Origin of the sequence: Turicibacter sp. H121, from assembly GCF_001543345.1 — a bacterium.
In the GTDB taxonomy this organism is placed as follows: Bacteria; Bacillota_I; Bacilli_A; order MOL361; family Turicibacteraceae; genus Turicibacter; species Turicibacter bilis.
The window spans coordinates 403,701-461,371 of the sequence record NZ_CP013476.1 but is presented as its reverse complement, the minus strand read 5'-3'; the positions used below and the strand labels follow the sequence as shown (position 1 = coordinate 461,371).

Here is a 57,671-nt window from a genome sequence, read left to right as displayed (position 1 = left end):
CAGGAATAATGTTAAAGGTAAAGGTCGTATATTTTGTTTTGAAGGAGATAATTTTAAATCCCATGCCTGTAATAACGTCAGTGGCTTTAACACCAAAGAAATAGGCAGATGAATAATGCCCCATTTCATGAATAAAAATACTAATGTAGGCAATTAGAATATACCAAAAAATCGCCATCATATCCCCCCTTGTTTGCATTAACCGAATTGATACAATATATGCAATTAAATTTAAAATATAAGTGTTGAATATGAAACATTGGGGGGAGAAAGTCTAGCGATTAAGAAAGATAACTTTTTAGTTGAGTGTCATATGTTGGAACAATTTGTAAGAGAAGTTAAAATAAATTTGAAAAATTAGGAAAAAATAGCTCCCAATAATTCATAAGTGTGTATAACATTTCAAAAAAATATAACAAAGCCATTTATTTCACTCCTTTTTTTTGTATAATACGAATAGTTTGCATTTTTAACGGAGAATTTATAAGCTAAAAAATATATTTTTCTACATTTTTCGTGGTTAATTCGTGGAAAAGCAACAAAATGTGAGTGAAATGTAGAGGCGTTTTATATTATTTTCTTTTGCAATTTGAATTATTATATGGTACAGTATAAATTTCGAGTTGACTTTTCTTTTGTAAGGTGGGATTACTGATGCAAAATATGAATGATATTATTAAAGAATCGATGATTGCCAATGCGATTAAATGTAATTATGATGAGAGTTTTGAAACAATTTTAAATAAATTAAAGAAACCTGAATTAAAAGCAATCGTGGATGCACATGGTTTAAAAGGATGTTCATCATTAGCTAAAGGTGGATTAATTGAGCGTATCAAATCAACATTAGCAGATTCAGCTCGCTTAGAGTATATTCTTTGTGGATTAGATGACGTCATGATGAGTGATTTCGTAATGCTCGCAAATGAAACGTATGTATCTGTTGATGATGTCATGAGCGGATGCGTTCATATTTTATATAGCCTAGGATATGTTTTACCAGTTATGAATGGTAAAGAGGTTGTTTATGTGATGCCAGAAGTGGTAAAAGAGGCTTACCAATCAATTGATCAAGCAGCTTTAGAAGAGGCTAAAGTTCGAGTTGATTTAGTTTACTTATATATGAAGGCTCTAGTAAATTTATATGGAGTTTGTGAGTTCAATCAGTTAATTTCAGTGTTCAATCAATATGAAGCACCAGAATTAACAGCAGAAGAAGCATTAAACGTGTTATTCTGTAAACTAACATTCAAGGGTGATGTTCAATCATTCGGTCCATTATTAGTAAGCGATGTATTATTAATTGATTCAGAGATGGATGCTGTTGCACTATATGACATGCAACAAGATAAACCTTATTACATGCCAACGAAAGAAGAGGTTATGCAATTTGGTACAGATCAAGGGGAGTGGACACCACAACTAGAACAAGTTTGCAAATTCATTTCTGAAAATATTTGTGATGATGTAAATGTGGCACGTGAAATTGCACATGAAATGGGTGTCGCCTTCACTTATAAATATCAAGCGAAATTAGCTTTTATGGCACTTGAAAGTCGTGGAATTGAAATTGAATCATACAATGTTGGACAAGCATTGATGATTTTATTAATGGATGCTTTCAACTATGCACGCACATGGGAAAGTAAAGGATTCCGTCAAGTGGATCAAGAAGCTACTTCGTTAAATGACGCACAATCTAATCAAGTCGTTGTCCCAATGATTAATCCAATGAAATCAACAAAAGTTGGACGTAATGAGCCATGTCCATGCGAAAGTGGTAAAAAATATAAAAAATGTTGTGGACGTTAATGTCGAAAAAACACCAGTAGAGCCTTTTGCTCATTGGTGTTTTTTTGTAGGTCTTATGTGGATGACTTAGAATTAAGTCGAAAAAATGATATAATAGAGGAGATATTTTATTAAAGTATAAGGGGAGTTATATGAGTCGATATTTTAATCAGCAAGAAGTCGAATTACTTGCGCCGGCAGGAAATTTTGAAATTTTCAAGCAGATTCTTCATAGTGGAGCAGATGCATTTTATTTAGGTGGAAAAATTTTAAATATGCGTCTGCATCGTAAAGATTTTAATTTTTCGAATGATGAGATTGTCAAAGCAATTCAGATGGCACATGAACTTGGAAAGAAAGTTTATGTCACGGTAAATAATTTATTAAGCTCTGAAGATCTGCTAGAGACAGAGCATTATTTACGTTTCTTAGAATCAGCAGCTCCAGATGCGATTATTGTACAAGATATGAGTATTATTGCGCTCGTGCAGAAGTTAAAGTTAAAGTTAAATATTCATGCATCAGTCATGATGAATGTTCATAACTTAGAGACGATTAAAAAGTTACGTGAACTAGGTGTGACGCGTGTAGTGACATCACGAGATATTGATTTAAACACTGTCAAATTATTCTCTGTTCAAACAGATATGGAGTTTGAGTACTTTGTTCATGGTGATATGTGTGTGGCGCATGGGGCACAATGTACATATAGTGGAATTTTGTTTGGAAATAGTAGTAATCGTGGACGATGTATGAAACCTTGTCGTTGGGGATATAAAATTAATCATGGGAATTTACAATATAATACAACTTTCCCGATGGCAGTGAAAGATATGTATATGTATGAACATATTCCAGAATTAATTGATGCCGGAGTTGTTTCATTTAAGATTGAAGGGCGTATGAGAGATGCAGAGTATTTAATTGGGATTATTAATAGTTATCGCGATGCGATTGATCGATACATTGATGATCCTATCGTCTATGACCGTAAAAAAGAATCTCAGACATTATTTAATAATCGTAAACGTGATTTTTCGACAGCTTATGCGTTTGGAAAACCAGGTTTAAGTAATATTAATGAACGTTACGAGGGGACTGGAAAATTTTATAGTACGGGGAAAGTCTTTAGTAAACCAGTTAATGAACTTGATCTAACACAAAAGCGTGTCGAAGAAATTCAAGAGGCATTCACTATTGAGGGAATCTCACATCATCAACCAACATTAAGTGTAAAAGTAAATAACTACGCCTCTGCTTTAATGGCCATTGAAGAGGGTGTCGATTATATTTATTTATCGGGCGAGGTTTTCCAACCTAATTTGCCGTTTAGTAAAAAGGAAATTAAAGATTTAACTTCACAAAAAGGACAATCAAAAATTTATTTAGGGTTACCGACCATGATGTATGAGGATGATTTTGCAAGATATCAACATTTATTGACGGATCAAGATTTAGGAATTGATGGACTACTCGTGACAAACTTAGGAAGCATGCATAAGTTTGGGTCATTAGGATATTCAATGCGAGGGGACCATGCCTTAAATATCTATAATGCAATTGCAGCTAACTTTTATCAGCAATTAGGTTTAAGCACAGGAACTATTTCAAATGAGTCACCAGTTAAAAATACAAAAGAATTAGTGACTCAAACTCAATTACCGATGGAAATGGTTGTTCATGGTTCACCAGTTGTCATGTATATGAGTCATGATTTATATGAAAATACAAAAGTGATGGCACCAAGTGAACAGAAAGGGCGTCAGTATCAAGATGCCAGACCATTACTTTTAATTGATGATAAAAATAATGAACATCCTGTTTATCGCGATAATAAAGGAAATAATCACATGTTATTATCAAAAGAATTGTGTTATTTACCATTATTAAAATCACTTCATGAATTAGGTGTAAAGACATTTAGAATTGAAGGATGTCATTATGAATTAGAGACGTTAAGAATGATTATTCAAACGTATAAAAAAGCAATTACAAATTTAGAAGAGTGTCAGAATCTATTTAAATCATTAAACTATGATCATTTAGGGTTTACGCTTGGAGCATTAAATTTTAATTAAGGAGAGGTCATTAATGATTGGCGCTAATCAAATAATTGAGAAAAAGAAAGAATTCTTACTTCCGTCATCTCATCGTAATCACTTTTATGCGAATCCTCCGCAAATCGTAAAAGGAAGTATGCAATTTTTATATGATGATCAAGGAAAAGAATATTTAGATTTCTTTGCGGGTGTTTCGGTGATGAACTGTGGGCATTGTAATCCAGAAATTTTAGAAAAGACGATTCAACAAATGCAAACCTTACAGCATACGACGATTATTTATTTAACAGAGGAAATGGTTCAGTTAGCTGAGAAACTTGCTTCGGTCTTACCGGGTGATTTACGACGTTCATTCTTCTGTTGTACAGGTTCTGAAGCAAATGAAGGGGCAATGTTACTTGCACGTTTATATACAGGAAAAAATGAGTTTATCGCGTTAGAGAATGGCCTACATGGACGTACCTACTTAACGATGAGTGCAACAGGAATACCAATGTGGCGAGCAGATCCAGATTTATCACCTAAGGTTCACTTTGCAAAAACGGTGTGGGATAGTAACACTGATTTAGAACAAGCTGCAAAAGCGTCAATTGAAAGCATCAAAGAAATTATTCAAGCACGCGGTGCTAATCATATTGCAGCCCTAATCGCAGAACCGATTCAAGGGAATGGGGGAATTATTACTCCACCTGCTTGGTACTTTAAAGAGTTAAAACAATTATTAGAAGATAATGGAATTTTATTAATTATTGATGAAGTTCAAACTGGATTTGCACGAACTGGTAAAATGTTTGCGATTGAGCATTACGATGTGGTGCCTGATATTATGACAGTGGCCAAAGCATTAGGAAATGGGATGCCAATTTCAGCATTCTGTACGACGGATGAAGTAGCAAAGGCTTTTACTAAACCATCGGCATCGACATTAGGGGGAAATCCTGTTTCATCTGCGACTGCGCTTGCCGTGCTTGATTATATTGAAAAATATGAGTTATGTGAGACAGCCGCTCATTTAGGAGAGATGTTAAAAGAGGGACTCATTGCTCTTCAAGCTAAATATTCATTAATTAAAGATGTTCGTGGCATCGGCTTAATGTTAGGGGCGGAGCTAGTTAAAGAAGACGGACAACCTGCTTCAGAGGAAACAGATGTCATTTTAGAAAAGTTAAAGGATCGTGGGATTATCGTTGGAAAGAATGGATTAAATCGAAATGTATTAGCCTTCCAACCGCCACTAGTCATTACGGAAGCAAATGTTCAAACATTACTTCATGAGTTAGATGAGGTATTAGCAGAACTTCAATAAAAGGATAGAGAGTACTCTTAAACTGAGTACTCTTTTTTCTAACAACCTATTCTAAAAGATAATGGCATGATATAATTTAAAGATGGAAAGGTACTCAAGTGGCTCAAGAGGATGTCTTGGAACGGCATTAGGACGAGAAATCGTCGCGAGGGTTCGAATCCCTTCCTTTCCGCCAGTATGAAAATAATATGAGAGGTTCATAATCGATCATTAGGATAAATAAAGGTGTGATTGAAACGTGTCAACGATAAAAGAGGTAGCCAAACGAGCTGGTGTCTCGGTTGGAACTGTCTCGAAAGTGATTAATAATATTGAAGTAAAGCCAAAAACGAAACAGGCGGTTGAATTGGCTATCAAAGAACTAAATTATCAGCCAAATGTCTATGCGCGTGGTTTGAAAGTTAGCCGAACGAATACGGTGGCACTCATTTTACCAACCGTCTGGCATCCTTTCTTTGGTGAATTGGCTTATAACATTGAAAAAAATTTAAGACAACATGAGTATAAAATGATTCTTTGTAATTCCGAAGGTGACTATTTAACCGAATTATCTTATCTGACGATGGCAAAACAGAATCAAGTAGATGGGATTATTGCGATTACATATAGTGATATTGAACATTATGTTTCATCGAATATTCCATTGATCAGTATTGACCGCTTTTTTAATGATGAAGTACCTTATGTGAGTAGTGATAACTTCTTAGGTGGCCAGTTAGCCGCAAAACATTTAGATGAAGCGGGATGTCAATCACTGTGTTTTATCGGAGCTGGTTCTAAGAAAGAAAATACAACAAGGAATCGAAAAAAAGGATTTATTGATTACTGCGAAAAATATCAAAAGACCTATGAGATCTTTGATTTAATTGGCAGTCAATCTGAGTTTCATGAGAAAATGGAGCAGTTTTTACTAGAAAAAATTATTAAAGAACATTCAATTGATGGAATCTTTGCCGTAACAGATGCCTATGCTTTAGAAGTGATTAATTTTTTAGAAAAACATCAAATTTCAATTCCAGATGACGTACAGATTATTGGTTTTGATGGGGTGAAATCCTCTAAACATGATCAAATTGAAATTTCAACGATTCGTCAACCGATTGAAGAGATAGCTAAAGAGAGTGTTGCAGCAATCATTCATTTGATTAATAAAGAAACGATTGAAAAAGAAATTCTTTTACCTGTACACTTTATCCAAGGGAATACAACGAAACGACAAAAAGACAGCTAATCGAAATAATCTGTACCCTTTGTCAAGGACAAAGAAAAAAAACTAAGCAACTTGAAGCTGATTTCTGTATCCTACAGGAGTCAGCTTATTTAAATTCCATTGATATCTAAAGTTGTTATGGTAATCCATATAATCTTCAATTTCAATGAGTAAATCATCAAATGTCAGTTGATTTGTTATATCTGCTTCATCTTTTAGATGCCCAAAAAATGATTCTTGTGGAGCGTTATCCCAACAATTACCCTTTCTAGACATCGATTGTTGAATTCCCAATTCCTTTAATTGATTCGAAAATTGTGGACTCGTATAGTGCACGCCCTGATCGGAGTGAATAATCGTTTCTTTCGTTAATTGGACAGTCGGATTTTCTTCAAGTTGGTTCAGTGTTTGGAGAACAAAATCTATCTTTAAATTATCACTTAATTGAAAAGCTAAAACTTCATTCGTTGCACTATCTAAAATGGTCGAGAGATAGGCAGTCTGACCCTTTCCATATTTTAAATAAGTGATATCGGTTAATAGAACTTTGTAAGGTTCTGATGGCCTAAATTGACGGTTAACAAGATTTGGACAGACGCGATGTGCTTGCGTCGCTTTAGCGAGTTTACGATAGGGATTGCTGCGACGAACTTGACTCAATAATCCATATTTTTTCATGATTCGATGAATAGATTTTAGGTTAAAGGCGATGTTGAATTCTCCTTTAAGAACCATCGCTACTTGGCGAATTCCCTTGTTTTTTCGTCCCTTGAAATGAATGGCCTGTTGAATAACTTCTAAACGTTGTTGTTCCTCTTTTAATCGCTTTAAACGTGCTTCTTCAGCACATGACGAAAAATAACGATAATAACCTGATCTTGAAACACCAAGACTATCGCATAAATGAGAAATTAAAGAGTTAAATTTAGTTGATGTCTGACTCACTACTTGATGAATCATTTGAAACTTTACTTCTTTAGAGACTATTCGAGCATTTTTCTCATGAGTCTCAACTTTTTTAATAATTCGTTCTCAATCTTTAAAACTTCTAATTCAGCTTGCGTACGTAATAATTGTTCTTCTATCGTTAACTCTCGTTTTAGAGGCCTTCCAGAATTCTTGGTACGACTATCATCCAATCCTAATGGCCCCTGAGTTTTAAAGGCTTGTTTCCAATGTTTAGCTGCAGAATTCACACGCTGCATGCCAAGCATCGCAACATTAAATCCATAGTATTCGAATATCTCTCGTGGAAACTTTCCTTTCTCGCTCATCATAATAAAGTTCTCCTTAAATTCTTTCGTATAAGTAATCCCTTTTTCAGACACTGACTTAACATATTCATTTTGTTTGAGTTGTTCAATCTCTTGTGGTGTAAATAACTTCTTGCTCATCTAAAATCCTCCCAAAATCTAATAGTTTATATTATACCAAAAAGACCCTAGAGGGTAGACTTTTTTTATCTGTCTACTCTCTAGGGTACATTTTAAAAAAAGAGGCTGTCTTTTTTTATGGATTAGATTCTGAGTAACTTTCCTATACATAGTGAGCGTGTTATTGATGATTTTTGAATGACGGTTGCTTAATATATACAAATAGATTTATAGAATATCAGACTTAGTATCATTAAACATGTTTCAATCAGATCGCTTCTTATAGAATTAATCGTCATTAAAGTGAAAAATACTATGAAAAAAGTAAGAACGGATAGAACTTAGACTAAATGAAAATATTTTTTTGAAAACGTTGAAAAAATGTTGACGGTTACAAAAAAATATATTATGATTATACCATAGAAAGTGAAACGTTTCATTTTTAAGTGAATGAGTAGTTTCTTTTTTTAGGAATAAAAATGAAACGTTTCATTTTTATATGAGGAGGAATCAGTATGGCAAATAATCAATACCTTGAAGCTGCAAAACAAATTGTTGCTTTTGTAGGTGGGGAAAACAACGTCATTCGTGTTGCAAGTTGTGCCACACGTTTACGAGTTGTTGTAAAAGATGATAAAAAAATTGATGTTGATCAAATTGAAGCAATGGATCTTGTTAAAGGAACATTTAATAATGGAGGGCAATTTCAAGTTATTTTAGGAACGGGGATTGTGGATCAAGTTTATCGTGAGTTTGTGCAAGTAACTAATATTCAAGAAGTTAGTAAAGAAGAATTAAAAGAAGCAGCTGGATCAAAGTTAAATGTCTTCCAACGTATGCTAAAATCGTTAGCTGATGTGTTTGTTCCTATTTTACCAGCTTTAGTTGCTGCTGGTTTATTAATGGGATTAAATAACGTCTTAACGGCACAAGGGTTATTCATTGAAGGGAAGTCTTTAGTTGAAGCTTATCCGCAAACGGCCGATTTAGCTGAGATGATTAACTTATTCTCAAATGCAGCCTTTACGTTCTTACCAGTGTTAATTGGATTCTCAGCGACTAAAATTTTTGGAGGAACACCCGTTCTTGGGGCTGTTATTGGGGCAATCATGATTCATCCAGATTTATTAAATGGATATGATTATGGACAAGCCTTATTAGATGGTACAGTTCCAGCATGGAATATTTTTGGTTTTGAGATTGCAAAAGTAGGTTATCAAGGAACGGTATTACCAGTTATCGTATCATCATTTGTTTTAGCTAAGATTGAACAACGATCACGTAAAATTGTACCAGCAATGTTTGATAACATCATTACACCATTAGTTTCAGTGTTATTAACGGCAGCTTTAACATTTATCATCATTGGACCTGCAATGCGCGTGGTAGGAGATGGACTAACAGAAGCTGTAATGTGGTTATTCTTTAGCTTAGGCCCAGTCGGGGGAGCAATCTATGGTGTAGCTTATCCATTATTAGTAATTACAGGGATGCATCACTCATTAGTAACTGCTGAGACGCAAATTTTGGCCAATATCGGAACATTAGGCGGGTCACCAACCTTTGCGGTTGTTGCAGCATCAAATGTGGCGCAGGGAGCGGCTGCTTTAGCCGTGATGTATCTCATGAAGCGTAATGCAAAGATGAAGAGCTTGGCTTCAGCAGCTGGAGTATCTGCTTTACTTGGAATTACAGAACCAGCGGTGTTTGGGGTTAACTTAAAGTTTAAATATCCGTTTATTGGAGCTTTAATTGGTTCGGCTGTTGCCTCTGCTTACTGTACGTTTATGCAGGTTTTATCAGTTTCTCCTGGACCAGCAGGAATTCCTGGAGTTATTGTGATTCGTCCAGAATCAATGATCCAATACATGGTGACTTTAGTAATCGCATTTGTGATTGGATTCATTGCGACAGTGATTTTAGCCAAATTATTTAACAAAAAACAAAATGTTTAATTAACAAAATGACTGCTTTAATTTCTTTGGAGATTAAAGCAGTTTATATTAGTAAGAATAAAATAAAACGATTACTTTTTTAAGGAGTGTGCAGAAGATGGAGTGGACGAGAGAACAGCGTTATCGACGCATCGAAGAGGTATCAAAAGAAGAGTATGATGCATTAAAACAGCAGGTTAGTCAGTGTTGTTACCGACAAACATATCATAATCAACCAATTACAGGTTTATTAAATGATCCGAATGGATTTAGTTACTTTAACGGGGAATATCACATGTTCTATCAATGGTTCCCATTAGGTCCTGTACATGGGGTGAAGTATTGGTATCATACGACATCAACGGATTTAGTTCATTGGAAAGATTGTGGGATTGCTTTAGAACCCGATCGTTCTTTTGATAGTCATGGTGTATTTTCCGGGACAGCGATTGAACATGATGAAAAATTATATTTAATGTATACAGGGAATGCGCGTGATGAAGAGTGGGTTCGTTATCCAACACAATGTTTAGCAATTATGGATAAAGAAGGGCATATTGAAAAATATCCAAAGCCTGTGATTAAGGCTGCGCCTGAAAATGTAACCGAGCATTTTAGAGACCCTAAAGTTTTCAAGATTGATGAATCATTTTATTGCTTAGTTGGAGCTGAAATAGATGATCATCAGGGAACAGTCGTTTACTATGAGTCAAAAGACCTAATTCATTGGAATTATAAAGGAGAAGTTCAGACCCAGTTTAAAGGGAACGGCTTTATGTGGGAATGCCCAGACTACTTTACTCAAAATGGTAAAGGTGTTATGATTATATCGCCTCAGGGAATGGAACCGGAAGGAGATAAATATCAAAATATTTTCCAATCAGGGTATTTAATTGGTGAAGAAATTAATTGGGAAAATGGCGTATTTAACCATGGATCATTTACAGAGTTAGATCGCGGATTTGAATTTTATGCTCCTCAGACAATGCTTGATCCAAAAGGTAGACGCATTTTAGTTGGTTGGTTTGGACTCCCAGGTATTGATTGTGTGAGTGATGAATCTGGTTGGGCGCACTGTTTAACACTACCTCGTGAGCTAGAAGTAGTAGGTGATAAATTGTTACAAAGGCCAGTAAAAGAATTACAACAGCTACGAGGGAATCGTGTTGAGGTGAGTACTCACTTACAAAATGAAGTGAAGTCATTTATCGGATTTAATGGGCAAGTCTATGAATTATTCTGTGATTTTAGTGACTTTGAAGCTCAGGAACTAGGGGTTAAGCTTCGTACGAGCCAAGAAGAAGAAACGCTCTTCTATTATGATACACAGAATAAAAAGCTAGTCTTAGATCGTTCGAAATCAGGTCGTACTTGCGGAGACGAATTTGGATCACAACGTAAATGTGAATTCGAGACAGACAAGTTAACGCTACAAATTTTTGTTGATACATCATCAGTTGAAATCTTCGTTAATGATGGACAGGAAGTCTTCTCAACACGAATTTTCACGAAAGAGGAAAGTACAGGAATTGAATTCTTTACAGATGGAACAGCAAAATTAGAGGCAAAAATCTGGGAACTAAATAAGTAAGAAGAGGTGTAAATATGGCAAAAGTAATCTGTCCTGGTGAAGTATTAATTGATTTTATCTCACTTGAAAATGGAAAAAAGTTAGTTGATGTTGAAAAATTCCAAAAAAAAGCTGGGGGGGCGCCAGCAAACGTTGCAACTGCTCTTGTGAAATTAGGGGCATCGGCTGAATTTGTAGGAGCTGTTGGAAAAGATTCATTTGGAAAATTTTTAATTGAAACATTAGAACATTATAAAGTTGGAACGTCACATGTGATTGAAGATCCTAATTTAGGAACAACGATTGCTTATGTTTCAATTGATGAAGACGGAGAGCGTGATTTCGAGTTTATGCGTGGTGCAGATGGAAATATTTCACCTGAACAAATTAATTTCGAAGCATTTAATGATTGCAAAATTGTTCACTTAGGTAGTGCGACAGCTTTACTTGGAGCTCAATTATATGAGGTTTATCAAGCCTTTATTGATTTTGCAACTAAAAATGACAAATTTATCTCATTTGATCCAAACTATCGTGATGCCTTATATCATGATAAGCAAGCGTTATTCGTGAAACATTGTAAAGAAGTCATTAAACATGTAGACTTAATTAAAGTGTCTGAAGAAGAAGGACAAATTATTACAGGCGAAGAAAATCACGAGAAAATGATTGCTGCCCTACATGCATTAGGAGCAAAAATTGTTACCTTAACATTAGGTAAAGAAGGATCATTAGTTTCAATTGAAAAAACATATAAGGTTGAAAGTATGCCAGTTAAGATGATTGATTCGACTGGAGCAGGAGATGCGTTTATTGGAGCATTATTATCTCAAATTGCGAATTTAGAGCAACCAAAAAGTATTCTAACTGATGAAGCAATGTTAGTTGACTTTACGAAAAATGCGAATAAAGTTGGGGCCTTAACAACGACTAAATTAGGCGCTTTAGATTCCATTCCATCATGGGATGAAATTACAGCCTAGTATTATAGATGATGTCAAAAAAGAAGGAATCGCGAGACTTAATAGTAGATAAAATTTAATAGTAAGAGAAGTCATCTAAGTTAATTAACCTAGATTACTTCTCTTTTTTATGCCTTTTGATACGTTTAAGAAAAGTGTGCATGTTTTCAAGGCATATTTCTCTTTCATTGAAATAGGATGTATTGAAGTCGTATTGAATGAAGTAGGAGGAGACACTATGGAAAGAAGTTTTAAACGTATTAGAATTGTTGTTGTTCAGCCTGATGAGCAAGTTTATTTTGATCGATATTATACTGATCCATTAGTAGCCATGGATAAGTTTAATTACTTTTGTCAACTAGCGAAAATTAATTACCCACAAGAAGTTGAGTTCGCGATGGAACGGACCGCTTTATATAATGAAATGACGGCATATTTTCCATATAATGAAATTAATCCATCGAATCAATCAGGATTTGTTCAAGTCTCGATGTATTTTGAGGTCGATCGTTTACAAGTCGCAGATTTATAGCCGTATTACATATTTTTCGTCGGATTCTCATATAATGTAGCAAGCAAGAGTGAACTAATGGGGGATGAGATGAATGAGACATTTAAATCCGACGTTATACGAAGTTATTTATGAGTGGTTTCATCAATTGCCTACGGATTATGAAGCTAAAAAAGAAGGAAATACTCATAATAATTTAAAAAATAGTCAAGAAGCGATTATTGCTTGTTTAGTTGAGCAATTTCCAAGAAGTTATCGTGAAGCTTATGAAGTTTATCGTGATTTATTTAGTCAAATTGATATTTTTTCAGTTTATGATGAATTAGAAGAAATGAATATGCTAGCTTTCGGAACGGGGTCTGGAGGGGATGTGTTTGGACTTATTCATGCCTGTGAATCTTTTTTTAGAGGAAAGCGAATTAATATTTTTACGGTAGAAGGAAATAAAGATGCATTAAGAAGTCAAATCAATTTATTTCGGCAACATGTTCAGTTAAACTTAGTAGAAAATGATATTAATCTAATTCCGATTCCAGTTGTGATTGAACCCGGTTTTGTTAAGTTGATGACTGAATTGAAAAAGCGCTGTTTTAAAGCTTACGGCGTACAAAAATTTGATTTAATTCAAAGTTTTAAGTGGATGAATGAGCAATCGATTCGAGGACGATTACGCTTTTATGATTTATACACTTGGATTAATGACTGGTTATTACCTGATCGATTAGCTGTTATTTTAGAGGATGCAAGCCCTGTTTCGAACCATAAATGTGATCAACAAGTCTCAATGCGAGCAATTAATGATTTTGTCTTTTTTTGCAAACATCAATGGCGTAAAAATCAATTGGTGGCCTTAACGCCAACACCTTGCATTGCAAGAAAGCTAAATGGGAATAAAGCCATGCAGTGTCGAGGGTGTAGTGGATGTTATGATGAGATGGAGGCGTATATAAAATTAGCTGATCAAAAATCATATTCTTGGCAAAGTAATTGTGTGTTCGTAATGAAGTTAGCAACTGGGGAGCTTGGACAAAGATTAGCTTCAAACTTACAAGATGAAAGTGTCGGTTATCAGACTGCTACTCATATTGGTGAACATCCGAATCGCTTTTGTACACTAGATGCGAAAGTATCAGCGGATCAACAAGCAAATGCTTTTATCATTAATCAACGTTTGTAAAAAAGTTAGTGCTATATTATGAATAGCACTAACTTTTTTTGTTGAGAAAAAGTCAATTTAAGCACATAGCTTAGTCAAATTTCATAACTTATGTTAGATAGAAAGGAGGGATTAGACGATGAGAAATATAGGATTGGTTTTATGTGGTGGAGGGGCAAAAGGAGCTTATCAAGTCGGGGTGATACGTGTTCTTGAAGAGTTTGGATTACTTGATGAAGTGCAAGCGGTAGCAGGGGCCTCTATCGGTGGGATAAATGGTGCTTTGTTTTTACAATATACACCTGATGAAATTGAAGAGTTTTGGCTCCGTTGCCCATGGTCATCTGTATTTTCCGTGAGTAAAGAAAATATGAAACGAATGAATCAGATTATTGATTCCATGAATAGACGCCAGCTATCCCCCTTTTTTGGAATGATGAATTTAGTAGGTGTAGCCAATACCGTTGACTTACCTCTTAAACGAACAGGATTTGAGAAAGCCTTTCGTTATTATTTAAATCCAAGTTTAATTCAAAGCAGTGACATTGATTTATATGTCTCTTGTGGGCGAATGAAAACGACGGAGCGACGATTTTTTAAGCTGAATGATTTAAGTTCAAGGGAAATGAAAGATGCCTTGCTTGCGACAACGGCCGTTCCGGGTTTGTATGAACCTGTTTATATAGAGGGAAGTTATTACGTCGATCCAATGAAGTATGAACGTGCACCGGTGCGACCTTTACTGTCAACCGATTGTGAAACGATTATTATTGTATATTTAGATTCACGCTCACGAATTAATCAACCAATGATTGAGGGGAAACGAATTATTGAGATTTTCCCAACTAAAGAGCTCGGTAATGGAATCTATGGTTCTTTTGATTTTAGACCCTCTGTATTGAAGTATTACATGGAATTAGGGAGTGAGGATGCTTACCGTATCTTATATCGTGTCTTAAGGAAAAATCCAAAAGCTCCACATCGAGTGAAGATTACAAATAACTGACTTTATATAAGAAGCAGTCTTTTTTTGTACATCGTAAAATCGATAGATAGCCTACGTATGATGTTTTAAAATGTTAATTTAATGTGCTCAGTATAAATGGTGAATTCATTGCTGTCTCAGTTGATTTAAATACTTTCAACTCGCCTATAATATAGTAAATGATAAATTTGAAGAAGCGGGATAAGGTATGACGAAACAGAGCATGAAATATATTTTTATATTCATTATTGCTGCAATTTTATTTTATCGATTTACAGAGCGCCCACAACTTTTGTATGATTTTTTCAATATATTAGTCCAGATAAGTTTTTTACATGGCAAAAAACTTTTAAGGCCCTAGCAATGAAGAATGAGATTGTCTTTGACAATCTGTCAGGGAACTCAGTATTAAAGTGGATAACCAACTAGGACTGATGGAGAATTGTAAAATACATTTATGTGTCTATATAGGTAAAATTAAATTTATATTTTGGATTGATTGTATGAAGGATAAAAAGAATTTTTTTGAAATTAAACTCTATGTTAAAAACGAAGTCCAATTTAAATGTGTAATCTTGGAATAAATATCTGCTAACTGTATAAAGAAAAGGATTAAATTCATTTTTTTAAGTAATAAGAAATCGCTTGGTGTAGATAAATAGTTTTCCTTACTTGTTGTAATCTAATAGTAGAATGAGTTAAACTCCCTATAAAATCAATAATTTTAACAAAAAAGGTAATTGATTCTACTATTCTATTCTTAATATGAAATAAAATCGTTTTCGTAAAGAGATTTGTAGAAAATATGTTTGAAAAAAGTATGAAAAAATGTTATTTTATTAAGGGAATTTTATCTCAAATGAAAGTTAGAAAAATACTAGGATACAAAAATGGAGGAAAGTATATGCAACAGCCACGTATGTTATCAGCTAAAGAGATTGCAAATGAAGTAGTTGAAGTTGGTAAGTATAAAGTATCACGTAAGAATAGTGTCGTTATCATCTCAGGGATGTTAGCTGGATTATTCATCGCCTTAGGGTACACAGTATATTTATTAGTATATGGACAAATGGAAAACCATTTTGTCGGGAAGCTTATTGGAGCATTCTTATTCCCAGTTGCTTTAATTTTAATTTTATTAACAGGAGCAGACTTATTTACTGGTAATACATTAATCGGTAAGGCGTATTTCAAAAAAGAAGTAAAACTATCAGCGTTTATTAAAAACTTAGCTTTAGTTTGGATTGGAAACTTATTAGGGACTTTATTAGGAGTTGCCTTATTAACAGGTGCACATTTATTTACTAATGGTGTTGATCCAGGAGTAGCAGATAGTATTCGTCATATTGCTGAAGTAAAAATCAATACTTTATCAACTTCAGAAGTCTTTTTCCGTGCAATTCTATGTAATATCTTAATTGCAGGTGGGGTATATGTTGCTTATGCTGCTAAAGATGTTGCTGGTAAATGTATTTTAAATATTATCGTTGTTGCAGTATTCGCAATTATGGGTGTAGAACACTGTATCGCGAATATGTTTGTCTTATCAATGGCTAAAGTATTAGGTGCTGATATTTCTTATGCAGGTATGGCATGGAACATATTCATTGCAACAATCGGTAACATTATTGGTGGATTTGTCATTGTTGTTCCTTATTACTATAACTTCATCCATAGTTACAAAAATAGACAACACTAATTTAAAATAGTTTGTAAGGTATTAATTCAAATGAAGATTTGGATTAATACCTTTTTTTAAGTTTATAAATAGAACTAACGTTTGTTTTTGTCCTCTTTTTAGACAGCTGTTTTTATGTTATAATGAAGCGATAAAGAGGTGATGTCGATGTTTGCATATTTAAAAGGATATGTTGCTTATAGTGGAAAAGATTTTGTGGTGATTGATGTGAATGGTATAGGGTATAAAGTTTATACAGCTAATCCATATGAGTTTAGAAAGGAAGAAGAGGTTCAAGTATTTACGCATCAAGTCGTATCAGAAAATGATATGAGCTTATATGGATTTAAAACAATGGAAGAGCATGATTTATTTATTAATTTAATTAGTGCCCGTGGAATTGGGCCAAAAACAGCATGTGCAATTTTGGCGATGAAGGATATGAGTGGTTTACGTCAGGCTATTGAGAATGGGGATGCAAAATATTTATGTAAGTTCCCTAAAATTGGGCCGAAGACAGCTCAGCAAATTATTTTAGATTTAAAAGGAAAATTAGTTGTTCCTGATGCTGCTTTATTTATGAATAACAGCTTAGCAGAAGCTCTTGAAGCATTACAAGCATTAGGGTATGGTGATAAAGAGTTAACAAAAGTTAAGACTGCATTTAAAGATATTGATGCTTCAGTAGATGAGATTATTAAAAAAGGTTTACAATTACTTGTTAAATAATTAAGGTAGGGATTTAGAATGAGGGATAAACAACGAGTTAATCCATTTGCAATTGGAGGAGCTTTTGTTCAGTATTGCATCGATCATCATATTTTAGAGGTCGAAATTTTAGGAAATGACATTAAATATTATCTCACTGAAAAGGGTGAACAAACATTAGAAAGTCAGTTTGGTATTGTTTTAACATCTTGTGCAAAAATAAATGAATGAGAAAGTAGGTAGGAGCATGACAGAAGAACGCTTAGTGACACCTGATGAAATGATGGAGGATGAGTCAGAGTTAAGTTTACGTCCAGAACGATTAAATCAGTATATTGGTCAAACAGCTGTTAAAGAAAATTTGCGTATTTTTATTGAAGCTGCTAAAAATCGTAATGAATCATTAGATCATGTTTTATTATTTGGACCTCCTGGACTTGGGAAAACAACTTTAGCAACAATTATCGCGAATGAGATGGGGGTTAATATTAAAACAACTTCAGGTCCAATGATTGAACGTAGCGGGGATTTAGCTGCCATTTTATCGGTTCTAGAACCAGGTGATGTTTTATTTATTGATGAGATTCATCGTTTACCAAAAAGTATTGAAGAGGTTTTATATCCGGCGATGGAAGATTATGTACTAGATATTGTGGTAGGAAAAGATGAGTCAGCACGTTCGATTCGTGTAGACTTAGCACCATTTACGTTAGTTGGAGCGACGACACGTGCAGGAGATTTATCAGCTCCACTTCGTGATCGCTTTGGTGTGATTAATCGTCTTGAATACTATAATGAAGAACAGTTACAATCAATTGTTAAGCGAACAGGAATCGTTTATGAAACTCCAATTGATGATCAAGCATCACTTGAGCTAGCGCGCCGTTCACGTGGAACACCACGTATTGCGAATCGATTATTCCGTCGTGTGCGTGATTATGCGCAAGTGATGGGAGATGGAGTGATTACGCATGATATTGCCCAGTTAGCCCTAGATCGTTTGGACATTGATTCATTAGGTCTTGATTATGTCGATCATAAATATCTAATGGGGATTATTGAACGCTTTGGTGGAGGGCCTTGTGGAATTGAAGCGATTGCTGCGTCAATTGGGGAAGAGCCACAAACGCTTGAAGATGTTTATGAACCCTATTTACTTCAATTAGGATTTATTAAGCGAACACCACGTGGTCGTGTTATCACACCACAAGCCTGTGAACATTTAAAGGTACCATATCCGTTAAAATAAAGATTGAAAAATGAGGATATTTGGTAGATAATTTATAAAGAGCTTTAAATTTTGCAACATAGAAAGTTGGTGTGTTATGCGAGTAGAACAATTCGATTTTGAATTACCTGAAGAATTAATCGCACAGACTCCGTTAAAAGATCGCGATACATCGCGCTTAATGGTTTTAAATAAAAAAACGGGTGAAGTTAACCATGAAGTTTTTCATGATATCATCAATCATTTGCGCCCAAATGATACGTTAGTTTTAAATAATACGAAAGTCATGCCGGCTCGTTTAATTGGACAGAAGCCTGATACAGGAGCTAGTATTGAAGTATTGCTTTTAAAACAAGAAGAGCAAGATTGTTGGGAAACGCTCGTGAAACCGGCAAAACGTGTGAAAATTGGAACGATTGTTGAATTTGGTGATGGTCGTTTAAAAGCCGAGTGTATCGGAACAGGTGATATGGGGAAACGTATTTTTAAATTCGTTTATGAAGGGATTTTCTACGAAGTATTAGATTCATTAGGCGAAATGCCTTTACCTCCATATATCACAGAGAAATTAGATGATCGTGATCGTTATCAAACGGTTTTCGCGAAAGAAATTGGATCAGCAGCAGCTCCAACAGCAGGGTTACATTTTACGACGGAATTATTAGATCAAATTAAGGCTAAAGGGATTAATATTACTTATGTCACTTTACACGTTGGTCTTGGAACATTCAGACCTGTTTCAGTTGATAGTGTTGAAGAACATGATATGCATGCTGAGTTCTATCAAATGTCTCAAGAGACTGCTGATGTTTTAAATGCGACACATGAAAAAGGTGGACGTATTATTACAGTTGGGACGACATCAACACGTACCCTTGAAACGATTGCACGTGATCATGGGAAATTTATTGCATGTGAAGGATGGACAGATATTTTTATTTATCCACCCTATCAATTTAAAGGGATTGATGGAATGATTACAAACTTCCATTTACCTAAATCAACCTTAATTATGTTAATCTCAGCTTTAGCGGGACAAGAATCAGTGATGAATGCTTACCGTATTGCTGTTGAAGAAAAATATCGTTTCTTTAGTTTTGGAGATGCGATGTTAATTATTGAAGAGTAGCAACTAAGATAGTAAAAGTGAGGTGCCGATCTTGGCGATTAAGTACGAATTAATACATGAATGTAAACAATCAGGTGCGCGCTATGGAAAACTTCATACGCCACATGGAACTTTTGAAACACCTGTTTTCATGCCTGTTGGAACGTTAGCCACAGTCAAAACTTTATCACCAGAAGAATTAGATCAAATGGGAGCTAAAATCATTTTAGCGAATACGTATCATTTATGGTTACAACCAGGTGAGAAAATCGTTGAAGAAGCAGGTGGATTACATAAATTTGAAAACTGGGGTGGAGCGATTTTAACAGACTCTGGTGGATTCCAAGTTTTCAGTTTAAGTAAATTACGTGAAATTACAGAAGAAGGGGTTACGTTCCGTGATCATCGTAATGGAGCTCCATTATTTATGTCACCTGAAATTTCAATCGGTGTACAAAATTCATTAGGGGCTGATATCATTATGTCATTTGATGAATGTCCACCATATCCAGCAACATTTGAATATATGAAAAACTCAGTTGATCGTACCATCCGCTGGGCGGAACGTGGGAAAAAGGCTCATAAAAACCCTGAAACACAAGCTTTATTCGGAATTGTACAGGGAGGAGAATTCCCAGAGTTACGTAAATACTGTGCTGAAAAATTAGTTGAAATGGACTTCCCAGGATATTCAATTGGTGGGGTATCAGTGGGTGAGCCTAAAGATGTTGCTCGCAAAATGATTGAGTATACAGTACCTTATTTACCAAAAGATAAGCCACGTTACTTAATGGGAGTTGGATCACCAGATGATTTAATTGATGGAGCAATTCGTGGAATTGATATGTTTGACTGTGTATTACCAACACGTATCGCTCGTCATGGAACAGCGATGACATCAGTTGGTCGTGTTGTCATTAAAAATAAAGTGTATGAACGTGATTTCACGCCACTAGATCCAAACTGTGATTGCTATACATGTAAAAACTATACACGTTCATATATCCGCCACTTAATTAAGGCCAATGAGTCATTTGGTCAACGTTTAGTATCATATCATAATTTACACTTCTTAATTAATTTAATGGAACAAATTCGTGAGGCAATTCGTAATGACCGCTTATTAGATTTCCGTGAAGAATTCTTTGAACAATACGGAATTAATTTACCAGGATCACGTGGATTTTAATAATGGATGCGGAATCAACCATTAAGTCGTTGGTTGATAAGTATAAAATGATTGGATGAACTCAATATATGAGCTTGATCAATAAAGGAAACGGAGAGATTAAAAATGAATCAAACAGTATTATTAGTGTTACAATTAGTATTATTAGGGGTTATCTTTTACTTCTTCATGATTCGTCCAGAAAACAAGCGTCGTAAAGCTATCGCTACGATGCAAAGTAGTTTAGAAAAAGGGGATCGTGTCGTAACAATTGGTGGGATCCATGGACGTATTCATGCATTAGAACAGGAAATAGTGACGTTAATTAATGATGAAGGTCAAAAATGGATTTTTGAACGTAATGCTATTTCTCGTAAGGTAGAAAAATAATCATAAAAAGAGCACATTAATGTGCTCTTTTTTTATCCATTTAAAAAGCATCTATTCAATTAATGAATGAGATGCTTTTTTGGAAATAGTTTAAGTGACCGATTGAGGATTATCTTTTAGCACTTGGTAAGTTTACCCCAATCATTCCTCCTGTAATACAAACAACAAAGGTGATTAAGCTTCGAATGAAAAACTTTAAGGTTAATGGACTATCAATTCCAATAGTATAGAACATTAGACTTAATAAGACCATCGTTGTTGCTACACCGATTCCAATTAACCAACCTTTTTGTGCAAATTTTTTAGAAATTAAAGTTGTACCGATAAAGAAAATTGCAACGAATGAGGCATAGATTAATTTGTCAAGCACGCCTACTGAAATCCATTCAAAATAAGCAAATGTTGTTATAAGAAGTCCAAGGATGAGGATACTAATAACAATGAATGCAATGCCATGTAGTAAGGCTTTTCCTAGTTTTTCTGACATATTCTCAACTCCCATTACAGTATGTATTCAATAGTAACTGTATGAGAAAAAATTAAAGTTTATGCGGCTTTATACATAAAACAATTAAGTAGATTAAGCGAAAAAGGAGAATTTATGGATTCAAATTGTTATGTTGTGATATATAGAACCACACTTTTTTATATTATCCTATTAATCGTGTTTAAATTAATGGGAAAAAGGGAAATTGGTCAATTAACGTTGCTTGACTTAGTAGTTTCAGTATTAATGGCTGAAATTGCAGCTATGGCGATTGATAACTTAAACCGTCCTATTCATGAGGTATTGTTAGCCATTGGGTTACTTGGAGCCTTGCAGTTTACTTCAGCCTTTATTACCTTACGGTTTAAGAAAGTTCGTGAAATTATTGATGGAAAACCGTCTATTTTAATTCATCAAGGTCGAATTGATTTAGATGAGATGAGAAGACAGCGCTATACCTTTGACGATTTAATGCTACAATTGCGAGCTAATAATATTTCTTCTATTTTTGAAGTTGAATACGCCATTTTAGAGTCGAATGGTCAATTATCTTCCTTTAAACGAGATGATATGAGCTTCTGTCCATTACCTATTATTACATCTGGTGGTTTAGAAAAAGAAAATTTATTAAAAATTCAAAAAACGAAGGAATGGGTGGAAGAAGAATTAGAGAAACAGGGAATTTTTGAAATTAAAGAGGTTTATTATGCAGCGTATGATGGGAAAGAACTTCATTTTTTAACCCGTGAATCATTAAATATGAAAGAAAAAAAACGTCACTAGTCGTAGTGACGTTTTAAAGAATGAGATTGTCATTTGAATTATTCCGTGAATGTTGTTCTTTTATGTTATAATATGGTTGTTATTTGGAACGTAGGGTGTCTGCCATTTTTCCTGTAGGAAATAGCCCACAAATAAATAATAAGAATAAATAAGCGATTCCAACAATAAAGCTAATCATAATCATATTTAAAAAGGAGTCTGTACTAAAGACAACCGCTAATTTTAAATAGGATCCTAGCATAAAGGTTACTGCGATGATTAAAATGGCATTAATAACTGAGCGCATATTCATATGATAAGCAATATGTTTTCTAACAAGCAAATAGTGCCATGCAGTAACAAAAACAACGTTAAATAATACGGCAATGACTAGTCCGTAAATATTGAGGCTTGGAATTTGAAGGAGAATAATCATCATAATAATTTTAATAACTGAAGAGATTAAGGTTGTGCTCATGGCTTGTGTTGCCTCATCAATGGCTTGCAAAGTAGAAGTTAGTGGTGCTTGGAAATAAAGTAATAGAAATACTGGTGCCATGACAATTAAATAATTGGCTCCTGTTGAAGAATCAAATAATAGATTCATGAGCTCAACAGGAAATAGCATTAATAGGACGGTATAAATTCCACTTGGTAAGAATGAGAGTTGGAATGCATTGTCTAGGTGTGAATGAATACGATCAAATCGTTTGCTAGCATAAGCTTGGCTAATAGGTGGGACAATGGCTTGTGTGATAGCATTAGTAATAAATGATGGCATTAGAACTAATGGTAAAGCAAACCCAGAAACTGCACCATAAAGTTTTGCACTGAGTTCACTACTGTAACCAATCTTGAATAAGCATTGCACCACAATAATTGGTTCTAGAAAGTGGGAGAATGAACCAATAAGGCGACTACCTGTGGCAGGCAGAGAGATGGCCAAGACATCTTTAAAATTTTGTGGACTTAAATGAATAGGCTTTAGGGTAGCCCCGTAATGATTATGATGGATATGTTTGAAGAATAGGAATAAGAGAATTAAAATTGATGCAAATTCTCCGGCAATCGATGCCCACATCGTTCCTACTACACCGTAAATAATTCCATAAGGTAATGACCAGTTAATAAATAAGATAGAGATGACAATTCGAACAATTTGTTCAACGAGTGTTGAAATAGCTGATGGGAACATATTTTGTTCCCCTTGGAAGTATGCTTTTAAAATAGTCGATAGAGAAACGAAAAAGAGTAGTGGACCAATTGAGATTAATGGTAAATAAGTTCGTTCATCTTTCAGTAAATAGATTGCTAAAGGTTTGGCAATAAAGAAGAGTAAGATACTCACTAGCAAACTTGATACCATTGCAATAATGAGTGAGACGGATAAGACTTTTTTCTGACGTTCATTGGCTCTCGAAATTAATGTTGGGATGGCAATTGGAAGTCCTATGCTTGCGAAGGTTGTTAAAAGCATGAGGGTAGGTGCAATTAACATGTAAATTCCAATTCCGTCTTCGCCAAGTAGTCGTGTGACAATAACTCGGTTAACCATACCTAAGATTTTAGTGATTAAACCGGCTATAACGAGAATAAATGTTCCTTGTGCTACGCTTTGTTTTTTCATAATTTTTCCACCTATACTTTAGTTATGATTTTGCTTAAGTCTATGAGTATGAAGTTTAAAATATGAAGGTGAGGAGATACTTTTGTTTAAATCAAGAATGAATTGGAAAATATCTGACATATTTCGTGAGGACTATGACTCACAAACCACAGTGCTAAATCCTGCGATTGAGCAACTAGTGTTAGCACGTCAACTGGCTACGGCTGAGAGTTTGGATACATTTGCAAAAGAGGAAACCATTCATCATGATCCTTTTTTGTTTTCAGAAATGTCAAAAATTATTACGCGTATTAATGAGGCAATTGATCAAGGAGAGCCGATTTTAATTTATGGGGATTATGATGCAGATGGTGTAACAGGAACATCGATTTTAGTTCGTTGTTTACGTGAGCTTGGGGCCCTAGTTGATTATTATATTCCAAATCGCTTTTATGAAGGGTATGGACCGAATGAAGATGCGTTTATGCAGGCAATTGCTGATGGTTATCAGTTAGTCATCACCGTAGATAATGGGATTGCTGGAGTTGATGAGGCAGAAATTTTACTTGAACATGGGGTGGATTTGATTATTACGGATCATCACCAGGTAAAAGAAACACTTCCACGTGCCTACGCCATCTTACATCCAGAACTTGATGAAAATTATCCATTCCATCATTTATCAGGGGCAGGAGTCGCGTTAAAAGTCGCAGAAGCTTTATTACAAGAAGTGATTCCTGAAGATTTTTATGCCATTGCAATGCTTGGAACGATTGGGGATGTCGTTCCATTAATTGATGAAAATCGTTCGATTGTTAAACGCGGACTAGCTGCTTTACGTGAAACAGAAATTGAAGGATTAAATGCAATGATGGACCTAGCTGGAACCGAAAAGTCTGAGGTAACAGAAGTTAATGTCGGTTTTGAACTATGTCCCCGTTTGAATGCACCTGGTCGAATGGATGAGGCCGCTTTATCAGTCGAGTGTTTAATTGCAGAAAGTGAAGAAGAGGCTAAACTCATTGCCGATCAAATTGAAAGTTTTAATAGCGAGCGGCAAAAGGTAACACAAAAAGTGTTGGAGGAAGCGACAAAGTTAGTGGATGCGAAAACATTAGCTAAGAAAAAAGTCGTTATTTTATACTCACCGAATTGGCATGAAGGTATTTTAGGAATTGTCGCAGGACGCTTAGCGAAGCAATGGCAAAAAGCTGTTTTTGTCGTCACAGATGATCATGAGGGATTCATTAAAGGATCGGCTCGTGCGGTAGAAGGGTATCACTTATTTGAACTATTGAATAAATGTCAAGATTTAATCGAACGTTTCGGTGGTCATGCTTTAGCAGCGGGGATTACGTTTGCTCCTGAAAATTTACAAGCCTTGGAAGACAAGATGAATGAATTATTACAAGAGGTTGAAGTGACACCGAGTCTTCAAGTTGATCTAAGTTTACCATTATCGGATTTAAATGTTTCATTTGTTGAACAGCTTTCAATATTAGCTCCATTTGGTGAAGGAAATCGTCCACCTGTTATTGAGCTTAAAAATGTTTATGTCAAAAATGTTAAACCAATTGGAAATAAGCTACAGCATTTGAAATTTACGCTATATCAAGACAAACACTCAGTTGATGTAATAGCTTTTAATCAAGCATCACTTGCTATGTATTTGACGCCTGATACATTATTTAGTTTTGTGGGAGAGGTTAAAATAAATGAATGGAATGGAAATCGTAGTGTGCAATTTCATTTTATTGATGTTTTGTGCAATGAGTTTCAATTCATTGATCTTCGTAATCGACAAGCGTATGAACAACGAAAAGATCAACTTCAACTAGCAACAATGTATACAAATGCAACAGAGGCTGATGAGATTGAGACATTGGTCATTAATCAGCTTCCAAGTTCAAAAGAAGAGTTAATGACTTTGATTACAAGAAAGAAGCCAGGAAATATTGTAATAGCGCCACTTGAATCAAATGTCACGTTTGCTCCACGTGAGAAGTTTGTCATCGTATATAAAGTTGTGAAGCAGCATGGACCTATTACGTTGAATCACCAAATGATTAATTATTTTATGCGTTTAGGGATTAGTAAAAATGAATTATTATTTATTTTACAGGTGTTTTTTGAAGTAGAACTTGTTATAATAAAGAATGGCTCTGTTTTTCCAACTGATAGTGTGACCAAGCGTGATTTAGCAGAAGCACCAACGTATCAATCTCAAAAGGCAAAACTTGAGATGCTTGAGTTTTTTGAGTTAACGACGTGGTCAGAATTAAAAACAACCTTTAAAACAGCTAGGGAGGAAATGACTCATGAATCTTAAAGATTATGTAGCAAATGTACCTAACTTTCCAAAAGAGGGTATTCAATTTAAAGATATTACACCGTTAATGGCGGATGGACAAGCTTATAGCTATGCGACAAATCAAATGGTTGAATTTGCAAAGCAACAAAATGCTGAAGTGATTGTGGGTCCAGAAGCTCGTGGATTTATTTTTGGATGCCCTGTTGCACATGAATTAAAAATCGGATTTGCGCCAGTTCGTAAACCAGGAAAATTACCTCGTGAAACAGTATCATTCAATTATGATTTAGAATATGGTTCAAATACATTATGCATGCACAAAGATGCCATTAAACCAGGACAACGCGTTTTAATTGTAGATGATTTATTAGCAACAGGTGGAACAGTTGAAGCAACAGTTAAGTTAATTGAACAACTTGGTGGTGTTGTTGTTGGATGTGCATTCTTAATTGAATTAGAAGAGTTAAATGGTCGCAAAACATTAGAAAATTATGAAGTTTTATCGTTAATGAAATACTAAGGCTGCGAAATATAAAAGATTGAGTAGAGATGAAGCATTTATTGTTGCATTTCTACTTTTTTTTATGTTAAAATTTTAAAAAAGTAACAATATAGCATATTGTAAATATGACAAAAGGTTAAATGGTTGATGAAATATCATCCTTTTTTTTCATCTTAGGAAAGATTAAAATTTCTAAGTTTTCTTGAAACAAATCGTAGTTTTAGCTTTATAATAAAATAAGTAGATTAGACAATAGGAGTAATGCTTATGTACCAATTAAACGGGTATGAAATATCAATTGATCATGTTTTAGAGCAAGCTAAAACGTATATTAAAAATCCAGATAGTATTGCGGTCATCGAACGTGCTTTTGAACTTGCCTTTCAAAAACATAAAGACCAATTGCGAAAATCAGGTGAACCTTATATTATTCATCCGATTGAGGTTGCTTATATTTTAGCTAAATGGCAAACAAGGCCTCGTACGATTGCCTCAGGACTATTACATGATATTATCGAAGACACAGAGATTACAAAAGAAGAAATTGCAGAATTATTTGATGATGAAATTGCAGAAATTGTTGACGGTGTAACGAAGCTAACGAAGCTTAAATATAAATCAAAAGAAAAACAACAAGCAGAAAATCACCGTAAAATGTTACTAGCCATGAGTAAAGATATTCGTGTAATCCTAGTTAAATTAGCGGATCGTTTACACAACATCCGAACACTTAAATTTTTACCGCCTGAAAAGCAATGTTCCATTGCTCATGAAACGATGGAGATTTATGTTCCGATTGCCCATCGCTTAGGGATGTATCGTGTGAAAGCTGAGCTTGAGGATACCTCACTTCGCTTTTTGAAGCCAGAAGATTTTTATCGTATTGCCCAATTAATTAAGCAAAAAAAACATGAGCGTGAGCAACAAATTCAAGAAATGGAAGACGAAATTACGGCCGCTTTAGCGGAATATCATATTCCGTTTGAAATCAAAGGTCGTATTAAAAATATTTATAGCGTGTACAAAAAAATGATGACGCGCGAAAAAGACTTTGAAGAAATCTATGATTTATTAGCAATTCGCTTAATTGTTAATTCAGTTCCAGAATGTTATTCAGCTCTTGGAGTGATTCATGCGCACTTTAAACCTATCCCAAATCGTTTTAAAGATTATATTGCCATGCCAAAGCCAAATATGTATCAGTCATTACATACGACCATTATTGGTCCAAATGGAAATATATTTGAAGTACAAATTCGTACAAAAGAGATGGATGAAATTGCTGAACAAGGGGTTGCAGCACACTGGGCATATAAAGAAAATCGTCAAATTACGGCTAAACAAGAACAACAAGAAATTCAAGATAAATTAAAATGGTATGAAACATTAATTGCGTACCAAGAAGAAGTGAACGATGCTGAAAAATTAATGAAGCTTGTTAAAGATGACATTTTTAATGCCAATGTTTATGTGTTTACACCTAATGGTGATGTCTTTGACTTCCCTCCAGGATCAACACCAATTGATTTTGCTTATCGTATTCATACCAATTTAGGACATAAAACAACGGGTGCAATAGTTAATGGTAAAATCGTGACCTTAAATTATCAATTAAAAACGGGCGATATTGTTGAAATTAAATCCTCTCGTAATTCGTTTGGTCCGAGTGAAGATTGGTTAAATATTGTTAAAACATCACAAGCACGCCATAAAATTCGTCAATACTTTAACCGTACTAAACGTGAGGAGTATACGCATAAAGGAGAGGAAATGTTCTTAAAAGAACTAGCCTCAAAAGACTTATCATTGAGTTCAATTGATATGCAAAAATTACTTGGAGCGTATAAAAAACAAAGTATTGAGAAATTAGATGAATTATATTATCAAATTGGGCGCGGACGCTTAGTAGCTAAGATGATTCTTGAGCGATATTTTGCGGATGGGAAAGAAGTTGATGATACAGAGTTAATTCAACAAATTAATGATGCAGCAAAAATCAAAGAAGAACATCGTAAAAAAGCAAAAAATCGTTTCGGAATTATTGTAGATGGGTTAGATAATGTTGATTTACGCATTGGTAAATGTTGTCACCCGGTTCCGGGTGATCCAATTGTTGGTTATATTACAAAAGGAAGCGGGATTACGATCCATCATGCTGAGTGTCATAATGCTAAAATAGATGGTCGTATTGTTCCAGTTGAATGGGATGATGAGCATTCAAATTCATTTAATGCTAAGATTAAAGTGACAGTCCTTGATCGTAAAAATGTGTTAGGCGATATCATTCAAAAATTAACGGTTATTAATGCAAATATTACAGAATTAAATGCATTGACTTCAAATGATACGATTATTATTAACTTATCGTTATCTGTTCGTAATATTGATCAATTAGTAAGTGTTGTGAATACGATTAAACGGGTCAAAGATGTCTTTAGTGTCGAGCGTATCATTCAATAGTGAGGTGAAAACAGATGAGAGTCGTTGTTCAACGAGCAAGACAAGCAAAAGTAACGGTTGATGGTAAGGTAACAGGTGCTATTGAACATGGATTAATGCTATTAGTTGGGATCACGCACGAAGATACAGTGAAAGATTTAGAGTATTGTGCAAAGAAAGTCGCTAATTTACGAATCTTCGAAGATGAACAAGGAAAAATGAATTTATCAATCAAAGAGGTAGGCGGATCGATTCTTTCTATTTCTCAATTCACCTTATACGGGGAAACTAAAAAAGGGAATCGACCAAGTTTTATCGAGGCAGCACGTCCAGAGGTCGCAGAGCCTTTATACCATCAATTTAATCAAATTTTAAGAGAGACTTATGAGATACAAGTAGAAACAGGAATATTTGGTGCAATGATGGATGTCTCATTTACAAATAATGGTCCTGTTACTTTAATCGTTGAATCTTAAAAAGAAATGTATTATAATAAAGAAAATAGTCAATAATACTTATAAATTCGAAGATCGAGAGATTCTATAAAAATAATACGTGACAGAGAACGAAGCCTTGGCTGGAAGCTTCGACGGATAAATTATAGATAGACACTCGTGAGAAAATATTCTGAACTGCTAGTAGGAATATTCGTTGACGGCGTTAACGTTTTAAAGTGGTAATAGTTTTAGACTGTTACAAGTAAGGTGGCACCGCGTATACTACGTCCTTAGATTTAATCTAAGGACTTTTTTTATACTCGAAAAAAGGCTTTACTAAACACGATGAAATAACCCAATCATCCTGAATGAGAGGAAAGCCTCAACAATCATGACTATGAAAGGAGCTCTAACATGAATTTCAGTAAACCAAAAGGAACATACGATGTTCTACCTAAAGAAAGTGCACGTTGGCAAAATGTTGAAAGTTTAATTCGTGAAATCTGTTCAATTTTCAACTATAAAGAAATCCGTACACCAATGTTTGAAAGTACACAATTATATCACCGTTCTGCTGGTGAAACATCAGATGTTGTTTCAAAAGAAACATATGACTTCAAAGATCGTGGAGATCGTTCAATGACATTACGTCCGGAAGGAACAGCTGGAGTCGTGCGTAGTTACATTGAAAATAAATTATATGCAGATCAAATGGTTCAAAAATTATTCTATATTGGACCAATGTTCCGCTATGAGCGTCAACAAAAAGGACGTTATCGTCAACACGTTCAATTCGGGACAGAAGTATTTGGAAGTGCAGATCCTGCTATCGATGCAGAAGTTATCTCATTAGCTGTTACGTTATATCAAGTTTTAGGACTTCGTAACATTAAAGTTAAATTAAACTCATTAGGGGATACACAAAGTCGTGAAAACTATCGTGCAGCCTTACTTGCACACTTTGAAGGGCATAAAGAAGAGTTATGTTCAGATTGCCAAGTGCGTTTAGAAAAAAATCCATTACGCGTGTTAGATTGTAAAGTTGACCGCAATAAAGAGATTATGCAAAACGCTCCTCAAATGATTGATCACCTAACAGACGAAGATCGTGCATACTTCTTAAATGTTCAAAAATATTTAAAAGCGATGGGAATCGAATATGAGTATGATGCGACATTAGTTCGTGGATTTGATTACTATACACATACAATCTTTGAAATCCAAGCAGACATTGAAGGATTTGGAGCTCAAAACACATTATGTGGTGGAGGGCGTTATAACAAGTTAGTGTCTGAATTAGGTGGACCAACAGTTCCAGCTATCGGATTCGGTATGGGACTTGAACGTTTATTATTAGCATTAGAAGCTGAAGGAATTCAAGTTGCTGGAGAAGATGCTGTGGACTTCTTCTTAATCGCATTAGGAGAAGATGCTAAGATCTTTGGATCACGTTTATTATTTGATTTACGTTCACGCGGATTAGCCTGTGAAACGGACTATTTAGGGAAAAACTTAAAAGGTCAATTTAAACAAGCAGATCGCTACAATGCTCGTTATACAGCAATTCTTGGAGATGAAGAATTAAAACACGGCATGATTAATATTAAAAATAATCAAACAGGAACTCAAGAAACCATTCCAGTTGGATTTATTATTGACTACATTATTCAAGACCAACAGCGTAATCACCAACATGGTGGAGGATGCTGTGGTGGTCATGGACACGATGAAGACCATGGATGCTGCGGTGGACATGGACATGATGATGACCATGAATGCTGTGGAGGAAATGGACACGGCTGTGGATGCCAACATTAAGAAGAGGTGAGTAGTATGAATCGTACACATAATAATGGAGAATTAAGACTTGAACATGTAGGTCAAGTTGTTGAATTAAAAGGTTGGGTTGCTAAAACTCGTAACTTAGGTGGATTAGTTTTCATTGATTTACGCGACCGTTATGGAATTACTCAGTTAGTAGCTAATCCAGAAAACGTAAGTCATGAAGTTTTAGAAGCGGCAAACAAAGTACGTAATGAGTATGTAATCGCTGTTAAAGGAACAGTGGCTGAGCGTCAAAGTAAAAACCCTAATATGGCAACAGGAGATATTGAAATTATCTTAGATGAACTAACAATTATCTCTGAAGCAGAAATGACACCTTTAATTATTGCTGATGAAACTGATGCGTTAGAAGATACACGTTTAAAATATCGTTATTTAGATTTACGTCGTCCTGTGATGCAAAAGAACTTCATTTTACGTCACAACATCTTAAAATCAATTCGTAGCTATTTAGATGGAAATGATTTTATTGAAGTAGAAACGCCGTATTTAAATAAATCAACACCAGAAGGAGCACGCGACTATTTAGTTCCAAGTCGTGTCCATGAAGGTCATTTCTATGCTTTACCTCAATCACCACAAATCTTCAAACAGTTATTAATGGTTTCGGGATTTGAACGCTATTATCAAATCGCTCGTTGCTTCCGTGATGAAGATTTACGTGCGGATCGTCAGCCTGAATTCACTCAAATTGACATTGAGACATCATTCTTAACTCAAGAAGAAATCATGAATATGATTGAAGAGATGCTAGTTAAAATGATGAAAGACGTTAAAGGATTAGATGTTGCTCGTCCGTTCCCACGTTTAAGCTATGAAGAGGCGATGGGACGCTTTGGTTCAGATAAGCCAGATACACGTTTTGAAATGGAATTAATTGCTTTAAATGACGTTGTTGCTAATTGTGGCTTCTCAGTATTTGCACAGGCAGTTGAAGCTGGAAATGAAGTTAAAGCATTATGTGTTAAAGGAGCAGCAGAACGTTTTTCTCGTAAAGACATTGATAAATTAACAGACTTTGTTAAAAAATATAAAGCTAAAGGTTTAGCATGGATTAAAGTAGTTGAAGAAGGATTCAACGGTCCAATTGCTAAATTCTTCAATGAAGAAGAAGTTGCGAATATTAAAGCAGCAACAAATGCTGAAGTGGGAGACTTATTATTATTTGTTGCTGATAAAAAATCAGTCGTTGCAGATAGCTTAGGAGCATTACGTTTACATTTAGGAAAAGAATTAGGATTAATCGATGAATCTAAATTCAATTTCTTATGGGTGATTGATTGGCCATTATTCGAATATGATGAAGAGGCTGGACGATTCTTTGCTGCTCACCATCCGTTCACAATGCCAAGCTTAGATACATTAGACACATTTGATACAGATTCTCACAATGCAAAAGCACAGGCTTATGATATTGTCTTAAATGGATACGAATTAGGTGGAGGATCATTACGTATTTACCGTCCAGATGTACAATCTCGTATGTTTGAAACATTAGGATTTACAAAAGAAGAAGCTGAAGAACAATTCGGATTCTTAATGAACGCATTTAAATATGGAACACCTCCACACGGTGGATTAGCGTTAGGATTAGACCGTATCGCCATGATCTTAACAGGATCTCAAAGCTTACGCGATGTTATTGCTTTCCCGAAAAATGCATCAGCATCATGCCCGATGACTGAAGCTCCTGGAACAGTAACAGACGCACAATTAGAAGAATTACATATTCAACTAAGAAAATAATGAAATTGCTAGGCCTAGTTAATGAGACTAGGTCTTTTGGCTCTTTGTCAACTGGTGTGGGTGAAGAAATTTTATACCTGTAATCGTGAGGGATTAAGCTGCTCATTGAGCAGTTTGATTCCTTTTATTTTTTTGTTCAAAGGTGTACTTATGGATAATCAAAATTCTAGCTTTGAAATGATAGAAACTACGGTATCCAAAGGCCATGCGTTTAATCACTTTAATCTTGTTATTAATCCCTTCAAGCACTCCATTGGTATAAGATGTTTCAATCGTATTTTTGATATAATCTTGGTAGTTAGTTAATGTTTTTAAAGCTGTTTTCATTTCAGGTGAAAGTAAGTCAGAGGGGTTTTGAATGGCATGATGAAAAGCATCAAAGTTGCGAAGTTTGATGGCCTGTTTGATGGTTTGATAGAAGTCATAAGTCGCTTTTAATTCAGGATCTAAAGCGAGTAAAAAGTCGATGATTTCTTGTTGAGAAATCTGCTTTTTGAAACAGTTAGAATAGAAGTAGTGGGTAGAATGGATATCCTCTTGGGCTTTTAATAAAAGGCGCCAATAATGTTTGAATTTATTGTAGAATTCTTTGTTTTGGTTCATGAAGCGAATACGAGTTTTATTGAGGGCACGAGATAAAAGTTGAACGACGTGGAACTTATCTAAAACAATTTTAGCGTTGGGAAACACCTCTTTAATGAGTGTCATATACGGAGCATACATATCAATAACAACGTGAGTTACACCTTCACGGGCCTCCTTAGAAAATCGCATGAAATAAGGTTTTAAAGTGCTTAGACGACGGTCTTCAACGATATCAATTAACTTCCCATTAGAAGCATCACAAAAAATGAATGACATAGCCCCTTCCGCTGATTTGACCGACTTAAACTCATCAAAACAAAGCACCTTTGGAAGAGAGTTAAAATGAAGGGGTTGTTCCTCGTACGATGTATGAATGATCCGATTGACCGTTGAATGGGATACGTTGAGTTCACGGGCAATATCTGACTCGGATTTTTTATGGCTAGCCTCTAGGAAAATGGCTTGTTTAAGGGGATTAGAAAGGTAACAATTAGATTCTACGAGAGAGGTTTTAAGCGTAAAGGTACGATCACAATGACGGCATTTATAGCGTTGCTTTTTTAAATCGAGATAGGTATCAAAGCCAGAGAGTTTCATCATCTTAATACGAGAGGTTTTGAAGCCGTGTTTAATGATTTGTGAGTCAAAGAGATGACCACAGTTGTAACAATGGGTCGGTTGAAAAGAGAGGATACCAGAAATCACCTTAGAGCGGATCCCGTTAATCTGAACATCTTTCATCCAATTTTCTGAAAAAGTAATATTTTTATCTTTTAAATCGAGTAAAGTTAAGATACAATTATTGTGAGACATAAACCCAATCCTTTCGTGTTTTTTTTGGTCAATTACATGGTATAGAATTTGGGACGTGATGTCTCTTTTTTTATACTTATTTTTTTATTCCAAATAAAAGAAGTGTGGGAATCACCCACACCAAATATTATAGAACCGGTCTTTTTAGCGTAAATAAGTGTATAAATTTGTATTTTTTTGTGTAAAAAAATACCCAACTGTTTTCAATTATGGCTAAATCATGTAAAATGGTGCTATATGTTTTTTCTTCATAAATAGTCTAGAGTTATTTAACTATTAGGGGCAGGATAAAGAAAGTATAGTGAAATGTACTGATACTATTTTCGGAAGCGGTTATGATAACGAATCGTGTGATTATAGGACAGAGTCGAAAGGGACGGTGTAGACATGAATATGAAAAAGATCATGAAGCAACCATTAGTAGTTTTTGGTAGTATATTTTTTATTACAACCTTACTGCTAGTAGGTGTTCTTGTTTATCAAGTTAAGGGGATTACTGATGGTGGGAAAAGTAGTGATAATTTAATAAAACCAACTCCACCAATTGTTGAAAAAGTTCAAGATGAGTATCAGTTATCAGATGTAGCGACAGCTTATCAAAAAGAAGTTTTTGAAGAGTTAGTGACTGCGCAAGATGCATATAAAGCTAAATATACGGATTTAACTAAAGAAGAATATGCGACTTTAGTTGTGAAAAATTTCATAGCAGATTTCTATACATGGTCTAATAAGACCGGACGTAATGACGTAGGTGGTGTACAATTTATTGCAGAAGAAATGAAATCTACTTTTAGAAAACAGGCTATTGATGGATTTTATGAAAATTTAGATTTTTATTTAAATGATTATGAAGCGACATCTTTAATAACTGTCAATGATGTAACTATTTTAGATGTTAATTTAAATGATACACTTAAAACAGAGGATGAAGTGATTGATTGTATTTCAGTTCAAGCGAGTTGGAAATATGAATTATCTTCTTCAGTTGAGGTAGAACAATTCCAAAGTGAAGCAACATTTATTTTAACTGAATCAGAAGATTATTTAGTCCTGAATGCAATTTTATCGGAGTAAGGAGGGGAAAGGCATGTTTAATAATAAGGGTTTAAAATGGATTTACAGAATAATTATGATTTTACCAATTATTCCAATTATATGGAATATTATTTATATCAATCAATATTCAGGATTTGATGCTTTGTTGCGTTTGAATCTTTCGTTAATCTTCATCTTCTTATATTTAGCCATTTTAATGTTTGGATTATATGTTGTTAAAGAAGAGAACAAAGTAGGCACAATCATTTTAACAATAGTTGCATTGATTGGTCTTTTTACAGGAACTTATTTTGGATATGTTAATACACGTGTTTATCATTCGCTAAATAACATGACGATGCAAGACTCAATTATTAGTTATAGTTTAGTTACAATGGCAGATAGTCCCTTCACTGAAGCAAAAGATTTGGAAGGGTATACAATTGGGACTTTAAATTTAACTAAGCAAGAAGTGATTGATAATATTGACGAATTTTTAGAAGAAAATGAATTAACAGATGAAGTAGAAGTTGAAAAATATGATTCTCCAATTTCTATGATTCATGATTTATATGATGGAAAAGTTGATGCGATTATTGTAGGAGATAACTATAGTTCATTATTTTCAGAACAATTAGGATTTGAAGATATTAAAAATGAAACTAAAATATTAGCTAATATTGACACTGTTATTCAGCAAGAAGCTTTAAAACCAGGAATGACTAATACGTCATTAATTGACAATCCATTCTCTATTTTACTAATTGGAGTAGACTCAACTGAACAAGGATTAGAAGCTGCCTCATTAGCTGATTCATTAATTATAGCGACTGTGAATCCTCAGAATCTATCAGTAACGATGACATCTATTCCACGTGATTCATATGTTGAAATTCCATGTTTTAATAATACAAAAGATAAAATTACGCATTCAAATAATGGTGGAACAACGTGTGTCATTGAATCAGTTGAGAAAATGTTTGATTTAAATATTCCTTATTATGTAAAGATTAACTTTAAAGGGGTTGTTGAGTTAGTTGATACAATCGGTGGAATTTACGTTGATGTACCTGTGACAATTGAAGAACAGGATAGTAATCGACAGTTTGGTGAGCATTTAATTACTGTTGAGGAAGGGTATCAACATTTAAATGGAGAACAAGCGTTAGCACTTTCTCGTCATCGTAAGACGTTAGCTAAAGGTGATTTAGGTCGTGCAGAACATCAACAATTGGTTATTGAGGGAATTGTAAACCAAATGTTAACAGAAATGAACACAGTTGGTGAGTTTTTAGATTTATTAGATGTTTTAGGTAATAACATTGAAACAAATATCTCACTCAATCAGATGACATCAAGTCTTCAATATTTATTAGGGCTTGTCTCAACATTTAATGGTCAAAATCCATTAGACTATATTCATATTAAGAGCATGGTTGTAAGTGCTCAATATGGTTATATGGATAATCCGTATTATAACTTTAAGTTAAGCTATGCTTTCCCATATAAAGGGGCTATCGCAGATGCACGTGAACAAATGTTAATTAACTTAGAGAAGGAATCGCCTCAATTTAACTATAGCTTCACATTTAATGGATTTGAAGAATATGAAGGCACTCAGTGGGTACAAACGTATTATAATGAGCCACTTCCTGGAGGAGCAACAGAGAATAATGTAACTACAGATGATGACGGAGAAGAGCAAGTAAAAAGGCCTATAGCAGACGAAAATAACTCATCTACTAATAATCCAACTATTAATAATTCGAGTTCGATTAATAGCGGATCAAATATTGGAACAGGTGGAAATGGATCTAACACAGGAACAAGTGGAAATGGATCTAACATAGGAGCAGGTGGAAACGGATCTGACACAGGAGCAGGTGGAAACGGATCTGACACAGGAGCAGGTGGAAACGGATCTGACACAGGAGCAGGTGGAAACGGATCTGATACAGGAGCAGGTGGAAACGGATCTGATACAGGAGCAGGTGGAAACGGATCTGACACAGGAGCAGATGGAAACGGATCTGACACAGGAGCAGATGGAAACGGATCTGATACAGGAGCAGATGGAAACGGATCTGATACAGGAGCAGGTGGAAACGGATCTGATACTGGAACAGGTGGAAGTCCAACAACACCGGAACCACAACCGACACCGCCGGGATACGGTAACATCGTCATCAAAGCAGGAGTTATAAAAATTCATTTGTTAAGTTTTTTTATGATAAATAAAGGTAAGTTAAAGTTATTTGAATGAGAAGAGTGTGTCATAGTCTTTCTATGACACACCTTTTCATAATGTTTAATAATTGATAAATTATAGTTTAGTAGGAAAGAATATAGAATTAGAGGTGATTTTATGCGTATGAAACATTCGCTACTTAATATGTTAGTAGCTACAATACCAAGTTTAATTTTGCCTATTGTTGGTTTTGTAAAGTTTAGTCTTTTTTCGGATATATATGGTGGTTCGATTAATGGATTGTACTCGACAATGATTCAAATTATGGGATTTTTAAATTTAGTGGAGGGTGGTTTTGGAATTGCGTTTCAACAGATTCTTTATCAACCGTTAGCTCAAAAAAATTATAAAAAAGTAACGGAATTATATAATGGAGCAATCTATTTATTTAGAAAAATGGGATTGATTATATTTGTTTTAGGATTAATTGTGGGATTAGTTCAACCATTATTTGTAAGTCAACGAGGAGGGGTCATCTCAACCTTCTCAATTTATAGTATTTATTTCTTATTATTAGCGCCAGTGGTTGTGTCTTATTTTTTAATGGGACCAAATATCGTTGTTCAGGCCGATCAACAATATTATAAGATCAACTTAGGAATTCAATTAATTACATTATTGCGTTCAATTTTAGTGATTGTGATTGCTATGATGGGATTCTCATTAGAAGTAGTGTTAGTAGCTGATGGAATCTTGACCATTGTTTCATACGTTTATTCGCGTAATAAAGCATTAAAATTATATCCTTATTTAAAAGATAATAAAGAAGCACGTGATTTAAGCGCACTTGAAAATACAAAGCATGTTTTTGTACATAAGATTTCAGGTGTTGTTTTATCAAATACAGATCCTGTGTTATTAACCTATTTTATTTCTCCGTTAATGACGAATGTATATAATGCTTATAATATGATTTGTTCGAGCTTAATTAAGGTTTTATATGGAGTTATTCAAGCACCCGTTGATAGTTTTGGGAACTTATTCTCAAGTGATGAAAATCATAAGTATTCTACCTTCTTACAATATGCTAACTTTGCGTTCTTTTTAAGCTCTATTGTATCAAGTATTCTCTTTATTACAGCTAATGATTTTGTTCGTTTATGGATGAAGGATGAATTGTATGTTTTATCATATTTTGGAGTGTTCTTATTTACTATGAACACATATTATCTTGTTTCTAGAGAGCCTTTATTAGTCGTACGTAATGTGAATGGCTTATTCAAAGAGACGAAAAAAATTGCTTTATTATCTGCGTTAACTAACTTAGGGATTTCATTATTATTAGTTAAACCATTAGGGATCGTTGGAATTTTATTAGGAACATTCTTAACACATTTTATTATTGATTTCTTTATGTCAGTTCAATTAGTATATCCTAAAGTATTTGGTTTACCATCATGGAATTATTATAAATTTGTGCTACTTCGTACATTAATTATGTTTGGACTTACTTTTATCGGACTTTGGGGATGGAGACTGATTTTCCCAACTGGTGTTAGTCACTTAGTTATTTGGTTTATCGGTGCAGCTAGTTTAGGTCTCATTGTCTTAGCAGCTTATCTTATGATTTACTATTTATTATTTAGTGATTTTAGAGATTTTGTTCAGCGCTCAATGAAGTTGTTCAAACGTAAGAAAGGAAATCATTAAAAATACATTGTATCCTGTGAGGACTAGACTATTAGCTAGAGTCTAGGGATTTAAAGGAAGGTTAGAGAATGAATAAAATAAGTGTAGTTATTCCTGCTTATAATGTAGAAAAGTATATTGATAAGAGTTTTGAAAGTTTATTAAATCAAACTTTCAAAGAGTTTGAGGTTATTGCTATTAATGATGGTTCACAAGATCATACACTAGAGAAAATGAAAGCTTATGAAGCGCGTGATTCAAGAATTCGTGTCATTAATAAAGCAAACGAAGGAGTAGGAGCTACTCGAAATTTAGGTCTGACATTGGCGAGTAGTGATTATATTATTTTCATTGATCCAGATGATTGTTTACATCCAGATATGTTGAAGTCATTATATGAAAAAGCAGTTGAAACAAATGCAAATGTCATTGTTTGTGACTATTATGAATGTTATGAACAAAGCACAGACAAGACTTTAATGACCATTCCAGTTGAATCAACAGATTTGCTTGTCGTTGAGGAGCAAAAAGATTTAATATTTAAAATAACGCCCGCTCCTTGGAATAAACTCATTAAGACTTCTATTTTAAAGGAACATAAAATTGAGTTTCCGTTAAATTATCGTAGTGAAGATCTCGTCTTTACATTGAAATTATTAGCACAATGTAAAACGTTAGCCATTGTTCATCAACCGTTATATTATTATTTAGCGAATCGAATGAATAATGTGTCAAGTGCAAATGATGAACGTGTTTTACATACACTTAATGCGCTACAAGAAATTATAACTAGTTATGAAACATACAATCTTAAACAATTATTTGAAGAAGAGTTAGAGATGCTAGTTATTAAGCAAATTCAGTATGAGTTGCATAAAGTTATCTATATTACTGATAAAGAACTGGCAATTCGTATTATAAATGAGTTTTATCAGTTTATTGAAAGTAATTTTCCAACCTGGAGAAAAAATAAATATTATCAATCATTATATCAAGAAATGAATTTTATGAATAAATATCGTGTCTGGATTTATGAACAACCGTATCGTTTAAAAATTTATTATCAAATCCGACAGTTGAAACGAGTTCTTAAATAAGAAGGTGAGTTAAAATGGCAAAGATAAGCATTATTGTTCCTATCTATAATGTAGAGAAATACCTTAAGCGCTGCTTAGATTCATTAGTAAACCAAACATTTCAAGATCTTGAAATTATCTGTGTTAATGATGGGAGTCCTGATCAATCACAAAAGATTATTGATCAGTTTACACTAGATTACCCAGGAAAAGTAATCTCTGTTCAAAAAATAAATGGAGGATTAGCTGATGCCAGAAATTATGGTCTAAATTATGTCACAGGTGAATATGTTCTTTTTATTGATAGTGATGACTGGATTGAAAGAGACATGTGTGAAAAGATGTATCAGGTAGTTCATCAAGAAGGTGCAGATTTAGTCGTCTGCGATATTAAAAATGTTTATGAAGATGGGCGAAGTGTTTATATTTCATGCGGCGATTTTAAAGTTGGAAATGTTGAAACATTACCTTCGGTTTTGACCATTGATAATAGTGCATGTAATAAGTTATTTAAGAAAACGTTATTTGATGATGTTAAATTCCCGGTAGGGGTTTGGTATGAAGATTTAGGATGTATTCCTATTGTTCTATCTAAAGCTCAAAAAATTGTCAAAGTCAATGAGGCTTTTTATAATTATTTTCAAAGAGAAGGATCAATTATGAATACTTACTCTGAGAAGAGTTTAGATATTTATAAAGCCTTGAAGTTAATAGAAGATAATTTTCAAGGAAATTATCAGTCAGAGATTGAGTTTCTATATATTAAAAATTTAATGTTATATGGATGTTCTCGTAATTTAACAGTTGAAAATGGTGATCGTTATATTAATCATGCTGTAGACTTTATGAGAAACCACTTCTCATCATGGCTAAAAAATGAATATGTCAAAAATTTATCAGCTAAAGATCGTTTTATTTTATGGTTATATAGTAAGAAGCAATTCAACATGGTCCGACAATTATTATCTCTCAAAAAAACATTACGACGATTAAAATAATGAGTAATTTATTTTTATTAGTATAGGGTATATTATGAAGGGAATAGAGGCGTTAAAAGTAAGAGTCTTCTAAGTTAAATGACTATTGAATAGTGAATTTAATATTATGTTGAAACGATTGGAAGTGAGATTGTGTCAAAGAAAATTTTATTTGTAACCGATGAGATGACGTTGGGGGGCGTTTCTCGGGTATTAAATAACTTATTGCAGGAATTAGTAAAGCAAACTAGTTATGAGATTGATTTACTTGTATTACACAAACATGGTGAAATGCTTAAAGATGTTCCATCTGGAGTTAATATTATTGAGGGATCAAAGTTTTTTAGAGTGATTGATTTACCATTAAGTCAAATTATTAAAAGTAAAAATATTTCATTATTAATTAATAAATTATATTTGTTATGTTTAATGAAGACAGGATGGATTGGACGAAAAATTAAATCTGAACGTAAAAAAATGAAACTTTCATCTTATGATGTTGAAATTGCATTTAAAGAGGGATTTTGTACGATTTTTGTTGCTAATGGTTCTAGTCGTAAAAAAGTAAATTGGATTCATCTAGATTATAAGAAACAAAACTTCTCATCGAATCATATGCCACTAATGAAGAAGATGCTTGAGTTAATTGATGTAAATGTAGCTGTTTCTAAAGTGGCAGCACAATCTTATCAAGAAGTCTTTGATTTAAAAGAGGATGTTAAAGTCATTCATAATATTATTCAATCTGATCTAATAAAAGAGAAGTCTGCTCAATCTGTTAATCCAGATGATTTAAGACTCTTTGAAAATAAAGATTTAACATTTATTAGTGTAGGACGATTAGTCGAACAAAAAGGATATGATCGTTTAATAAAGATTCATCGTCGCCTGATTGATGAAGGATTTAAACATAATATTATGATTATCGGTAATGGTGAAGACGAGCAAACCTTAAAAACTGAAATAAAAAAGAATAACTGTCAAGAAACGTTTAAACTGATTGGATATCGAGAAAACCCATTCGCTTATTTTAAATTAGCAGATTGTTTTTTATTACCTTCTCGTTATGAAGGATTACCGACTGTTGTCTTTGAATCTTTAATTTGTCAAATACCTGTTATAGCAACAAAAGTGGCGGGTATTGAAGAACAGTTAAAGGATAGTAGCTATGGTTTAGTTGTAAACAATGATGAATCTGATTTTTATGAAGCGATGAAGACGATTATTATGCATCCTGAAAAATTAGAAAAGATGAAAGATAAATTAAAGGATTATCACTATCAAAATGAAATGATTATTACTCAAATCAGTAAGTTAGTGGAGGGGGATTTATGCTAGATAAATTTAAAAAACTTAATAATCCAAAGTTTTATACGTTATTAATTTTTGTTTTTTTAATTATTCAACCTATCGTTGATTTAGACTATCTATTAAATGATTTTTTGAAACAGTATCATTTAATTGTTCCATCAACATTTATCAGATTCTTAGGAATTCCATTATTAGCGATTATTGGATTTTTATTTGTTGATAAAAATAAAAAGAAATCTTTTTGGATGATAGTATTTTTAGGATTAATCTTAGGCACTTATTCTATTTTGCACTTTATTGAAATCAGACAATTAAATTTAAATCTTCCTGAAACGTTTAGAACAGATATTAAAATTGAACTAAAATATATCTTAATCATGACATTACCATTTATTTTAATGTATTGTACATATCTGGCCCAATTTAGTAATGAAACATTTAATAAAATTATTGTAATTACCTCGGTAATTACATGTAGTGTCATCTTTATTACTGATTTATTTGCTATCTCATTTGGTAGTTATGGAGGAACAACACAAGCTAATTTCTTTTCATGGTTTACGGGAGGATATGAACAGTTCCAAGACCCAAAGTTATTGATGTCTAAGGGATTATATCATGCAGCAAATGTTCTAGGGGCCTTGCTTTTTATGTTGCTTCCATTATTATATAAAGTGTTATATGAGGTCAAAAGAAAATGGCCAATCTTCTTACTGATTTTACTTCATTCTTTATGTATGATGATGGTTGGAACACGAGTTGCTACCTTTGGTGTCATTCTTATTGCTATAGCAGCACTTGGAACTTATATTGGATGTAGTGTCATTCGCTTAGCAAAGTTTAATCTTAATTTTCTATTAAATTTGGGAATTATTATTTTCTTAGCCTTGGCAATCTATCCAAATACTCCAGCCATTAAGTATCAAGAGTTTAACACCCAGTTAATTAAAAATTTAAAAGAAGAAGAAGAAAAGAATGATAGTGTTAATCAGATGTCAACACAATTAGAGTTGCTACAACAGAAAATTGAGGATGACGATGGTAAGAAGGCTGTATTAATAGCGGTTTTAAGAGAAAATGCTCAGTTATTAACATTCCCATCCATTTATTACGATGAAATTTATCCGATAGAATTTGATCCTGAGTTTTGGAACTTTGTTGTTAATCAACCCTTTGAAAAACGTAGTGATGGGAGAAAGCTTCAAAAATTATTCTCAGAATATAAGTGGGATTTAATGGATACTAAAGAAAAAATGCTTGGTATGGGGTTTTCGACATTAAGTGAAGGTCAATTAATTATTGAGCAAGATGGATGGCGTCAAATCTATACGATGGGAATTATCGGAGCAATTATTTTTATTACTCCATATCTTGTCTTAGTCCTAGCCTCAACAATTAATGCGTTAAGAAAGTTTAAAACTATTGTTAATTTTAGTAACCTAATGCTATTATTATCAACTGGTGTCGGTTTAGGAGCTGCTTATTATAGCGGACACGTCTTAGATGAATTGTTTACGAACTTATATTTAGGATTTATCACAGTTACATTGTTCCTTAATACGACATTAAGTAAAAAGGATTATAGGAAAGTTAAGGTGAAATAATGCCAAAAGTTAGTGTCATTGTTCCAGTCTACAATGTAGAAAAATATTTAGATCGTTGTCTTGATTCATTAGTCAATCAAACTCTTCAAGAAATTGAGATTATTGTGATTAATGACTCAACACCTGATCAATCACAAATTATTATTGATAAATATATGAATCTTTACCCAAATAAGGTATTCAGTTATATCAAGCCAAATGGGGGGCTCTCTGATGCTAGAAATTATGGTATGAGTAAGATGAAGGGAGATTATTTTGGATTTGTAGACGGTGATGATTACGTTGAATATTCGATGTTTGAAAAATTATACGAACGAGCAACTCAGGAAGAGGCTGATGTTACAACGTGTGATTTTTATTGGACTTATCCGAATCGTTTACAAAGAGCAACTGATGGACCTTATACAAATGAGAGAGAGTTATTAACGAAGATGATGCCGACAGTTTGGAATAAGCTATATAAGAAAAGTTGGTTTGATTCATTAGATATCAAATTTCCAGTAGGCTTAAGATATGAGGATAGTTCCTTTTCCATTCGATTAGCTCCATTTATTAGAAAATTAGCTTATGTAAATGAACCACTTGTTTATTATGTTCAACGTCAAGATTCAATTACTTATACTCAAAACTCCAAAGTTGGTGATATGTTAACAGTCTTTAATGATATTTTTGAATTTTATCAAAAACATAATTTATACCATCAATATCAGAGTGAATTAGAGTATTTAACATTAAAATATTTTTTAGGAAGTTCTTTCTTACGAGCTGCACAAATTCAGGATAAGAATACTCGAAAGGCTATCCTAAAAGAAGGTTGGGACTTATTAAATAAGAGATTTCCAATGTGGAGAAAAAATCAATATTTATTATCTCAAAAGGATAAGAAGCATCTATATTATCGATACACCAATAAATTAATCTATAATGCATTAGCGAATGCAATTTATATCATGAAAGTTAAACTTAAGAAATAAGGTGATGATTAAACGTGAAAAAAGGAAAGGTTTTATTTTGCTCTAGTGCAGGAGGGCATTACACGGAATTATTACAGTTACGCCATCTTATTAAGAAGTATAATGGAGTTATTATTACTGAAAAAACGAAGATTTCAAAAGAGACAGAGTTTCCAACAGAGTATTTAATGTATTGCTCTAAAAATGATGGATGGATCTATATTTTTGAATATCTTTATGTATGGTTAGTTTCGTTCATTTATTTTATCAAGTATAATCCTAAGGTTATTATTTCTACAGGTGTTCATTCAACGATTCCGATGTGTGTTTATGGGCGTTTATTTGGTAGAAAAGTGATTTATATTGAAACAGTTGCAAATGTTCATACGCCATCAGTTAGTGGGAAATTAATGTATAAAATAGCTAATGAGTTTTATATTCAATGGGAGGAGCTATTAGAAGTTTACCCAAATGCTATTGTAGGAGGGTGTTTATTTTGATTCTCGTTCTATGTGGGACACAAAAACAAGATTTTACACGTCTTATACGTCTTGTTGAACAGGTCGCAAATCGTGAGGAAATCATTATTCAAGCGGGCCATAATCATTACGAAACTGATAAAATGAAATTATTTAGTTTTATTCCTAATGATGAAATGGAAAAATTATATCAACAAGCCAGTCTGATTGTAACTCATGCTGGAGCTGGTTCTATTCTTCAAGGTGTTAAAAATCATAAAAAAATTATTGCAGTACCTCGTTTAAAGAAATATCATGAACATGTCAATGATCATCAAATTGAGCTAGCCACTAAATTAGAACAATTAGGATGTATTTTGACATATCAGGATGGAGAGGATTTTATCTCCTTATACGAGAAAGCTAAAACATTTAATCCGCTTCCATTTAATCAAAAAGGAAATATTGAAGGCTTAATCGATCAGAGTTTAGAAAAATATTTAAAATAAGGTGAGATAAAATGAAGCAAGCTTTTTTAATTGTGGCACATAAAAATTTTGAACAAACAAAGCAATTAATTGAATTTATTGCAGATGATGATCACCATGTCTATATTCATATCGATCAGAAGAATGACGGCCTATTTAATCAACTCAAACAATATTTCCAATCCTTCAACACTGTTTTTTTCTTAGAGCAACGAATGAGCATTAATTGGGGAGGGCTGTCTCAAGTACTAGTAACAATTCAATTATTAAAACAGGCTAGTAATAGAGGCTATGATTTTTATCATTTAATAAGTGGACAGGATTTATTTATTAAGAGTAAGAAGGAAGTATCGTCATTTTTAAAAAAGAATAAAGGACGTCAATTTCTTGAAACTTTAGACATAGAAGAAAATCTATGGCGAATCAAAGGCTATTATTTATTTAGTGATAGTAAGTATAATCGAACACGACCGGTTTACATCATTAATAACTTCCTTTCAAAGTTTTATAGAAAATATCCTCTTCGCCCTAATTTTAAGGGATATAAATTATATAAAGGTGCTAACTGGTTTACACTGTCTGGAGATTGTGTTGAATATATATTAAATTATTTAAAAGAGCATCCTGAATATATCAGAGACTATAAGTATACGATTTGTGCAGACGAACATTTTTTCCAAACTTTGATTTTAAATTCTCCATTTAAAAATACGGTAGTTCATAATACACTACGTGAAATTCAGTGGAATGGTGGACCAAACCCTAAAACATACACACTTGAAGATTATCAATTAATCTGTGAGAGTGAAGCATTATTTGCACGTAAATTTGATTCAGAAGTAGATAATGAAATTATTAAAAAAGTATATCAGTATATAAAAGAATAATAAGAAAAAGCTATACGACGTTCTATCGTATAGCTTTTTTAAGTGGAACTTTGTCAAATAGTGTTGCTGATTAAATGGTGACCTATTACAGTGAAAGACTAAATTGAAATCCTAGCGGCTATGCTGCTAGGATTTTTCTTTTAGGTTTAGTTAAATTTTGAATCATAAGAATACGTGATTTAATTACCCTACTAGTGGAGGAAACATGCTTCGCATGGCAGGTGACCCAATGATAGAAACTACGATATCCAAAGGCAATACGTTTAATGACTTTAATTTTATTATTAATTCCTTCGATTGGACCATTTGTATAGGGAGTCGTTAATGTGTTTTTGATATAAGCTTGATACGTTTTAAAGGTTTGAAAAGCTGTTTGAAGTTCAGGAGAAATAAGCGAATGTTCTGTTTCAAGTAAGTCATTCAAGCGATCGATGTTTTTCGTTTGAATAGCGAAAAGTAAATCTTGATAAAGATCATAAGTTGCTTTTAATTCAGGTGATAAATCAAGTAGGAAGTTGAGGATATCAATTTCACGCATGGGTTGTTTAAAACAGTAAACTGTTCGATAATTAGTGGTATTAGGTAGCGTGTGAGACTTTAAAAATAATCGCCAATAACGTTTGAATTTACGACTGTGTTTCTTAAATTTTTTCATGAGTCGAATACGAGTTTTATTGAGTGCACGAGAAAGATGTTGAACTAGATGGAATTTATCAATGATCATTTTGGCATGGGGAAAAAGCTCCTTAATCAAGCTCATGTAAGGAGCATACATATCGATGACAATATGTTTCACTCGAGCCCGTGCTTCTTTGGTATACCGCTGAAAATAGGTTGAGAGTGAGCTTAAACGACGATCTTCAATGATATCAATGATTTGTTTGGTATCTGCATCGCAAAAGATAAAAGACATGTGACCCATTCCCTAGCAGTGGAGGATTTATGCTTCGCATGCTAGGTGACCCTCGGCAGACTTAACGGACTTAAACTCATCAAAACAAAGATTTTCAGGAAGGTAATTAAAGTTCAAAGTTTGAGCCTCATAAAAGCTATGGATGATCCGATTGACAGTTGAATGAGAGACCTGATGACGACGGGCAATATCGCATTCTGAAATCTTATTTTGAGCGTCTAACGCAATGGCGTGTTTCGTGTGATAAGAAATATAACAGTTCTTTTCAACGATTGAAGTGTTTAGTGTAAAGGTAGATTGGCAATGGCCACAATAATAACGCTGTTTTTTTAACTCTAAATAGGTATCATGGAGTGAGACTTTTGGAATGACAATTCGAGAGGTTTTAAATCCATGTTTCTTAAATTTTGAATCAAATAGAGTTCCGCATTTTTGACAATGAGTCGGTTGATACGAGAGGATTCCTTTAAAAATAAAGCTAGTAATTCCGTTTAATTTCACTTCTTCAAGATAATCGTCCGGAAATGTAATGTTTTTATCTTTAATATTTAAAAGTTTTCTAGTAAAATATGAGTGAGACATCAAATCTTATCCTTTCAATATTGTTTTAGCCGATAACATTGTAACAGGATTGAGACTTGAGGTCTCTTTTTTTTGATGCCATGAAAAAAGTGCTGCTTACTCAGCAACACCAAATATTATAGAACCTTTTAAGTTAAAAAAAACACAAGCAAATGCTTGTGTTTCTCCAAAATACCGTAGGTGTTAGGATATAAACCCGCTAAATTAGCAGGTGGGCATCGTATCTAATACGTTAGGAGTCCTAGGTGGAAAAAGCTAGGCATTCAACACGGTATTAGAGAATCGGATTCCCTTATCAAAAGTGTTCGGATTTAAAGAACTAATCACCTTACGCATATCTCAGATTTTGATTAGATTTTATCATGTTCTTGGTAAAAAGACAATAACCTGAAATAATAAATCTCATGATTCATTGATTTATCATGGCACCAAATTGATCGACAATCTGATTGCAGATTGTTAGATTATCTAGGGCCATTTTTTATCATGTTTAGGGGACATGATGAATGGTTATATTAGATAAACTAGTTTAAAATGTGTGTGTGTTTATTCATAAAAAATAATAAAGTTCAATCAATTTTGATTTTAATTTTATCATGTTCAGGAATATTAATCAACTATTAATTTAATATTTTAAAAACTTCTCTAAATTTGTGATCATTAAGCGAAATTTATGTTTAATTGGTGGCTTTATCGTATCTAATCTATAGGTAATCTAAATGAATATAATGACCCAAATTGCCGTAAGTGTTAGGATGTAAACCCGCTAAATTAGCAGGTGGGTATCTTATCAAATTCTTTAGGAGTCCTAGGTGAAAAAAGCTAGGCATTCAACACCGAATTTGAGCGTCAGATTCCCTTATTAGAAATGTTCGGATTTATAAAGAACTAATCACTTTACGTACAATCCAGGATATTTTGAATTCGGGTCACTCATGACCGGATACATATCCTAACATGTCGGGCCAACAAAATCAATATGATTGGTTCTGGAAAGTCTTAGTTAATGGGCAGGTTATGAATGATACCCAAATGGCCGTAAGTGCTAGAGTATAAACCCGCTAAGTAGCAGGTGGGTATCTTATCAAATTCTTTAGGAGTCCTAGGTAGAAAAAGCTAGGCATTCAACACCGAATTTGAGAATCAGATTCCCTTATTAGAAATGTTCGGATTTAAAAAGTTAGTCACTTTACGTACCATTCAGGAATAACCTTTTTCATGGGGAAAGCTATCTTAACATGAAAGAGAATTGAAATCAACAAGGGAATGTTTGGAAAACCGAATCCTTATTGATAAAGAAAGTAATCCTCTCTATCAGAGGCAGGAAAGCTATCTTAACACGAGAATGAATTAAAAGCAATCAGGTGATATCTGGAAGTTAATATGAATCTAACAGATTGATAGGAGTGGTTGTACATAGAAACAGAAATGTATTTTACAACTCTACATCAGTGTTAGTTGGTAATAAAATTTAATACTGGTTTCCTATGCCATTTCGAACCGAAGTAGGTTGAGAGTTCCCTGTCGATTTCTGAAAGAAATCTATTCTTCCTTTGCTAGGAGTGTAAAAGTTTTTACCATGTAAAAAACTTATCTGAACTTATATATTTAGATTTTAAATTAGTTTAGAAAATAAAAAAACACGGGTACGGAACCCGTGTTCTTCTTAATTGCCCAAATTGCCGTAGGTGTTAGGATAAAAACCCGCTTGGTAGCAGGTGGGTATCCTGTCTAATACATTAGGAGTCCCAACAATGTTGGGCATTCAACACCGTATTAGAACACCAGATTCCCTTATCAGAAATGTTCGGATTCAACAACTAATCACCTTACGCACAATCTAGGGAAACTAAGAGAGAGTGTATATTCGTTACAATCGCTAAATAGGAAATTCAGAATATACGTGTTCAAGAAGAGCAATAATAATAGATTATCTCACATATATAATTATCAGACGTACAGTGACTTGATGTTGCATACCTTAATCCGACGTATAGGTATCATATCGGCAACAAATACTCACTGCAAATTTACTTCTCTTCTTGACAGTACTAGTATGAGCAGATTGCGTAATTTTAATCGTTATTACAATAAAAAAATTAAAAAGTTCTATTCATTTTAGACGCTCTTCATAGCATTTTGGACATAATAAAGGTATAATCAGTTTATAACTTTTAAATAGAAAGAGTAAGGAGCTTCAAAGATATGTTACATCAATTTTCTAGAAATGAATTAGTCTATGGACCAGAAGGAACAGAAATCTTAAAGAATAGTACAGTTGCTATTTTAGGTATTGGAGGTGTTGGGTCATTCGCTGCTGAAGCATTAGCACGTACGGGCGTTGGAACATTAATTTTAATTGATAAAGATGTCGTTGATATTACGAATGTTAATCGTCAAATTCATGCGACATTAAAAACAGTTGGTCGTTCTAAGGTAGAAGTTATGGCAGAGCGTATTGCAGAGATTAATCCAAATTGTAATGTTATTCAAATGCATATGTTCTATAATGAAGAAACTGCTCCAAGATTATTCGAACATCAGATTGATTTTGTTGTTGATGCTTCAGATACGATTACATTTAAAATTCATTTAATTAAACAATGTCTACGTCGTAAAATTAAATTTATTTCATCAATGGGGGCAGCCAATAAACTAGATCCTACAAAATTTGAGATTGCAGACATTCACCAAACGTCTTATGATCCAGTAGCGAAGGTAATTCGTACAAAGCTGAAGAAAGAAAAAGTGAGTGGAAAAGTTCCAGTTATCTATTCAACAGAAAGTCCAATCATTGGACGAGAAGATACGTTAAAGGTTGTTGGAAAAGAAGATAGTGAAGTTCGTAAACAGCAACTACCACCCGCTTCAAATGCTTTTGTTCCAAGTGTGGCCGGATTAATTGCAGCAAGTTATGTGGTTCGTGAATTAACGAAGTCAATTCCAATTCGTCGTAAAGGGCACTAATAAGTATGAAGGAATGTGAGAAAATATGAAACAAATTGTTTTAGCTGGAGGATGCTTCTGGGGAGTTGAAGCATACTTTAAACGTATCAAAGGGATTATTAAAACAAAAGTTGGGTATACGGATGGTCTAACGGCAGATCCAACCTATAAAGAAGTTTGCACAGGAAAAACGCATCATGTTGAGGCTTGTGAGATTTTTTATGATGAAACGATCATTTCATTAGAACGAATTTTAGAACATTTATTTTGCATCATCGACCCGACCTCTTTAAATAAACAAGGTGGAGATATAGGAACACAGTATCGGACGGGTGTATATTATGAAGATGAGGCAGACGCAGAAGTGATTCGATTATTTATTAATCAAGAACAATTGAAGTATGAAGATGAAATTGTTGTTGAAGTTAAAAAGCAGACAGCTTTTTATGATGCAGAGGAATATCATCAAGATTATTTAACTAAAAATCCAACAGGTTATTGTCATGTCAATTTATATCGAATTCCAGAAGAAGATTTAAAAGAAGAGTATCGATCAAAATAAAAAAGATTAGCTATGAGCTAATCTTTTTAAATTAAAGTTATTTCATTTAACAAAAAATCAAGTTCTCATGTTAGAATAGAATTATTTCAAAAGAGGGAGTGAGTCCATTCGAAAATGAAGCGAATTAAAGAAGTGATTAAACAAAAGGCAAAGGAGTATCATGCTAGACGAATTTATGGAGAACGTCAAGTCAAACATTTTTTATTAGTGACGTTTGTCTTAATTCAGTTGGGATTATTCGTTGAATTTGGATATTATTCAACGATTGGTCATTTAGGACAAAGCATAGCATTTGAAATTTTCAAGGTTCATGTTATCAAATTAGGATTGATTTTAGGCTACGCTTACTTGATTGATCTATTAGTTTCATTTATTGTTGGGACGAATCCACACACAGTGAAAGAAGGAATATTTTTTCCTTTGAAGCGTCCAACATTTTTATTTAGCACGTTATTAATTTTGATGTTTTCATTAGATGCCCCTATTTCTGTTTTTTGTATGGCAATTATGGTCATGACTATTTTTTCACAAAATACAAAAAAGGGTCACACGTTTTATCATCTTCATCCTGCATTAATTGGTTATTTTATTGGAGTACTTGGAATTAAAATGACTAATTATAATTTAGGATTAACTGAACTTCCCCCGATGCTATCAGCCCCCTATATGGTAGTAACAAATGCGCTTCATCCATTGTCCTTCGATGGTTTTATTTCAGAATATTACTCGTTACAAACAGTAATCTTTGGAATCTTTGAGGGCAGTCTATGCTTTACACTCATTATTCCTTTATTACTAAGTGCCTTATTTTTAGTGAAGCGTCAAGTCATTGATTATAAAGTATCGTTTCTTTATTTAGGTGTTTACGGATTAGTAAGTATTTTGCTAGGTGTTATTTTTCAACAACCGAATTGGTTAACGATTTTGTTCTTATTAAATGGTTCGGTGTTAATAACAGGAATTTTCATTTTACCAGATATTGTTGTTTTAGATAGACATTTAATGTTTAAATATGCTTATATTATTATTTGTGGCATTTTCTCAGCCTTATTAAGTTACTTTATTCATTTTATCTTTGCGCCATATTTAGTGGTTATGCTGGTGCAACTTGTCACATTGGGGTTTGATTTTATCAAAAAAGTTATTTATCGAAAACAACTTTTAATTGCATAGTGGGTCCTAATCTTTGTTAGGACTTTTTTTATATCTAAAATAAGCATAATCATATTCTACACACTTATAATATAAAGACAATAGTAGCAATTAGTTGAGATAATGAGGTGTTAGAGATGGATGAATTTTTTAATAAACATAGTCGGATGATTCGTTATTTGCTTTATGCCATTGCCTGTTTAGTCAGTTTAGTGATCATATTTTTATTTATTCAAACATCACCCGTTTGGGGAAGGATTTGGAGTGAAATTTGGGGAAGTTTATTTCCATTTTTTGTTGCATTTTTACTGGCTTATATTATTCATCCGCTTATTTTGTGGATTGATCGAATTCGTTTACCCCGAGTAATTTCGGTGTTTTTATTTTATGTCGTTGTATTTGGAAGTTTATATGGAATTATTTCGTGGTTTTTACCAACCATTATTAGAGAAATTCATGATTTGATTTTAAATTTACCCATTTATTTAACAGCTATTCAAAATCAATTACTAATCTTTGATGAACGAATGGGTTTAAATTTAAGTGAGATATTTTTTAGTGAATATAATACGTGGGTCAGTACGTTAACAGAGCATATTCGTGAAGTGACTGGTTTTACTTTTAACTTAATTTTTTCAATTGTCGGGTCATTAATGTTTATTGTTATTGTTCCAATTGCGTTGTTTTATTTTTTGAAAGATTATGAAAAAATTTTGAATGGGTTATTAAAGTTAGTTCCGAAACGATATCGATCACATGTTGCTTCTTTGTCTAGCTTATTAGATGATTCGTTAGGTTCTTATATTCGTGGGCTAGCACTTATTATGGTTTGTGTCTCATTAATTGCGACCATTTTATTAATGTTTGCTGGAATTGATTATGCTTTACTTTTCGGATTTTTAATTGGTTTAACTGATTTTATTCCTTTTATTGGACCCTTTATTGGTGCCATTCCTGTGATTATTTTTGCGCTCTCTATTTCCTGGAATAAGGTTATTCTTGTCATTATTATTCTTGCTATTTTACAAGCAGTTGAAGGAAATTTTCTACAGCCATTTATTATTGGACGTAATTTAGATATTCATCCTTTGTTTATTATGATTTTAATGATGCTTTCAGGAAGTTTTTTTGGTCTAAAGGGAGTATTTTTTGCGATTCCAGTCTTTTTAGTGATTCGTACGGTTACTCGATATATTCATAATTTAAAAAGTTAATAAAATAAAAGAGAGGATAATGAAGGATGTAAGGGTTATTTTTTATAAGTAAGTGATACGTAAAAAACGACATAAAACTTTCAAAAAGTACAATTATCTCTTGAAAAAATGTTTTAAAATAAATAGGTTTTTGGTAGAATTAATAACGAGTTGTTATATAGTCCCAATAATTGTTTAAATTTTTATGTTGAGTTAAAAGGATTAACTAAAAATGAAAAGGCTATTTTTTTGTTTTTCGCTATAACCTTTAAGACTTCAGCTATAATAATAAAGACTTATATAGCGGTATTTTATAGTCATTAGGAGGCTCCATATGAAAGCAAGTAAGTATATCGATCATACAGTTTTAAAACCAGAAACGACAAAAGCACAAATCTTAACATTATGTCAAGAAGCCAAAGAACATGATTTCGCTTCAGTTTGTGTTAATCCAACTTGGGTTTCTTTATGTGCAGATGAATTACAAGGAACAGATGTAAAAGTTTGTACAGTAATCGGATTCCCTTTAGGAGCAACAATGAAAGAAGTTAAAGCATTTGAAACAAAATGTGCAATTGAAGCCGGTGCAACTGAAATTGATATGGTTATCAATGTAGGTGCTGCTAAAGATGGTAATTGGGAATTAGTATATGAAGATATTAAAGCAGTTGTTGATGCTGCTAATGGAACATTAGTTAAAGTAATCATTGAAACTTGCTTGTTAACAGATGAAGAAAAAGTCAAAGCTTGTGAAATGTCTGTTAAAGCTGGAGCTCACTTTGTTAAAACATCAACAGGATTCTCTACAGGTGGAGCAACAGTTGAAGATGTTCGCTTAATGCGTCAAACTGTTGGTGAAACAGTAGGTGTTAAAGCATCAGGTGGAGTTCGTACATCTGAAGATATGAAAGCGATGCTTGAAGCTGGAGCTAACCGTATCGGAACTTCAGGCGGAGTTGCTTTAGTACAAGGAAAAGAAAACACAACAGCATACTAAAATATCATTAATTAGAGGAGTGAAGTTTATGGCAATTCCAACACCACACATTGGATGTTCTGAACAAGGTGTTATCGCAGAAACAGTTTTATTACCAGGAGATCCATTACGTGCGAAATTTATCGCGGACACATTTTTAGAAGATGTTGTTCAATTTAATACAGTACGTAATATGTTCGGATATACTGGAACATATAAAGGGAAAAAAATCTCTGTTATGGGTTCAGGAATGGGGATTCCCTCAATCGGAATTTATTCTTATGAATTAATCCACTTCTACGGAGTGAAAAACTTAATTCGTATTGGATCTTGTGGATCAATTCGCGAAGATGTTAAAATCCGTGACGTTATTATTGGAATGGGTGCTTGTACAAACTCAAATTACGCTGCACAATATGAATTACCAGGAACATACGCACCAATTGCTTCTTGGGATCTATTAAATAAAGCAGTGAATGTTGCGAATGAAAAAGGAATTGAAGTTAAAGTAGGTAACATTTTATCTTCAGATACATTCTATGATGCTCAAAAGGATTCATGGAAAAAATGGTCTGCAATGGGAGTTATGGGAATTGAAATGGAAGCTGCTGCTTTATACATGAATGCAGCTTACGCTGGAGTTAATGCCTTATGTATCTTAACGGTTTCAGATTCATTAGTAACACATGAAGTAACATCTGCAGAAGAGCGTCAAAATACATTTACTCAAATGATGGAGATTGCATTAGAATTAGCATAATTTTTATTTCAAAAGAACAACCAGTTTTGGCTGTTCTTTTTTTATCGTCAATGAATAGCAAGGATTGATGATTTCGCATGAATCTATCGTTAAAATGTGTATAAAATTATAGTTCTAACTGATATTAAATAAAGTAATGGTGGATTAAAAAGGATGTGAAGGAGTTTGTTTAAAAAGATCATAAGAATTTATTTTATGATTTGTGCCCTTTTACTAGGGGCATGTCAGACTAATACGTCATCAACAACGTTAGCTTTATTAGATAAAGTAACTTTTACATTTGAAGCCAAAAAATCAATCATCATCAATCATTCCAATCAAAATCCGTCATCTTCAAATCACATAATGGATGGGACTTTTTTAAAGCCTGAAAAGCCAAGTGATCAAAATGAAGAGACTGATCATAAAATAGTTGAAGAAACGACTCCTAAAAAACCACCTATACCTGATAAAAATGAAGCAACAGATGATGTGATAGGATTTTATGATACTACAATTGAACAAGAGGTGATTGAGTTAGTCAATGATTTACGCCTTCAACTTGGGCTTAAGGCAGTTGAACAGTCTGAGTCATTAACAACAACTGCCCGTTTAAAATCGAAGGATATGGCTAAGTATAATTACTTTAGTCATGAAGGACATTTAACATTCGCCAGTCTGGTAGAAACCTATCAAATATCCTGTCAGATTAGTGGTGAAAATATTTTCAAATCTCAAAGTCCATTACTAGTTGCCTCGGAAATTTTTGAAGCTTGGAAGCAATCACCAACTCATTATGCTAATATGACGAATGAACAGTTTACAAAAATGGGTATTGGGGTTTATGGAATTGAACAAGAGGGTGTACGAACATATTATGTCACCCAACATTTAACGGATTAAACGAAAAAATATGGAATTTTTTTGATTTAATCCTTAAAATAACCTATAATGAAGGTGCACAAAAAAAGATAGTAAATAGAAAATAGGTGGTGACTTTATGGAAGTTCGTCAATTTGATGATTTAGGTTATTCCTTAACAACAATTAAAACGGATAAATTTAAGACAAATTTAATTTCAGTTTCATTTCAATCTGAAATTAATCGTGAAACAGTAACGAAACGTTCTTTACTTCCTTATGTTTTACGTTCAGCAACAGAAAAATATCCGTCTAAAAAAGAAATTAACACGTATTTAGAATCTTTATATGGAGCCTCTTTATCGACAACAGTTGAAAAACGTGGGCAAACCCATAATATTAAGTTCTATC

General features: G+C 33.7%; 50 protein-coding genes, 1 tRNA gene, 4 other RNA genes and 1 other annotated feature (2 of these 56 cut by a window edge). Of the genes, 44 read left to right on the top strand and 11 right to left on the bottom strand.

The annotated features are described in order from the left end of the window. Positions 1-178, bottom strand: the 5' end (the start) of a protein-coding gene (locus tag AT726_RS02065) for a site-2 protease family protein (RefSeq protein WP_055245173.1). Its footprint begins 641 nt before the window's first position; only the first 178 of its 819 coding nucleotides appear in the window; it begins with the start codon at positions 176-178; its stop codon lies off the left edge, out of view. 476 nt (positions 179-654) lie between these two features. On the opposite strand from AT726_RS02065, the gene AT726_RS02060 reads away from it, so the two are divergent. The 5 genes from AT726_RS02060 to AT726_RS02040 all read left to right on the top strand — a co-directional run bounded on the left by AT726_RS02060 (position 655) and on the right by AT726_RS02040 (position 6,388). Next, positions 655-1,812: a YecA family protein gene (locus AT726_RS02060; RefSeq protein ID WP_068758921.1), complete on the top strand. Its 1,158-nt coding sequence runs from the start codon at positions 655-657 to the stop codon at positions 1,810-1,812. Positions 1,813-1,943: 131 nt separating this feature from the next. Then, positions 1,944-3,869 carry a peptidase U32 family protein gene (locus AT726_RS02055; RefSeq protein WP_068758920.1) on the top strand — a complete coding sequence of 642 codons (1,926 nt, stop codon included), beginning with the start codon at positions 1,944-1,946 and terminating at the stop codon, positions 3,867-3,869. 13 nt (positions 3,870-3,882) lie between these two features. Further along, a complete protein-coding gene (locus tag AT726_RS02050) occupies positions 3,883-5,157 on the top strand; it encodes an aspartate aminotransferase family protein (RefSeq protein WP_068758919.1) in 1,275 nt (424 codons plus the stop codon). 84 nt (positions 5,158-5,241) lie between these two features. Continuing rightward, a tRNA-Ser gene (locus AT726_RS02045) sits at positions 5,242-5,332 on the top strand. A gap of 63 nt (positions 5,333-5,395) precedes the next feature. Beyond that, positions 5,396-6,388 (top strand): LacI family DNA-binding transcriptional regulator, encoded by a 993-nt coding sequence (locus AT726_RS02040; protein ID WP_068758918.1) that lies wholly within the window; start codon positions 5,396-5,398, stop codon positions 6,386-6,388. A 42-nt stretch (positions 6,389-6,430) separates the two neighbouring features. Here AT726_RS02040 and AT726_RS02035 read toward each other — a convergent pair. Then, a protein-coding gene (locus AT726_RS02035; RefSeq protein ID WP_411039923.1) for an IS3 family transposase occupies positions 6,431-7,761 on the bottom strand; the annotation gives its coding sequence in 2 pieces (ribosomal slippage) (positions 6,431-7,357 and positions 7,360-7,761; 1,329 coding nt in all). Positions 7,762-8,255: 494 nt separating this feature from the next. Between AT726_RS02035 and AT726_RS02025 the strand changes: the two genes are divergently transcribed. From AT726_RS02025 to yajC, 13 genes are all read left to right on the top strand, one after another. Next, positions 8,256-9,695: a sucrose-specific PTS transporter subunit IIBC gene (locus AT726_RS02025; RefSeq protein WP_055305984.1), complete on the top strand. Its 1,440-nt coding sequence runs from the start codon at positions 8,256-8,258 to the stop codon at positions 9,693-9,695. Between the two features lie 97 nt (positions 9,696-9,792). After that, positions 9,793-11,265 carry a glycoside hydrolase family 32 protein gene (locus AT726_RS02020; protein ID WP_068758915.1) on the top strand — a complete coding sequence of 491 codons (1,473 nt, stop codon included), beginning with the start codon at positions 9,793-9,795 and terminating at the stop codon, positions 11,263-11,265. A gap of 14 nt (positions 11,266-11,279) precedes the next feature. Beyond that, a complete protein-coding gene (locus AT726_RS02015) occupies positions 11,280-12,227 on the top strand; it encodes a carbohydrate kinase family protein (protein ID WP_068758914.1) in 948 nt (315 codons plus the stop codon). Between the two features lie 217 nt (positions 12,228-12,444). Further along, positions 12,445-12,738: a hypothetical protein gene (locus tag AT726_RS02010; protein WP_055245262.1), complete on the top strand. Its 294-nt coding sequence runs from the start codon at positions 12,445-12,447 to the stop codon at positions 12,736-12,738. Between the two features lie 73 nt (positions 12,739-12,811). Continuing rightward, on the top strand, positions 12,812-13,894 hold the full coding sequence (locus AT726_RS02005; protein ID WP_068758913.1) for a hypothetical protein: 1,083 nt from the start codon (positions 12,812-12,814) through the stop codon (positions 13,892-13,894). Between the two features lie 118 nt (positions 13,895-14,012). Then, positions 14,013-14,879, top strand: a complete 867-nt coding sequence (locus AT726_RS02000) for a patatin-like phospholipase family protein (RefSeq protein ID WP_055245259.1) — start codon at positions 14,013-14,015, stop codon at positions 14,877-14,879. 799 nt (positions 14,880-15,678) lie between these two features. Beyond that, a complete protein-coding gene (locus tag AT726_RS01995) occupies positions 15,679-16,557 on the top strand; it encodes a formate/nitrite transporter family protein (RefSeq protein WP_237297166.1) in 879 nt (292 codons plus the stop codon). A 147-nt stretch (positions 16,558-16,704) separates the two neighbouring features. After that, on the top strand, positions 16,705-17,265 hold the full coding sequence (gene ruvA, locus AT726_RS01990) for a Holliday junction branch migration protein RuvA (protein WP_055244457.1): 561 nt from the start codon (positions 16,705-16,707) through the stop codon (positions 17,263-17,265). Positions 17,266-17,283: 18 nt separating this feature from the next. Beyond that, the gene (locus tag AT726_RS01985) at positions 17,284-17,475 is read left to right on the top strand and encodes a hypothetical protein (protein WP_055274748.1); all 192 of its coding nucleotides are present in this window, start codon (positions 17,284-17,286) and stop codon (positions 17,473-17,475) included. Positions 17,476-17,491: 16 nt separating this feature from the next. Next, a complete protein-coding gene (gene ruvB / locus AT726_RS01980; protein ID WP_055244460.1) occupies positions 17,492-18,493 on the top strand; it encodes a Holliday junction branch migration DNA helicase RuvB in 1,002 nt (333 codons plus the stop codon). Between the two features lie 76 nt (positions 18,494-18,569). Continuing rightward, complete coding sequence (gene queA, locus AT726_RS01975) at positions 18,570-19,601, top strand: tRNA preQ1(34) S-adenosylmethionine ribosyltransferase-isomerase QueA (RefSeq protein ID WP_055244462.1); 1,032 nt, start codon at positions 18,570-18,572, stop codon at positions 19,599-19,601. A gap of 31 nt (positions 19,602-19,632) precedes the next feature. Continuing rightward, positions 19,633-20,769 carry a tRNA guanosine(34) transglycosylase Tgt gene (gene tgt, locus AT726_RS01970; protein ID WP_055244463.1) on the top strand — a complete coding sequence of 379 codons (1,137 nt, stop codon included), beginning with the start codon at positions 19,633-19,635 and terminating at the stop codon, positions 20,767-20,769. Between the two features lie 105 nt (positions 20,770-20,874). Next, positions 20,875-21,138 carry a preprotein translocase subunit YajC gene (yajC, locus tag AT726_RS01965; RefSeq protein ID WP_068758912.1) on the top strand — a complete coding sequence of 88 codons (264 nt, stop codon included), beginning with the start codon at positions 20,875-20,877 and terminating at the stop codon, positions 21,136-21,138. A gap of 109 nt (positions 21,139-21,247) precedes the next feature. Here the strand turns inward: yajC and AT726_RS01960 are convergent, their stop codons facing one another. After that, positions 21,248-21,625, bottom strand: coding sequence for a TIGR04086 family membrane protein (locus AT726_RS01960; protein WP_055244466.1), 378 nt, complete (start codon positions 21,623-21,625; stop codon positions 21,248-21,250). 177 nt (positions 21,626-21,802) lie between these two features. On the opposite strand from AT726_RS01960, the gene AT726_RS01955 reads away from it, so the two are divergent. Then, a complete protein-coding gene (locus AT726_RS01955) occupies positions 21,803-22,408 on the top strand; it encodes a DUF421 domain-containing protein (RefSeq protein WP_237297164.1) in 606 nt (201 codons plus the stop codon). Between the two features lie 79 nt (positions 22,409-22,487). Here AT726_RS01955 and spoVB read toward each other — a convergent pair whose 3' ends face one another. Continuing rightward, entirely contained in the window at positions 22,488-24,014 is a 1,527-nt protein-coding gene (gene spoVB / locus AT726_RS01950) for a stage V sporulation protein B (protein ID WP_068758911.1), read from the bottom strand. An 82-nt stretch (positions 24,015-24,096) separates the two neighbouring features. On the opposite strand from spoVB, the gene recJ reads away from it, so the two are divergent. The 6 genes from recJ (at position 24,097) to aspS (ending at position 33,273) form a co-directional block, all read left to right on the top strand. Further along, a complete protein-coding gene (gene recJ / locus AT726_RS01945; protein WP_068758910.1) occupies positions 24,097-26,322 on the top strand; it encodes a single-stranded-DNA-specific exonuclease RecJ in 2,226 nt (741 codons plus the stop codon). Beyond that, positions 26,312-26,824: an adenine phosphoribosyltransferase gene (locus AT726_RS01940; protein WP_055244473.1), complete on the top strand. Its 513-nt coding sequence runs from the start codon at positions 26,312-26,314 to the stop codon at positions 26,822-26,824. Before recJ ends, AT726_RS01940 begins: the two co-directional genes overlap by 11 nt. A 249-nt stretch (positions 26,825-27,073) precedes the next feature. Then, positions 27,074-29,266 carry a RelA/SpoT family protein gene (locus tag AT726_RS01935; RefSeq protein WP_068758909.1) on the top strand — a complete coding sequence of 731 codons (2,193 nt, stop codon included), beginning with the start codon at positions 27,074-27,076 and terminating at the stop codon, positions 29,264-29,266. Between the two features lie 14 nt (positions 29,267-29,280). Next, complete coding sequence (dtd, locus tag AT726_RS01930; RefSeq protein WP_055244477.1) at positions 29,281-29,721, top strand: D-aminoacyl-tRNA deacylase; 441 nt, start codon at positions 29,281-29,283, stop codon at positions 29,719-29,721. 41 nt (positions 29,722-29,762) lie between these two features. Beyond that, positions 29,763-29,977, top strand: a binding site (T-box leader). A 119-nt stretch (positions 29,978-30,096) separates the two neighbouring features. Next, positions 30,097-31,500 (top strand): histidine--tRNA ligase, encoded by a 1,404-nt coding sequence (gene hisS, locus AT726_RS01925; protein WP_055244479.1) that lies wholly within the window; start codon positions 30,097-30,099, stop codon positions 31,498-31,500. A 15-nt stretch (positions 31,501-31,515) separates the two neighbouring features. After that, entirely contained in the window at positions 31,516-33,273 is a 1,758-nt protein-coding gene (gene aspS / locus AT726_RS01920; RefSeq protein WP_055244481.1) for an aspartate--tRNA ligase, read from the top strand. Positions 33,274-33,375: 102 nt separating this feature from the next. Here the strand turns inward: aspS and AT726_RS01915 are convergent, their stop codons facing one another. After that, complete coding sequence (locus tag AT726_RS01915) at positions 33,376-34,671, bottom strand: ISL3 family transposase (protein WP_055277709.1); 1,296 nt, start codon at positions 34,669-34,671, stop codon at positions 33,376-33,378. 387 nt (positions 34,672-35,058) lie between these two features. Between AT726_RS01915 and AT726_RS01910 the strand changes: the two genes are divergently transcribed. The 11 genes from AT726_RS01910 (at position 35,059) to AT726_RS01860 (ending at position 47,337) form a co-directional block, all read left to right on the top strand. Further along, on the top strand, positions 35,059-35,745 hold the full coding sequence (locus AT726_RS01910; RefSeq protein ID WP_068758908.1) for a hypothetical protein: 687 nt from the start codon (positions 35,059-35,061) through the stop codon (positions 35,743-35,745). A 13-nt stretch (positions 35,746-35,758) separates the two neighbouring features. Then, a complete protein-coding gene (locus AT726_RS01905) occupies positions 35,759-37,969 on the top strand; it encodes an LCP family protein (protein WP_068758907.1) in 2,211 nt (736 codons plus the stop codon). Between the two features lie 102 nt (positions 37,970-38,071). Beyond that, positions 38,072-39,604 (top strand): hypothetical protein, encoded by a 1,533-nt coding sequence (locus tag AT726_RS01900; protein ID WP_068758906.1) that lies wholly within the window; start codon positions 38,072-38,074, stop codon positions 39,602-39,604. A gap of 68 nt (positions 39,605-39,672) precedes the next feature. Next, positions 39,673-40,680, top strand: coding sequence for a glycosyltransferase family 2 protein (locus AT726_RS01895; protein WP_055274755.1), 1,008 nt, complete (start codon positions 39,673-39,675; stop codon positions 40,678-40,680). A gap of 14 nt (positions 40,681-40,694) precedes the next feature. Then, entirely contained in the window at positions 40,695-41,657 is a 963-nt protein-coding gene (locus AT726_RS01890; protein WP_055274756.1) for a glycosyltransferase family 2 protein, read from the top strand. Positions 41,658-41,789: 132 nt separating this feature from the next. After that, a complete protein-coding gene (locus AT726_RS01885) occupies positions 41,790-42,974 on the top strand; it encodes a glycosyltransferase (RefSeq protein ID WP_237297162.1) in 1,185 nt (394 codons plus the stop codon). After that, positions 42,968-44,551, top strand: a complete 1,584-nt coding sequence (locus AT726_RS01880; protein ID WP_068758905.1) for an O-antigen ligase family protein — start codon at positions 42,968-42,970, stop codon at positions 44,549-44,551. Before AT726_RS01885 ends, AT726_RS01880 begins: the two co-directional genes overlap by 7 nt. Beyond that, entirely contained in the window at positions 44,551-45,525 is a 975-nt protein-coding gene (locus tag AT726_RS01875; protein WP_055274758.1) for a glycosyltransferase family 2 protein, read from the top strand. Before AT726_RS01880 ends, AT726_RS01875 begins: the two co-directional genes overlap by 1 nt. Before the next feature lie 14 nt (positions 45,526-45,539). Beyond that, a complete protein-coding gene (gene pssD / locus AT726_RS01870; RefSeq protein WP_055274759.1) occupies positions 45,540-46,004 on the top strand; it encodes a PssD/Cps14F family polysaccharide biosynthesis glycosyltransferase in 465 nt (154 codons plus the stop codon). Further along, positions 46,001-46,471 carry a PssE/Cps14G family polysaccharide biosynthesis glycosyltransferase gene (gene pssE / locus AT726_RS01865; protein WP_068758904.1) on the top strand — a complete coding sequence of 157 codons (471 nt, stop codon included), beginning with the start codon at positions 46,001-46,003 and terminating at the stop codon, positions 46,469-46,471. The genes pssD and pssE overlap by 4 nt, the downstream gene beginning before the upstream one ends. Positions 46,472-46,482: 11 nt before the next feature. Then, positions 46,483-47,337, top strand: a complete 855-nt coding sequence (locus AT726_RS01860; protein ID WP_068758903.1) for a beta-1,6-N-acetylglucosaminyltransferase — start codon at positions 46,483-46,485, stop codon at positions 47,335-47,337. A 118-nt stretch (positions 47,338-47,455) separates the two neighbouring features. On the opposite strand, the gene AT726_RS12955 is transcribed toward AT726_RS01860, so the two are convergent. From AT726_RS12955 to ssrS (AT726_RS01835), 6 genes are all read right to left on the bottom strand, one after another. Further along, positions 47,456-48,250, bottom strand: coding sequence for an ISL3 family transposase (locus AT726_RS12955; protein WP_201023069.1), 795 nt, complete (start codon positions 48,248-48,250; stop codon positions 47,456-47,458). A gap of 27 nt (positions 48,251-48,277) precedes the next feature. Continuing rightward, entirely contained in the window at positions 48,278-48,832 is a 555-nt protein-coding gene (locus AT726_RS12950; RefSeq protein ID WP_070099790.1) for a transposase family protein, read from the bottom strand. Between the two features lie 159 nt (positions 48,833-48,991). After that, positions 48,992-49,181, bottom strand: a non-coding RNA gene (ssrS, locus tag AT726_RS01850) — 6S RNA. A gap of 377 nt (positions 49,182-49,558) precedes the next feature. Continuing rightward, positions 49,559-49,750: non-coding RNA, 6S RNA (gene ssrS / locus AT726_RS01845), on the bottom strand. Between the two features lie 103 nt (positions 49,751-49,853). Further along, a non-coding RNA gene (gene ssrS / locus AT726_RS01840) (6S RNA) lies at positions 49,854-50,042 on the bottom strand. A 457-nt stretch (positions 50,043-50,499) separates the two neighbouring features. After that, positions 50,500-50,682, bottom strand: a non-coding RNA gene (gene ssrS / locus AT726_RS01835) — 6S RNA. Positions 50,683-51,037: 355 nt separating this feature from the next. Here ssrS (AT726_RS01835) and AT726_RS01830 point away from each other — a divergent pair. The 8 genes from AT726_RS01830 to yfmF form a co-directional block, all read left to right on the top strand. Then, on the top strand, positions 51,038-51,799 hold the full coding sequence (locus AT726_RS01830; protein ID WP_055274763.1) for a tRNA threonylcarbamoyladenosine dehydratase: 762 nt from the start codon (positions 51,038-51,040) through the stop codon (positions 51,797-51,799). Positions 51,800-51,824: 25 nt separating this feature from the next. Further along, on the top strand, positions 51,825-52,340 hold the full coding sequence (gene msrA, locus AT726_RS01825; protein WP_055274764.1) for a peptide-methionine (S)-S-oxide reductase MsrA: 516 nt from the start codon (positions 51,825-51,827) through the stop codon (positions 52,338-52,340). Between the two features lie 114 nt (positions 52,341-52,454). Then, positions 52,455-53,513: an RnfABCDGE type electron transport complex subunit D gene (locus AT726_RS01820; protein WP_055241995.1), complete on the top strand. Its 1,059-nt coding sequence runs from the start codon at positions 52,455-52,457 to the stop codon at positions 53,511-53,513. A 116-nt stretch (positions 53,514-53,629) separates the two neighbouring features. Then, on the top strand, positions 53,630-54,706 hold the full coding sequence (locus AT726_RS01815) for an AI-2E family transporter (RefSeq protein WP_068758902.1): 1,077 nt from the start codon (positions 53,630-53,632) through the stop codon (positions 54,704-54,706). Positions 54,707-55,019: 313 nt separating this feature from the next. Continuing rightward, on the top strand, positions 55,020-55,682 hold the full coding sequence (gene deoC, locus AT726_RS01810; protein WP_055241998.1) for a deoxyribose-phosphate aldolase: 663 nt from the start codon (positions 55,020-55,022) through the stop codon (positions 55,680-55,682). A 28-nt stretch (positions 55,683-55,710) separates the two neighbouring features. Beyond that, positions 55,711-56,421, top strand: coding sequence for a purine-nucleoside phosphorylase (gene deoD, locus AT726_RS01805; RefSeq protein WP_055242000.1), 711 nt, complete (start codon positions 55,711-55,713; stop codon positions 56,419-56,421). 165 nt (positions 56,422-56,586) lie between these two features. After that, positions 56,587-57,303: a CAP domain-containing protein gene (locus AT726_RS01800; protein ID WP_144436941.1), complete on the top strand. Its 717-nt coding sequence runs from the start codon at positions 56,587-56,589 to the stop codon at positions 57,301-57,303. A gap of 97 nt (positions 57,304-57,400) precedes the next feature. Next, positions 57,401-57,671 carry the 5' portion of an EF-P 5-aminopentanol modification-associated protein YfmF gene (yfmF, locus tag AT726_RS01795; RefSeq protein ID WP_055242006.1) on the top strand. Its footprint extends 1,004 nt past the window's final position, so the window shows 271 of its 1,275 coding nt (coding positions 1-271); it begins with the start codon at positions 57,401-57,403; its stop codon lies off the right edge, out of view.

What these genes read in the sequence shown, in the direction of transcription:
- deoD (WP_055242000.1), top strand. Translation starts at nt 55,711, where the DNA reads ATGGCAATTCCAACACCACACATTGGATGTTCTGAACAAGGTGTTATC.
- AT726_RS02005 (WP_068758913.1), top strand. Translation starts at nt 12,812, where the DNA reads ATGAGACATTTAAATCCGACGTTATACGAAGTTATTTATGAGTGGTTT.
- AT726_RS02015 (WP_068758914.1), top strand. Translation starts at nt 11,280, where the DNA reads ATGGCAAAAGTAATCTGTCCTGGTGAAGTATTAATTGATTTTATCTCA.
- AT726_RS12955 (WP_201023069.1), bottom strand. Translation starts at nt 48,250, where the DNA reads ATGTCTTTTATCTTTTGCGATGCAGATACCAAACAAATCATTGATATC.
- AT726_RS02055 (WP_068758920.1), top strand. Translation starts at nt 1,944, where the DNA reads ATGAGTCGATATTTTAATCAGCAAGAAGTCGAATTACTTGCGCCGGCA.
- AT726_RS02020 (WP_068758915.1), top strand. Translation starts at nt 9,793, where the DNA reads ATGGAGTGGACGAGAGAACAGCGTTATCGACGCATCGAAGAGGTATCA.
- AT726_RS01875 (WP_055274758.1), top strand. Translation starts at nt 44,551, where the DNA reads ATGCCAAAAGTTAGTGTCATTGTTCCAGTCTACAATGTAGAAAAATAT.
- AT726_RS01820 (WP_055241995.1), top strand. Translation starts at nt 52,455, where the DNA reads ATGAAGCGAATTAAAGAAGTGATTAAACAAAAGGCAAAGGAGTATCAT.
- AT726_RS01860 (WP_068758903.1), top strand. Translation starts at nt 46,483, where the DNA reads ATGAAGCAAGCTTTTTTAATTGTGGCACATAAAAATTTTGAACAAACA.
- AT726_RS01890 (WP_055274756.1), top strand. Translation starts at nt 40,695, where the DNA reads ATGGCAAAGATAAGCATTATTGTTCCTATCTATAATGTAGAGAAATAC.
- hisS (WP_055244479.1), top strand. Translation starts at nt 30,097, where the DNA reads ATGAATTTCAGTAAACCAAAAGGAACATACGATGTTCTACCTAAAGAA.
- dtd (WP_055244477.1), top strand. Translation starts at nt 29,281, where the DNA reads ATGAGAGTCGTTGTTCAACGAGCAAGACAAGCAAAAGTAACGGTTGAT.
- AT726_RS01900 (WP_068758906.1), top strand. Translation starts at nt 38,072, where the DNA reads ATGCGTATGAAACATTCGCTACTTAATATGTTAGTAGCTACAATACCA.
- AT726_RS01905 (WP_068758907.1), top strand. Translation starts at nt 35,759, where the DNA reads ATGTTTAATAATAAGGGTTTAAAATGGATTTACAGAATAATTATGATT.
- AT726_RS02010 (WP_055245262.1), top strand. Translation starts at nt 12,445, where the DNA reads ATGGAAAGAAGTTTTAAACGTATTAGAATTGTTGTTGTTCAGCCTGAT.
- AT726_RS01935 (WP_068758909.1), top strand. Translation starts at nt 27,074, where the DNA reads ATGTACCAATTAAACGGGTATGAAATATCAATTGATCATGTTTTAGAG.
- deoC (WP_055241998.1), top strand. Translation starts at nt 55,020, where the DNA reads ATGAAAGCAAGTAAGTATATCGATCATACAGTTTTAAAACCAGAAACG.
- AT726_RS01880 (WP_068758905.1), top strand. Translation starts at nt 42,968, where the DNA reads ATGCTAGATAAATTTAAAAAACTTAATAATCCAAAGTTTTATACGTTA.
- AT726_RS01910 (WP_068758908.1), top strand. Translation starts at nt 35,059, where the DNA reads ATGAATATGAAAAAGATCATGAAGCAACCATTAGTAGTTTTTGGTAGT.
- msrA (WP_055274764.1), top strand. Translation starts at nt 51,825, where the DNA reads ATGAAACAAATTGTTTTAGCTGGAGGATGCTTCTGGGGAGTTGAAGCA.
- AT726_RS01895 (WP_055274755.1), top strand. Translation starts at nt 39,673, where the DNA reads ATGAATAAAATAAGTGTAGTTATTCCTGCTTATAATGTAGAAAAGTAT.
- spoVB (WP_068758911.1), bottom strand. Translation starts at nt 24,014, where the DNA reads ATGAAAAAACAAAGCGTAGCACAAGGAACATTTATTCTCGTTATAGCC.
- AT726_RS01960 (WP_055244466.1), bottom strand. Translation starts at nt 21,625, where the DNA reads ATGTCAGAAAAACTAGGAAAAGCCTTACTACATGGCATTGCATTCATT.
- AT726_RS01940 (WP_055244473.1), top strand. Translation starts at nt 26,312, where the DNA reads ATGAATCTTAAAGATTATGTAGCAAATGTACCTAACTTTCCAAAAGAG.
- AT726_RS01985 (WP_055274748.1), top strand. Translation starts at nt 17,284, where the DNA reads ATGAGGGATAAACAACGAGTTAATCCATTTGCAATTGGAGGAGCTTTT.
- AT726_RS01995 (WP_237297166.1), top strand. Translation starts at nt 15,679, where the DNA reads ATGAAAAAATGTTATTTTATTAAGGGAATTTTATCTCAAATGAAAGTT.
- AT726_RS02050 (WP_068758919.1), top strand. Translation starts at nt 3,883, where the DNA reads ATGATTGGCGCTAATCAAATAATTGAGAAAAAGAAAGAATTCTTACTT.
- AT726_RS01815 (WP_068758902.1), top strand. Translation starts at nt 53,630, where the DNA reads ATGGATGAATTTTTTAATAAACATAGTCGGATGATTCGTTATTTGCTT.
- AT726_RS02025 (WP_055305984.1), top strand. Translation starts at nt 8,256, where the DNA reads ATGGCAAATAATCAATACCTTGAAGCTGCAAAACAAATTGTTGCTTTT.
- AT726_RS02060 (WP_068758921.1), top strand. Translation starts at nt 655, where the DNA reads ATGCAAAATATGAATGATATTATTAAAGAATCGATGATTGCCAATGCG.
- AT726_RS12950 (WP_070099790.1), bottom strand. Translation starts at nt 48,832, where the DNA reads ATGTCTCACTCATATTTTACTAGAAAACTTTTAAATATTAAAGATAAA.
- queA (WP_055244462.1), top strand. Translation starts at nt 18,570, where the DNA reads ATGCGAGTAGAACAATTCGATTTTGAATTACCTGAAGAATTAATCGCA.
- AT726_RS02000 (WP_055245259.1), top strand. Translation starts at nt 14,013, where the DNA reads ATGAGAAATATAGGATTGGTTTTATGTGGTGGAGGGGCAAAAGGAGCT.
- AT726_RS01915 (WP_055277709.1), bottom strand. Translation starts at nt 34,671, where the DNA reads ATGTCTCACAATAATTGTATCTTAACTTTACTCGATTTAAAAGATAAA.
- AT726_RS01830 (WP_055274763.1), top strand. Translation starts at nt 51,038, where the DNA reads ATGTTACATCAATTTTCTAGAAATGAATTAGTCTATGGACCAGAAGGA.
- aspS (WP_055244481.1), top strand. Translation starts at nt 31,516, where the DNA reads ATGAATCGTACACATAATAATGGAGAATTAAGACTTGAACATGTAGGT.
- ruvA (WP_055244457.1), top strand. Translation starts at nt 16,705, where the DNA reads ATGTTTGCATATTTAAAAGGATATGTTGCTTATAGTGGAAAAGATTTT.
- ruvB (WP_055244460.1), top strand. Translation starts at nt 17,492, where the DNA reads ATGACAGAAGAACGCTTAGTGACACCTGATGAAATGATGGAGGATGAG.
- yajC (WP_068758912.1), top strand. Translation starts at nt 20,875, where the DNA reads ATGAATCAAACAGTATTATTAGTGTTACAATTAGTATTATTAGGGGTT.